54 protein-coding genes, 1 tRNA gene and 3 pseudogenes (1 of these 58 cut by a window edge) are annotated in these 56,574 nt (G+C 48.1%); 28 read left to right on the top strand and 30 right to left on the bottom strand.

Features of this window, described 5'->3' with window-relative positions:
- From AC5JR3_RS07505 to AC5JR3_RS07495, 3 genes are all read right to left on the bottom strand, one after another.
- Nucleotides 1–241, bottom strand: partial view of a CheR family methyltransferase gene (locus tag AC5JR3_RS07505; protein ID WP_495844533.1) — the 5' end (the start) only. 596 nt of this gene lie to the left of the window's left edge; the window shows 241 of its 837 coding nt (coding positions 1–241); its start codon is at nt 239–241; the stop codon falls past the left edge of the window.
- Between the two features lie 61 nt (nt 242–302).
- A complete protein-coding gene (locus tag AC5JR3_RS07500; protein WP_495844531.1) occupies nt 303–4,991 on the bottom strand; it encodes a response regulator in 4,689 nt (1,562 codons plus the stop codon).
- A 179-nt stretch (nt 4,992–5,170) separates the two neighbouring features.
- Nucleotides 5,171–5,473, bottom strand: a complete 303-nt coding sequence (locus AC5JR3_RS07495) for a DUF3288 family protein (RefSeq protein ID WP_495844529.1) — start codon at nt 5,471–5,473, stop codon at nt 5,171–5,173.
- 76 nt (nt 5,474–5,549) lie between these two features.
- On the opposite strand from AC5JR3_RS07495, the gene AC5JR3_RS07490 reads away from it, so the two are divergent.
- Nucleotides 5,550–6,137 (top strand): hypothetical protein, encoded by a 588-nt coding sequence (locus AC5JR3_RS07490; RefSeq protein WP_495844527.1) that lies wholly within the window; start codon nt 5,550–5,552, stop codon nt 6,135–6,137.
- Between the two features lie 87 nt (nt 6,138–6,224).
- On the opposite strand, the gene AC5JR3_RS07485 is transcribed toward AC5JR3_RS07490, so the two are convergent.
- On the bottom strand, nt 6,225–9,068 hold the full coding sequence (locus AC5JR3_RS07485; RefSeq protein ID WP_495844526.1) for a PAS domain-containing protein: 2,844 nt from the start codon (nt 9,066–9,068) through the stop codon (nt 6,225–6,227).
- A gap of 449 nt (nt 9,069–9,517) precedes the next feature.
- Between AC5JR3_RS07485 and rbp the strand changes: the two genes are divergently transcribed.
- A complete protein-coding gene (gene rbp / locus AC5JR3_RS07480; RefSeq protein WP_495844523.1) occupies nt 9,518–9,820 on the top strand; it encodes an RNA-binding regulator in 303 nt (100 codons plus the stop codon).
- Between the two features lie 164 nt (nt 9,821–9,984).
- Here rbp and AC5JR3_RS07475 read toward each other — a convergent pair whose 3' ends face one another.
- Nucleotides 9,985–11,079, bottom strand: coding sequence for a DNA topoisomerase IB (locus tag AC5JR3_RS07475; RefSeq protein WP_495844521.1), 1,095 nt, complete (start codon nt 11,077–11,079; stop codon nt 9,985–9,987).
- An 86-nt stretch (nt 11,080–11,165) separates the two neighbouring features.
- Between AC5JR3_RS07475 and AC5JR3_RS07470 the strand changes: the two genes are divergently transcribed.
- From AC5JR3_RS07470 to AC5JR3_RS07460, 3 genes are all read left to right on the top strand, one after another.
- Entirely contained in the window at nt 11,166–11,393 is a 228-nt protein-coding gene (locus tag AC5JR3_RS07470) for a hypothetical protein (RefSeq protein WP_495844519.1), read from the top strand.
- A 46-nt stretch (nt 11,394–11,439) separates the two neighbouring features.
- Nucleotides 11,440–12,234, top strand: a complete 795-nt coding sequence (locus tag AC5JR3_RS07465; protein ID WP_495844518.1) for a YcjF family protein — start codon at nt 11,440–11,442, stop codon at nt 12,232–12,234.
- Nucleotides 12,235–12,586: 352 nt separating this feature from the next.
- Nucleotides 12,587–12,907, top strand: a complete 321-nt coding sequence (locus tag AC5JR3_RS07460; protein WP_495844516.1) for a threonine dehydratase — start codon at nt 12,587–12,589, stop codon at nt 12,905–12,907.
- 454 nt (nt 12,908–13,361) lie between these two features.
- On the opposite strand, the gene AC5JR3_RS07455 is transcribed toward AC5JR3_RS07460, so the two are convergent.
- The 4 genes from AC5JR3_RS07455 to AC5JR3_RS07440 all read right to left on the bottom strand — a co-directional run bounded on the left by AC5JR3_RS07455 (nt 13,362) and on the right by AC5JR3_RS07440 (nt 18,151).
- Nucleotides 13,362–13,814: an Imm32 family immunity protein gene (locus AC5JR3_RS07455; protein WP_495844514.1), complete on the bottom strand. Its 453-nt coding sequence runs from the start codon at nt 13,812–13,814 to the stop codon at nt 13,362–13,364.
- 458 nt (nt 13,815–14,272) lie between these two features.
- Nucleotides 14,273–15,508, bottom strand: coding sequence for an LL-diaminopimelate aminotransferase (locus AC5JR3_RS07450; RefSeq protein ID WP_495844513.1), 1,236 nt, complete (start codon nt 15,506–15,508; stop codon nt 14,273–14,275).
- Nucleotides 15,509–15,839: 331 nt separating this feature from the next.
- On the bottom strand, nt 15,840–16,289 hold the full coding sequence (locus AC5JR3_RS07445) for a DUF4383 domain-containing protein (RefSeq protein ID WP_495844511.1): 450 nt from the start codon (nt 16,287–16,289) through the stop codon (nt 15,840–15,842).
- Between the two features lie 386 nt (nt 16,290–16,675).
- Entirely contained in the window at nt 16,676–18,151 is a 1,476-nt protein-coding gene (locus AC5JR3_RS07440; RefSeq protein WP_495844509.1) for a cytochrome P450, read from the bottom strand.
- Between the two features lie 214 nt (nt 18,152–18,365).
- Here AC5JR3_RS07440 and AC5JR3_RS07435 point away from each other — a divergent pair, with 214 nt between their 5' ends.
- Nucleotides 18,366–19,457 carry a YheT family hydrolase gene (locus AC5JR3_RS07435; protein ID WP_495844507.1) on the top strand — a complete coding sequence of 364 codons (1,092 nt, stop codon included), beginning with the start codon at nt 18,366–18,368 and terminating at the stop codon, nt 19,455–19,457.
- A 44-nt stretch (nt 19,458–19,501) separates the two neighbouring features.
- On the opposite strand, the gene AC5JR3_RS07430 is transcribed toward AC5JR3_RS07435, so the two are convergent.
- Nucleotides 19,502–19,984 carry a hypothetical protein gene (locus AC5JR3_RS07430; protein ID WP_495844506.1) on the bottom strand — a complete coding sequence of 161 codons (483 nt, stop codon included), beginning with the start codon at nt 19,982–19,984 and terminating at the stop codon, nt 19,502–19,504.
- A 175-nt stretch (nt 19,985–20,159) separates the two neighbouring features.
- Here AC5JR3_RS07430 and acs point away from each other — a divergent pair, with 175 nt between their 5' ends.
- Nucleotides 20,160–22,130, top strand: a complete 1,971-nt coding sequence (gene acs, locus AC5JR3_RS07425; protein ID WP_495844504.1) for an acetate--CoA ligase — start codon at nt 20,160–20,162, stop codon at nt 22,128–22,130.
- Between the two features lie 246 nt (nt 22,131–22,376).
- Entirely contained in the window at nt 22,377–23,078 is a 702-nt protein-coding gene (trmD, locus tag AC5JR3_RS07420) for a tRNA (guanosine(37)-N1)-methyltransferase TrmD (protein ID WP_495844502.1), read from the top strand.
- A gap of 34 nt (nt 23,079–23,112) precedes the next feature.
- Here the strand turns inward: trmD and AC5JR3_RS07415 are convergent, their stop codons facing one another.
- Both AC5JR3_RS07415 and AC5JR3_RS07410 read right to left on the bottom strand, forming a co-directional pair.
- Nucleotides 23,113–23,358 carry a hypothetical protein gene (locus tag AC5JR3_RS07415; RefSeq protein WP_495844501.1) on the bottom strand — a complete coding sequence of 82 codons (246 nt, stop codon included), beginning with the start codon at nt 23,356–23,358 and terminating at the stop codon, nt 23,113–23,115.
- Nucleotides 23,342–23,623 carry a BrnT family toxin gene (locus AC5JR3_RS07410; RefSeq protein WP_495844500.1) on the bottom strand — a complete coding sequence of 94 codons (282 nt, stop codon included), beginning with the start codon at nt 23,621–23,623 and terminating at the stop codon, nt 23,342–23,344. Before AC5JR3_RS07410 ends, AC5JR3_RS07415 begins: the two co-directional genes overlap by 17 nt.
- A 242-nt stretch (nt 23,624–23,865) precedes the next feature.
- Here AC5JR3_RS07410 and AC5JR3_RS07405 point away from each other — a divergent pair, with 242 nt between their 5' ends.
- From AC5JR3_RS07405 to thyD, 9 genes are all read left to right on the top strand, one after another.
- The gene (locus AC5JR3_RS07405; protein WP_495844498.1) at nt 23,866–24,066 is read left to right on the top strand and encodes a hypothetical protein; all 201 of its coding nucleotides are present in this window, start codon (nt 23,866–23,868) and stop codon (nt 24,064–24,066) included.
- 81 nt (nt 24,067–24,147) lie between these two features.
- Entirely contained in the window at nt 24,148–25,242 is a 1,095-nt protein-coding gene (locus AC5JR3_RS07400) for a DUF1517 domain-containing protein (RefSeq protein WP_495844496.1), read from the top strand.
- Complete coding sequence (locus AC5JR3_RS07395; RefSeq protein WP_495844494.1) at nt 25,239–25,829, top strand: DUF1517 domain-containing protein; 591 nt, start codon at nt 25,239–25,241, stop codon at nt 25,827–25,829. Before AC5JR3_RS07400 ends, AC5JR3_RS07395 begins: the two co-directional genes overlap by 4 nt.
- Nucleotides 25,830–25,877: 48 nt before the next feature.
- The gene (locus AC5JR3_RS07390; RefSeq protein ID WP_495844492.1) at nt 25,878–26,198 is read left to right on the top strand and encodes a hypothetical protein; all 321 of its coding nucleotides are present in this window, start codon (nt 25,878–25,880) and stop codon (nt 26,196–26,198) included.
- Between the two features lie 69 nt (nt 26,199–26,267).
- Nucleotides 26,268–26,747, top strand: coding sequence for a 2-C-methyl-D-erythritol 2,4-cyclodiphosphate synthase (gene ispF, locus AC5JR3_RS07385; protein ID WP_495844490.1), 480 nt, complete (start codon nt 26,268–26,270; stop codon nt 26,745–26,747).
- 202 nt (nt 26,748–26,949) lie between these two features.
- On the top strand, nt 26,950–28,737 hold the full coding sequence (locus AC5JR3_RS07380; RefSeq protein WP_495844488.1) for an ABC transporter substrate-binding protein: 1,788 nt from the start codon (nt 26,950–26,952) through the stop codon (nt 28,735–28,737).
- Between the two features lie 240 nt (nt 28,738–28,977).
- Nucleotides 28,978–29,763 carry a nickel pincer cofactor biosynthesis protein LarB gene (gene larB / locus AC5JR3_RS07375; protein WP_495844486.1) on the top strand — a complete coding sequence of 262 codons (786 nt, stop codon included), beginning with the start codon at nt 28,978–28,980 and terminating at the stop codon, nt 29,761–29,763.
- A 46-nt stretch (nt 29,764–29,809) separates the two neighbouring features.
- Nucleotides 29,810–30,196, top strand: coding sequence for a photosystem II reaction center protein Psb28 (gene psb28 / locus AC5JR3_RS07370; RefSeq protein ID WP_495844484.1), 387 nt, complete (start codon nt 29,810–29,812; stop codon nt 30,194–30,196).
- 152 nt (nt 30,197–30,348) lie between these two features.
- Entirely contained in the window at nt 30,349–31,254 is a 906-nt protein-coding gene (gene thyD / locus AC5JR3_RS07365; RefSeq protein WP_495844482.1) for a thylakoid membrane protein ThyD, read from the top strand.
- Between the two features lie 96 nt (nt 31,255–31,350).
- On the opposite strand, the gene murA is transcribed toward thyD, so the two are convergent.
- Entirely contained in the window at nt 31,351–32,727 is a 1,377-nt protein-coding gene (murA, locus tag AC5JR3_RS07360) for a UDP-N-acetylglucosamine 1-carboxyvinyltransferase (RefSeq protein ID WP_495844480.1), read from the bottom strand.
- Nucleotides 32,728–32,922: 195 nt separating this feature from the next.
- Here murA and AC5JR3_RS07355 point away from each other — a divergent pair.
- Together AC5JR3_RS07355 and AC5JR3_RS07350 are read left to right on the top strand one after the other, a co-directional pair.
- Nucleotides 32,923–33,006: transfer RNA gene (locus AC5JR3_RS07355), tRNA-Leu, on the top strand.
- A gap of 229 nt (nt 33,007–33,235) precedes the next feature.
- Nucleotides 33,236–34,012, top strand: coding sequence for a TrmH family RNA methyltransferase (locus AC5JR3_RS07350; protein WP_495844478.1), 777 nt, complete (start codon nt 33,236–33,238; stop codon nt 34,010–34,012).
- Between the two features lie 206 nt (nt 34,013–34,218).
- Here the strand turns inward: AC5JR3_RS07350 and AC5JR3_RS07345 are convergent, their stop codons facing one another.
- On the bottom strand, nt 34,219–34,428 hold the full coding sequence (locus AC5JR3_RS07345; RefSeq protein ID WP_495844476.1) for a hypothetical protein: 210 nt from the start codon (nt 34,426–34,428) through the stop codon (nt 34,219–34,221).
- A 325-nt stretch (nt 34,429–34,753) separates the two neighbouring features.
- On the opposite strand from AC5JR3_RS07345, the gene lpdA reads away from it, so the two are divergent.
- The 4 genes from lpdA (at nt 34,754) to AC5JR3_RS07325 (ending at nt 39,083) form a co-directional block, all read left to right on the top strand.
- Nucleotides 34,754–36,196 (top strand): dihydrolipoyl dehydrogenase, encoded by a 1,443-nt coding sequence (lpdA, locus tag AC5JR3_RS07340; protein WP_495844474.1) that lies wholly within the window; start codon nt 34,754–34,756, stop codon nt 36,194–36,196.
- Between the two features lie 137 nt (nt 36,197–36,333).
- Complete coding sequence (gene trpC, locus AC5JR3_RS07335) at nt 36,334–37,218, top strand: indole-3-glycerol phosphate synthase TrpC (protein ID WP_495844472.1); 885 nt, start codon at nt 36,334–36,336, stop codon at nt 37,216–37,218.
- Between the two features lie 84 nt (nt 37,219–37,302).
- Nucleotides 37,303–37,587 carry a DUF5340 domain-containing protein gene (locus AC5JR3_RS07330; protein ID WP_495844470.1) on the top strand — a complete coding sequence of 95 codons (285 nt, stop codon included), beginning with the start codon at nt 37,303–37,305 and terminating at the stop codon, nt 37,585–37,587.
- 341 nt (nt 37,588–37,928) lie between these two features.
- Nucleotides 37,929–39,083, top strand: coding sequence for a pyridoxal-phosphate-dependent aminotransferase family protein (locus AC5JR3_RS07325; RefSeq protein ID WP_495844469.1), 1,155 nt, complete (start codon nt 37,929–37,931; stop codon nt 39,081–39,083).
- Between the two features lie 166 nt (nt 39,084–39,249).
- Here the strand turns inward: AC5JR3_RS07325 and AC5JR3_RS07320 are convergent, their stop codons facing one another.
- The 3 genes from AC5JR3_RS07320 to nblR all read right to left on the bottom strand — a co-directional run bounded on the left by AC5JR3_RS07320 (nt 39,250) and on the right by nblR (nt 41,535).
- Nucleotides 39,250–39,441, bottom strand: a complete 192-nt coding sequence (locus tag AC5JR3_RS07320) for a DUF2949 domain-containing protein (protein WP_495844467.1) — start codon at nt 39,439–39,441, stop codon at nt 39,250–39,252.
- Nucleotides 39,442–40,076: 635 nt separating this feature from the next.
- On the bottom strand, nt 40,077–40,745 hold the full coding sequence (locus AC5JR3_RS07315) for a DUF192 domain-containing protein (RefSeq protein WP_495844465.1): 669 nt from the start codon (nt 40,743–40,745) through the stop codon (nt 40,077–40,079).
- 94 nt (nt 40,746–40,839) lie between these two features.
- On the bottom strand, nt 40,840–41,535 hold the full coding sequence (gene nblR, locus AC5JR3_RS07310) for a response regulator transcription factor NblR (protein ID WP_495844462.1): 696 nt from the start codon (nt 41,533–41,535) through the stop codon (nt 40,840–40,842).
- A gap of 245 nt (nt 41,536–41,780) precedes the next feature.
- Between nblR and AC5JR3_RS07305 the strand changes: the two genes are divergently transcribed.
- Nucleotides 41,781–42,446 (top strand): SDR family oxidoreductase, encoded by a 666-nt coding sequence (locus AC5JR3_RS07305; RefSeq protein WP_495844460.1) that lies wholly within the window; start codon nt 41,781–41,783, stop codon nt 42,444–42,446.
- Between the two features lie 228 nt (nt 42,447–42,674).
- Here the strand turns inward: AC5JR3_RS07305 and AC5JR3_RS07300 are convergent, their stop codons facing one another.
- From AC5JR3_RS07300 to petM, 7 genes and pseudogenes are all read right to left on the bottom strand, one after another.
- Entirely contained in the window at nt 42,675–44,459 is a 1,785-nt protein-coding gene (locus tag AC5JR3_RS07300) for an ATP-binding protein (RefSeq protein ID WP_495844459.1), read from the bottom strand.
- Nucleotides 44,460–44,587: 128 nt separating this feature from the next.
- A complete protein-coding gene (locus AC5JR3_RS07295) occupies nt 44,588–45,070 on the bottom strand; it encodes a hypothetical protein (RefSeq protein WP_495844457.1) in 483 nt (160 codons plus the stop codon).
- Between the two features lie 315 nt (nt 45,071–45,385).
- Nucleotides 45,386–45,541: pseudogene (locus AC5JR3_RS07290) on the bottom strand (Precorrin-3B methylase); the annotation flags it as partial.
- A 4-nt stretch (nt 45,542–45,545) separates the two neighbouring features.
- Nucleotides 45,546–46,472, bottom strand: coding sequence for an Rpn family recombination-promoting nuclease/putative transposase (locus AC5JR3_RS07285; protein ID WP_495844455.1), 927 nt, complete (start codon nt 46,470–46,472; stop codon nt 45,546–45,548).
- A 164-nt stretch (nt 46,473–46,636) separates the two neighbouring features.
- Nucleotides 46,637–47,554 (bottom strand): NAD(+) kinase, encoded by a 918-nt coding sequence (locus AC5JR3_RS07280; RefSeq protein ID WP_495844453.1) that lies wholly within the window; start codon nt 47,552–47,554, stop codon nt 46,637–46,639.
- Nucleotides 47,555–47,926: 372 nt separating this feature from the next.
- Nucleotides 47,927–48,910: an SDR family oxidoreductase gene (locus AC5JR3_RS07275; RefSeq protein ID WP_495844450.1), complete on the bottom strand. Its 984-nt coding sequence runs from the start codon at nt 48,908–48,910 to the stop codon at nt 47,927–47,929.
- A gap of 147 nt (nt 48,911–49,057) precedes the next feature.
- Nucleotides 49,058–49,171, bottom strand: coding sequence for a cytochrome b6-f complex subunit PetM (petM, locus tag AC5JR3_RS07270; protein ID WP_495844757.1), 114 nt, complete (start codon nt 49,169–49,171; stop codon nt 49,058–49,060).
- A gap of 202 nt (nt 49,172–49,373) precedes the next feature.
- Here petM and pdxA point away from each other — a divergent pair, with 202 nt between their 5' ends.
- Nucleotides 49,374–50,519, top strand: coding sequence for a 4-hydroxythreonine-4-phosphate dehydrogenase PdxA (gene pdxA / locus AC5JR3_RS07265; RefSeq protein WP_495844448.1), 1,146 nt, complete (start codon nt 49,374–49,376; stop codon nt 50,517–50,519).
- On the opposite strand, the gene AC5JR3_RS07260 is transcribed toward pdxA, so the two are convergent.
- Nucleotides 50,508–50,981 carry a hypothetical protein gene (locus AC5JR3_RS07260; protein ID WP_495844445.1) on the bottom strand — a complete coding sequence of 158 codons (474 nt, stop codon included), beginning with the start codon at nt 50,979–50,981 and terminating at the stop codon, nt 50,508–50,510. The two genes, pdxA and AC5JR3_RS07260, sit on opposite strands and share 12 nt — an antisense overlap.
- A gap of 211 nt (nt 50,982–51,192) precedes the next feature.
- Here AC5JR3_RS07260 and AC5JR3_RS07255 point away from each other — a divergent pair.
- From AC5JR3_RS07255 to AC5JR3_RS07245, 3 genes and pseudogenes are all read left to right on the top strand, one after another.
- Nucleotides 51,193–52,507: pseudogene (locus AC5JR3_RS07255) on the top strand (RNA-guided endonuclease InsQ/TnpB family protein).
- A gap of 31 nt (nt 52,508–52,538) precedes the next feature.
- Nucleotides 52,539–52,928, top strand: a complete 390-nt coding sequence (locus AC5JR3_RS07250; RefSeq protein ID WP_495844443.1) for a nuclear transport factor 2 family protein — start codon at nt 52,539–52,541, stop codon at nt 52,926–52,928.
- Between the two features lie 684 nt (nt 52,929–53,612).
- A complete protein-coding gene (locus tag AC5JR3_RS07245; RefSeq protein ID WP_495844441.1) occupies nt 53,613–53,813 on the top strand; it encodes a hypothetical protein in 201 nt (66 codons plus the stop codon).
- 18 nt (nt 53,814–53,831) lie between these two features.
- Here the strand turns inward: AC5JR3_RS07245 and AC5JR3_RS07240 are convergent, their stop codons facing one another.
- The 5 genes and pseudogenes from AC5JR3_RS07240 to AC5JR3_RS07220 form a co-directional block, all read right to left on the bottom strand.
- Nucleotides 53,832–54,464 carry a hypothetical protein gene (locus AC5JR3_RS07240; protein WP_495844438.1) on the bottom strand — a complete coding sequence of 211 codons (633 nt, stop codon included), beginning with the start codon at nt 54,462–54,464 and terminating at the stop codon, nt 53,832–53,834.
- 101 nt (nt 54,465–54,565) lie between these two features.
- The gene (locus AC5JR3_RS07235) at nt 54,566–54,763 is read right to left on the bottom strand and encodes a hypothetical protein (RefSeq protein ID WP_495844436.1); all 198 of its coding nucleotides are present in this window, start codon (nt 54,761–54,763) and stop codon (nt 54,566–54,568) included.
- An 18-nt stretch (nt 54,764–54,781) separates the two neighbouring features.
- Nucleotides 54,782–55,036, bottom strand: coding sequence for a hypothetical protein (locus tag AC5JR3_RS07230; protein ID WP_495844434.1), 255 nt, complete (start codon nt 55,034–55,036; stop codon nt 54,782–54,784).
- Between the two features lie 81 nt (nt 55,037–55,117).
- The gene (locus tag AC5JR3_RS07225; protein WP_495844432.1) at nt 55,118–56,050 is read right to left on the bottom strand and encodes an Rpn family recombination-promoting nuclease/putative transposase; all 933 of its coding nucleotides are present in this window, start codon (nt 56,048–56,050) and stop codon (nt 55,118–55,120) included.
- A gap of 140 nt (nt 56,051–56,190) precedes the next feature.
- Nucleotides 56,191–56,358 (bottom strand): annotated as a pseudogene (locus AC5JR3_RS07220) (N-6 DNA methylase); the annotation flags it as partial.
- Nucleotides 56,359–56,574: the final 216 nt, after the last annotated feature.

Here is a 56,574-nt window from a genome sequence, read left to right as displayed (position 1 = left end):
CTGTGACGTTCACCGATAGCCCCAGCAACAAGCGTTCCAGACAGGCCGGATCGTGCAGCACCTTCTCTTGCAAACCGGAAATGCTGCTTAAATTTTCGGCGCGGATTGTATTCCAGATACGGCGTTTGAGAGACGCCAAGGCATAATTGCGAAAATCATAGCCGTAGTAACGGTACAACCCCTCTAAGAGCAATTGAATTTCAATTACTTCTAGTTCTTGCTGATGTTTAGATATCGTCATTTAGGGGCGAGGGGAAGAGAAGGGTGAAGGATGAAGGATGAAGGATGAAGGATGAAGGAAATTACCGATACAGCCAGACTCGCAGCAGGGAGAGTAACTGTTCGGTATCGACAGGTTTGGTGATGTAGTCGGATGCGCCAGCTTCGATGCACTTTTCGCGATCGCCTTTCATGGCTTTGGCGGTGAGGGCAATAATTGGCAAAGCCCGGAATTTCTCTAGCTTGCGAATCGCCTGCATGGTTTCGTAGCCGTCCATTTCCGGCATCATCACATCCATCAAGACAACATGGCTATCGGGGTTATTTTGCAACACCTCAATCCCATCTTTGCCATTTTCCGCATAAATTATTTCCATTTGGTGGCGTTCTAGCATACTAGTGAGGGCAAAGATATTGCGGACATCATCATCGACAATCAGCACTTTTTTTCCTGCCAGGATGGAATCGGTTTGATGCAGTTGTTCGAGGATTTGCTGTTTAGATTCTGGTAAGTTTGCCTGGACGCGGTGGAGGAATAAGGCAGTTTCATCTAAAAGGCGTTCTGGCGATCGCACATCTTTAATAATGATTGTTTTCGCCATCCGCTTGAGTTCTGTTTCTTCTGCCTTCGTCAGTTCCTTCCCGGTGTAAACAATAATCGGCAGCGTTTTTAGACTTTCTTCTTGCTTGATCAGTTCGATCAACTCAAAGCCCGTCATATCTGGTAGCCCTAAGTCGAGGACAACACAATCAAAGTGTCCGGCTTTTAGGGCAGCAAGAGCCGCCGTTCCCGTCCCCACCGCCGTGGTTAACACATCACCATTGCCAATCAACTCAACAATGCTCTGGCGTTGTGTCTCATCATCTTCTACCACCAGCAAGTTCTTCACCTGTCGCTCGATGAAGCCCTTGATATTCGTCAAGGCGCTAGTCAAGGCTTCGCTATCAACGGGTTTTTGTAGATAGGCGATCGCGCCTTGTTGCAAACTCCGCTGTTGTCCTTCCTCCACGGAGAGGATATGTACCGGGATGTGTCGCGTGTTCGGGTCATGCTTCAACCGATCTAGCACCGTCCACCCATCCATCACAGGTAATTGGATATCAAGGGTAATCGCATCCGGCTTCAGTTGTCGCGCAATTTCCAGCCCAACATCGCTCCGCGTGGCGACAATACCCTTAAAGCCTTGTTCCCGTGCCATATCCAACAAAATCCGCGCAAAATTGATGTCATCTTCCACGATTAACAAAACGCGATCGCCCGGTTGAATCTGCTCCCGGTCATCATTGATCGCCAAGCTAGGTGCTAGCGGCGTCGAGACTAGGGCCGCCGCTGACGGTGATGGCGGTAGACTGACAACAGCATTTTCCTGCCCCGCCTGTGGCGTAAGCGTCTCCGGATAGTGCTGCGGCAAGTATAGGGTAAACGTACTTCCTCGACCTGGGGCACTAATTAACTGAATCTCCCCACCCAGCAAGCGGGCAATTTCCCGACTAATCGACAAACCTAACCCCGTACCGCCATATTTGCGGCTGGTGGTGCCATCCGCTTGCTGAAAGGCTTCAAAAATCACCCGCTGCTTATCCGGTGAAATGCCGATTCCCGTATCGCTGACCGCAAACGCCACCACCATATCCGCCTGATTTAAGTATTTTTGCTCACGGCTCCAGCCCTGCTGTACGGGAGTCACCTGCAGCGTCACCCGTCCTTTGTCGGTGAACTTGAAGGCGTTGGAGAGCAGGTTCTTCAACACTTGTTGCAAGCGTTTGGGGTCAGTGTAGATCGTGCTGGGTAAGCTTGACTCAAACTCCTGAACAAACTCTAGTTTTTTGTCTTGGGCGATCTGCCGGAAGGTGCGTTCCATTTGCCCGCCTAAGTCGGTAAATAGCGTCTGGCTGATATCCACAGACATCGTTCCCGACTCAATCTTGGCAAGATCCAAAATGTCATTGATTAGCCCCAGCAAATCCGTCCCGGAGGAATGAATAGTGCGGGTGTATTCCACTTGCTTATCACTCAAGTTACCTTCGGGATTATCTGAGAGCAGTTTTGCCAGGATTAACAAACTGTTGAGCGGTGTCCGCAACTCGTGGGACATATTCGCCAAAAATTCGGACTTATATTTAGAACTTAAGGCTAATTGCTCGGCTTTCTCTTCCAGAGCTTGTCTAGCTTGTTCAATCTCCCGATTCTTCCGTTCAACTTCTTTTTTTTGCAGCGCGAACAACTCCGCTTTTTCTTCTAGCTCCTCATTGGTTTGCTGCAACTCTTCCTGCTGATTTTTTAGCAGTTCTTCCGAGGCGCGGAGGGACTTGGCTTGCTGTTCTAAGCGTTGATTGGTTTCTCTGAGTTCGTCTTGTTGGCTTTGTAACTCTTCTGCCAAAGACTGGGACTGCTTGAGCAATTCCTCCGTCCGCGTATTGACCGCGATCGTATTTAAGACGATGCCGATGCTTTCTGTGAGCTGGTCAAAGAACGTTAGATCAATTTCCCGAAAGCGCTGGAAGGAGGCAAGTTCAATAACGGCGGTTACCTGCTCCTCAAACAAAACGGGTAAAACAACCACATTTAAGGGAGCCGCCTCTCCTAAACCAGAGCTGATTTTGATGTAATCATCCGGCACGTCTACCAGCAAAATCCGCTCTTTTTCCAAGGCGCATTGCCCCACCAAGCCTTCACCTAAGCGGAAGCGGTTGGCAAGGGACTTGCGCTCCCGATAGGCGTAGGCGCTAAACAGCTTCAGCAGGGGTTGCGGCTCTAGTGTTTCCATCAGGTAAAACACCCCGTGCTGCGCCCCTACTAAGGGAGCTAGTTCCGAAAGAATCAGGCGAGACACGGTTTCCAAGTCTCGCTGTCCCTGAAGCATCCGGCTAAACTTCGCCAAGTTGGTTTTCAACCAGTCTTGCTCAGTACTCTTCTGGGTTGTCTCCCGGAGGTTGGCAATCATCTGGTTAATGTTGTCTTTGAGTCCGGCGACTTCGCCTTGGGCAATAACAGAAATTGAGCGGGTCAAATCGCCCTTGGTAACTGCCGTTGCCACTTCCGCGATCGCTCGTACCTGCGTCGTTAGATTTGCCGCCAGTTCGTTGACGTTATCGGTTAAATCTCGCCAGGTTCCTGAAGCTCCCGGAACACTCGCCTGTCCCCCCAGTTTTCCTTCAATGCCAACTTCTCGCGCTACTGTGGTGACTTGCTCAGCGAAGGTGGCAAGGGTATTGATCATCTCATTGATCGTATCGGCTAAGGTTTCGATTTCCCCTTTGGCATCCAGTGCCAATTTGCGCTTCAAATCCCCATTGGCAACGGCAGTTACTACTCTGGCAATGCCTCGCACTTGGGCTGTTAAATTCCCTGCCATTGAGTTGACGTTATCGGTTAAGTCCTTCCAAGTTCCGGCGACGCCTTTAACTTCCGCTTGCCCCCCTAGCTTGCCCTCCGTGCCAACTTCCCGCGCTACCCGCGTTACTTCTGAGGCGAAGGAGTTGAGCTGATCCACCATCGTGTTGATCGTGTTTTTCAGCTCTAAGATTTCCCCTTTCACATCGACGGTAATCTTTTTGGAAAGGTCGCCATTAGCAACGGCTTTTGTAACGGCGGCAATGTTTCGTACCTGACTCGTCAGGTTCCCCGCCATTGAGTTGACGTTATCGGTTAAGTCCTTCCAAGTTCCGGCAACGCCTTTAACTTCTGCTTGACCTCCTAACTTACCTTCTGTGCCAACTTCCCGCGCCACCCGCGTTACTTCTGAGGCAAAGGAACTGAGCTGATCTACCATGATGTTGATCGTATTTTTCAGCTCCAGGATTTCTCCATTTACCGGAACGGTAATTTTCTTCGAGAGGTCGCCACTAGCGATCGCCGTTGCCACTTCCGCAATATTCCGCACTTGGGCAGTTAAATTCCCTGCCATCAGGTTTACAGACTCAGTTAAATCCTTCCAAGTACCCGCTACCCCCTTAACTTCTGCCTGCACCCCCAGTTTGCCTTCCGTGCCAACTTCTCGCGCTACCCGCGTCACTTCTGAGGCAAAGGAGTTGAGCTGATCCACCATGATGTTGATCGTGTTCTTCAGCTCCAAGATTTCCCCTTTCACATCAACGGTGATTTTCTTGGACAAATCCCCCTTAGCAACCGCCGTCGTCACTTCCGCAATATTCCGCACCTGAGCCGTTAAATTCCCCGCCATGGAGTTAACGCTGTCCGTCAAATCTTTCCATGTTCCCGCTACTCCCTTAACTTCCGCTTGCACCCCCAGCTTGCCTTCCGTACCAACTTCTCGCGCTACCCGCGTCACTTCTGAGCCAAAGGAGTTGAGCTGATCCACCATCGTATTGACGACTCGGGCAGTTTGGAGAAACTCCCCTTTTAAAGGTCTGCCATCAATTTCCAGGTCAATCGTTTGGGACAAGTCCCCATTCGCCACCGCCCGAATCACCCGCGCGGTTTCAGCGTTGGGCTGCACCAAATCAGTAATCAAGATATTCACGGAATCAATGCAGTCTGCCCAAGAGCCTTTCGCCGTCGCAATTGAGGCGCGTTGGGTAATTTTGCCTTCTTTACCGACAACGGTACTGATACGCTCTAGCTCATTCGCCATGCTTTGATTCATCTCAATGATGTCATTGAGCGTGTCGGCAATTTTCCCGGCAATACCTGTTTGATCGATGGGCATTCGTACAGAAAAATCTCCTTTCTGTACCGCGACAAGGGTTCTCAGAAGCTGTTTCGGGTCAAAATTATCTGTACGCTCTTGGGTTACCGAGGCAGTGGGCATATCTTTTTTTAGTCCTGAGTTCTGAGTGCTGAGTGCTGAGTAGGGAGCGGGGGAGCAGGGGAGCGGGGGAGCAGGGGAGCAGGGGAGCAGGGGAGCGCTCAGTCGAACGCTGAGCTCACGGCCGAAGCCTTCATACTTCACCCTTCACCCTTCATCCTTCACACTTCATCCTTCATTTTTTAGCTCCAATCGTCTTGTCCTTGAGAGCTACCGTTACGGGGTTTGTAGCCTTGAGCGTTGGCATGAAGCTGACGCGTCTGCTCAAACAAAATTTCTTCTGTGAGGTTCCAGCGCTGGAGGACAGTATCGAGGCTTTGCTGCACGTCTCTTGCGCCGGGAAAGCCTCGATAGCGAATGCGGAGGCGAGCTAGTTCTGCTAGGTGAAAATTACTAGGAGAATTCTCTTGTAGCAGACGGTCTACGAGTTGGCGATCGCGATCTTCTTGAGGATGCTGCTGGTCTTTATTTTCTGTTGTAGTCATTTTGTTCAAACACTTAAGATTAAATTATTCTTTAGTACATATAAAAAATATTAGCTATTTCCGGGGTTGTATCTGAATGATTACAACTATAGAATTACGTTGGTTTTGCCAGGGGATGATTCCGGCGGTAGTCGAACACTGGTTTGACAATGACTGTCCTGGTGAATGGCTAGGACAACCAGAAGAACGAGAAGATCTGTACCTGCACATAACCCCTAAGTGTGACTATCTCAACCTCAAACTCAGGCAAGGGCGTTTAGAAGTGAAGTGGCGCAAAGCTGAACTGGGGATTCGGCGTTTTGGCAACGCTTGGGAAGGTCACATAGAGCAATGGGGAAAGTGGATGTGCGAAGATCCAGAGCAACAAAGCTTTTTGCCCCACACCATTATTGAGCAAGAACCGTGGATTAGTGTCTACAAAAAGCGACGCCAGCGCCTCTATCAGCTCCCCTCAACTTCTCAATCCTGTAGCGTAGAACTGACTCAGCTAAAAGTGGCAGAAAATTTGTGGTGGAGCCTAGCTTTTGAAGTCGCAGAGATACCGCCAGACTTAATAGATAGTCTGCAAAATACAATTCATGCGGCGAGTCAAACTTACCAAGGGTCAGAGTTGAAAGCACAAAATTCCTATGCTTATCCTCACTGGCTCGCCCTGACGGTCTAAATTGAAGGAAACATTCAAGAATCGTCGTTGCCTCACTTGATGTTTGGGATGCTGCTTTCTAAAGGAACCAAGGTGTGAGGCATCAGCTTAAACAGTGGGATGAGGAGTTAGCCCCGATGAAACTGTTTTGGAGTCTCCCACTTCACTAAGACCGTTTTTGTATAAATTAATACCATTTTCAGGAACAGCGTTCTCTGTCGAAGCATAAGTAAGAGGATCGCGATCGCCAACAGCAGAGGTGAGCGATCGCCCCAAATTCTCGTCCAGTTCTTGCAGCGGAATTTCCACCACAAACTCTGTTCCTTGTCCCATCTCGGAGTTGCAGCGCAACTGTCCGCCATGCTTTTCAATGATCTGGTAGCTAATCGTCAATCCCAAACCCGTACCGGAGCCAACCGGTTTTGTCGTAAAAAACGGATCAAAAATTTGTTGCTTCACCGCTTCAGGAATACCAGAACCGTTGTCAGCAATGCGGATGACTACTTTGTCCGTTGTTTCGCTACTGCTAACGACCTCGGTGCGAATCCAAATTGTCGGGATTGACGATTGGGAAGAGAGTTTTGAGTTTTGTCTCCCCAGTTCCTCAGACTCCTCTTCCAACGCATCAACGGCATTGTTCAGGAGATTCATAAACACCTGGTTGAGCTGTCCGGCAAAACACTCCACTTTGGGCAAGTTACCGTACTCCTTAATCAACTGAACTCCCCCCGCTTCTGGTCTAAGCCGATGCTGCAAAATCATCAGCGTGTTATCAATACCCTGATGAATATCAACGGGTTTGCGATCCGCTTCATCGAGGCGCGAGAAGCTCCGCAAGCTCAGGACGATTTGGCGGATACGATCTGTCCCCACCTTCATCGAATTCAGTAAGCGAGGAAAATCTTCAATCAAAAACTCACAGTCGATCGCCTCTGCTTGCGATTGAATTTCGGCAACAGGCTGCGGGTAATACTTTTGATAAAGTTGCATCAAATCCAGCAAATCCTGGGCATAGGTCGAGGCGTGACTAATATTGCCGCAGATAAAGGACACGGGGTTATTAATTTCATGGGCAATTCCGGCTACCAGTTGCCCCAAGCTAGACATTTTTTCTGTCTGAATGAGTTGTACTTGGGTTTGCTTGAGTTCGTGAAGGGTAGACTCTAGTTGCGCGCGTTGCTCCAAAAGCCGTGCTTGTGACTGCCGTAGTGCGGCTTCTGCTGCCTTGCGTTCTGCCAGTTCCGCAGCCAATTGCTCAAACAAAGCCGCCCGTTGAATTGCCACGCCCAATTGGGCACTGAGCTGTTTGAGTAGCTCGACTTCCGAGTTTTGCCAATGCCGGATGCCGGAACACTGATGAACAATCAACAATCCCCAAAGCTTCTCCCCAAGCAAAATTGGCACAACCAGGTTAGCTCGCACTTGGAAGCGCTCAAGCAACTCAACATGACACGGCGTTAAGCTCGCATTGTAAATATCATTAATTACTCGTATCCGACCCTGTTGGTAAAGTAGACCATGAGTGTCCTGAAAGCAATTGTCCTGGATATTGGTTCCTAAAGCAGAAGTCCAACCCCAACTCACCGACTCAACAGCGACAACACCACTCCAATCTGGCTCAAAGCGATAGATCACTGCTCGATCGGTGTGGAGAAATTGCCGCACTTCCGCAACAGCGGTGTTGAGGACTTCCTCTAAGTTTAAAGACTGACGAATGCGCCGGGAAATCATTTCAACCAAACGCTCTCGTTGCACTTGTTGTCGCAGAGCTTCCTCTGTGTACTTACGCTCGGTGATGTCGCGAAATGACCAAATTCTGCCGTAGTATTCTTTTTCTGGAGATAAAACAGGCGCGGAGTAGCGGTCAAAGACTTGCCCATCCCTCAAGTGAATTTCATCCCGACTGCTGATGGTGGGATGGTCGTACAAGTACGTCACTTTTTCTAGAAATTCTTGCGGTTGCAGCAGACGCGGCAGGATATAGTTGAGGAGCGATTCATCTCTTCGTTCGCTGATTATTTCAGAGGGGATATCCCACATCTGGCAGAAGCGGTAGTTATAACTAGCGACGGCTCCTGTCTCATCCAAAACCAAAATCCCATCAAGAGCCGCTTCGTGTTGGGCTTTTAGTAGGGCATTACTGCGCTGTAAGGCGGCTTGAGTGCGTTGGCGATCGCTAATATCGCGAGCAAAGGCACAGTTATACTCCTTGTCGTCAAACTCCAAATAATTAAACGTCACTTCTACCGGAATCACTTGCCCATCACGACTTCGATACTGGGTTTCCACCGTCCCCGAACCCTTTTCCTTACTTTGCTGCCAATTAGACACCCAAGCCTGTAGTGATAATTCGGGGTCAATATCCCCAACGCTCAGCTTCAGCAGTTCCTCACGGGAATACCCCAACAACTTACAAGCTGCCTCGTTGACATAGAAAAAACGACCATCCGGGGTAATCCAGAAGGCTGCATCCGCTGTGCAGTCAATAGAAAATTGCATCAACCGTCGTTTATCTTCTGCCAGCTTGCGCTGAGTAATGTCCGTTTGGATACCCACAAAGTGCGTCAGCTTACCGTCCGCATCGTGTACGGGTGACAGCTTCAGGTCATTCCAAAACGGTGTACCGTCTTTACGGTAATTTTTGAGCGTCACCTCACATTCTTGCCCCCCCCGGATCGCTTGACGGAGTTTGTCGAGTTCTTCTGGATCGGTGTCTACTCCCTGTAAAAACTTACAATTGCGCCCTAAGACTTCTACTTGCGAGTAACCGGTAATACTCTCAAAGGCAGGATTGCAGTAGAGCAGGGGATTGTTTGGCACTGTGGCATCGGCAATGACAATGCCACAACTCGTTGCTGACATCGCCCGCTCATAAAGCCGTAGTATCTCTAGCTCCCCTTTCTTGCCCTTAAGGAGATCCAACGCCTCATCTCTTACTGGTCGGCTTGCCATAGAACTATAAGGTTCAACAATTTGGTTAATAACGGTAGATAACCCGGATTGAGCTGATCTTAAATTAACCAATCTCAATCTTAGAAAATTATCAAGAAAGATTAAACGCTTACAAGGATACCTAGAGAAAAACTAAGTATTTGTACCCGCTATGTACGGCACTCAACTGAATGATCTAGCGTGGATTTTGCCAAAGATGCCCCTTATAAACATTATTGTAACGTTTAGTTATGTAAAGAGTTCTTGTATCCACGTAACGTTCCTGTATTTTCCTGAAATGTATCACCGTAGTTTCCCCCTTCACAGAATTTGCCGTGCTAAGATAGTACTTGAGAATAAATTCGGTTGCAGTGTTTGTTTCTAGTATTGATAGGGGTTTTCCTTTTGGTCTTGACAGGCTTCCTCCGAAATCTAAATCTCTACACACCTAATGATTTTGGAGTCCATCTATGTCTATTTATGTAGGCAACTTATCCTACGAGGTCACTCAAGAAGACCTCAACGCCGTTTTTGCAGAATATGGTTCTGTAAAACGGGTTCAGCTACCCACAGATCGTGAAACCGGACGCCTACGTGGCTTTGGTTTTGTAGAAATGGGTTCAGAAGCTGAAGAAACGGCTGCTATTGAAGCACTTGATGGTGCTGAATGGATGGGCCGTGACTTGAAAGTCAACAAAGCCAAGCCTCGCGAAGACAGAGGTGGCGGTGGCGGTGGTGGACGAGGAAACAACAACTTCTCTCGTCGCTACTAAACTAAAACGGTTAAATCTTTTTAGCCTGTCCGTAAGTGACTGAGAGTTAGATGGCTAGCTTCCGAAGTTAATTCATTCGTCTTTAGTTACTTACGGCTCAATAGAAAAAGGCTTAGGCAATTATGCTTGAGCCTTTTTCTTGTTTTCTCCGCTTCGCCAACTCCTTACTGAGTGAGGGCTTGCTCCAGAATAGCGACAACCGCGAGTTCTTCTAGATTTAGACTATGGGGTGATTCATCCACCTCTGACGGTGGCGATTTTGACGGCGTAGCGTCCAGATCCCCTTCCAGGTAAGCCTCAATGATCGCGGGATGTACATAATACTTCCGACAGGTAGCCGGACGATTACCCAACTGCTTTGCTACCGCTTTAATAGCTTGGGTAACGTTCTTCTTCGCCTGAGTCTGAGACTCAAAAGGTTCTAACTGCTTTAACTCTCGCGCGGCTAGCATAGTCCCCGCCCAAGTGCGGAAGTCTTTGGCTGTAAAGTCATCACCAGCAATGTTTCGTACATAGGTGTTGACATCTTCTGAGTCAATAGTCTGGCGTTGGTCTTGATCGTCAAAATACTGAAATAGTTCGTAGCCGGGGATGTCCCGACAGCGCTTAACGATTTTGGCAAGGCGTCTGTCACTGACAGCAATATCGTGCTTGACGCCACTTTTGCCTTTGAAGTGAAAATGCACCGTCGAACCGGAAAATTCTACGTGGCGATCGCGTAAGGTAGTTAAACCATAGGAGTTATTTTCTTGGGCGTACTCTGCATTACCCACCCGGATAAAGGTCGTTTCCAACAGACGCACCACTACCGCCAACACCTTTTCTCGTGGTAGCCCCCGTAACGCTAAATCACGTTCAGTTTGTTCCCGAATCAACGGCAGTGCCGCACAAAAGGGAATCATGCGGTTAAACTTTGTCTGGCTGCGGATTTTGCACCAACGGGGATGATAGCGATACTGCTTGCGCCCCTTAGCATCCCGTCCCGTTGCTTGCAGATGTCCGTTAGGCATTGGGCAAATCCAGACATCCTCGAACGCTGGGGGAATCGCCAGAGATTTCAGGCGTTCGAGTTCTGATGAGTCGGTGATGCGCTCTCCATCAACGTCAATGTAGCTAAACCCTCTTCCCCGACGCTGGCGACGAATGCCAGGACTATCATCCGTGACGTAGCGCAGTCCTGCTATTTTTGCTGATTCAATCGGATCGGTGATCAGTTTAAGTTTTTTCGGAAGAGAGCGCTTTTGCAACGTGGCTGACATGGGAGGAGGGGAGAGTACTGGGAAATACCTGACTACCCTTGCAATCTAACGAATTTATCTAAGTCAAGAACTCCTCACAAAAGCTGATGAGTCGTCAGCCATTAGTCATAGTAGCCGTTGACATCCTCTCCCGTTACACCCGTACACCTACGCCAGAAAGTGCGATCGCATCTTTATTGGATTTCGATCTCTCAATTCTGCCTAGCGATCGCCTCCTTCATTTAAACTTCCGAATACTGACTACTGAGTCTCAACCTTTCAGCTCATCGAATCACTATCAGAGGATAGATGATACTAAGTTTTTATGCTTCTAAAGTGAGGTAAAAGAAAATTTAACAGTAATATAAATCAACTAAAACTATGGCAGTACAAAGCAAAGAAGATTCCGGCACAGAGAAAATGAACGATGCGTTCACCACCGTAATGCGCCTGAGTGCCTATGCAGCTAAGACAGCTTCTGAGGCTGTTCAATCTACTACAGAAAACTTTACTAGTACAGCTACTGCCGTAGGAGAAACAATTGGCTCTGTAGCTCACCAACTAACAGAGCATGGGACAAAAACTGTAGGCGAAATCGCTACTCCCATTGCGGAAAATCCGATGGTGAAATATGCGGCAAAAGTTCCAGGAATTAACGTATTAATGGCAGCCCTTGGTGAGGTTGATGTAGACAAAGCTCAGAAGGAAGTAGACCAACTCCGACAGGAATACCCACTGGAAACCCCTGAGCAGATTGCTCACCGGATTATGGTTGACACTGCCATGAAAGCCGGAGGAGTGGGATTACTCACCAACTTTGTACCTCCCTTAGCGCTGACTTTGTTTGCTGTCGATCTGGCGGCGGTGACAGCCCTGCAAGCGGAGATGGTTTATCGCATTGCTGCTGCTTACGGATTTCCGCTAAAAGACCCCACTCGACGGGGCGAAGTCTTAGCAATTTTTGGTCTATCTGTGGGAGGTGCTGGCCCTTTGAAGGTGGGAATGAGCTTTATAGAACTCATTCCTGTAGTGGGTGCTGTGGCGGGAGCATCAAACAACGCTGCGTTGATTTACTCACTGGGATATGTAACTTCCCGATATTACGAAAAGAAAATCAGCTCCGCTGCTCAAGCTAATGCAACGGGAAGTAGCAATATTAATCACGCCCAGAATTGAGCCGGGGATATCAGGGCTATTAGGTGAAGGTATTCTTCACATTGCTGTAGTAGTTGTCTGACTTCATTGACAGCATAGTCACTTAGAAATCACAGCGATCGCCCCTTAGATCTAATCCAATTGTTCCGGCGCGGAGGGGCATCCCGTGTCGTTAATAAAGCTCATCGAGTATCCGAGGCAATAGCTGGAGTTGGTGAGAAGCCTACACCATATCTGTATTCAGATTGATGTAGGAGTATGTCACATAGGATAGTTATATATCTGCGATCGCCATTAAATTTTCCCAATCCGGAAGTTAGGCAAAATTTGTGATCAGCAATATTAAGTTGTGTTCTTTTTAGGAGGACTTATTATGTCTCGTTTAAGGCAAATTATTCAGAACACGTTCATTCGGTTTGTTGGTTTTCTTCAGCAGATATTTAACGGCTTTAAGAATATTTTTGGCTATTTAGGTCAGCTATTAGGGCGATTTGTCCGATTGCTTGGATTTACAACCGATGGCACTTTCTTAGAGCCTGAAGATGCCCAGGGTACTACACGAGCTGAACCCAAACAAGTATCTGAACCGGAAGAAACAAAGCCGCCCGTTGCGGTAAATCCCGTTCGCCGTAGTGCCAATTCTAATATGGACTACTACCGCAACCTAGCTCGACAAATCAAGACTTCGGACTAGGATACAGTTGTGTTGGGTGGTGCAAGTCACCCGACTTAACTCACAAAAAGATTTTGAGAATTGCCGATGGACGACGCCGTGGTGATGGTTGCCAATAGTTGGCAGGATTGGGTAACTGTGTTGGGCTTTGTGGGCTTCACTACCTTTATTATCTGGCGCGTGTACATGACAACACAGAACTGAAGAGCGATCGCCCCGCTTCATTATTATTTGAGAAGGGGTGATTTTTTGTTGAGTAACACTACGCGATCGCAGGCTTTTCCTTAACTTAATTCATAACTAGGCGCTCGTACTACGTGTACTACCTCTGGGCGATCGCCTCCTTAGTATGATCGTATCGTCGCTCCTGCAAATGACTTAATTCAAGACTCACTAGCTCTGGTTATGTTTGTGTGACTGTTGTTGGTTTGGAGCAGTGAGCTTACTGAATTGCGCTGTAACCACGCACATAGTTTTATATTTGCCCTATCGTCTGGCTTTGGTTTATATTCATATTCACCACTTTGAATTTTTTCTCGAAATATGTGTGCACAAGTATGACTGACACTGAATTTGGAGATAGATAGAAGTGTTCAGGATGATATTCAATATGCATGTGTTCGCCTGTACCCCAGTCCTTTGCGAATGATAAGACCACATTAGACAGAATGGACAATTTTTGGCGATCGCCTCGGAGCAAAACTCTGCCATCTTGAGTAACTTGAAACTCCACCAATTGCCCAGATGAGATACTTACCTGTATTCCCGATAAAAATCTACAATAAGGTGCAGCATTTAGATCCTCTCCCAAAGCTTTAGCATTAATTTCAACATCATTTTCTGTTAGTTTCTTAGACAAATCCAGTAGTTCCTCTTCATTTGCTGCTATTTCAATTTCGCGAACTGAATCAGAATATCGAATAAGCATAGCTACCCTGCTTGACTGACAAAACTAAGAAGCTGGAAAACGACTGAGGACGGTAAATTCACGCTTAAAGGAATCATTCTGTTGCGGATGTCTGTACCCTTTGAAGTAACCTTGAGTTACGCTGAATATCAAGAGATTCAGAGACGGCTTCTAAAGTAATATTAACTGGCTAGGTTGCATAACGATTGGATAGATCCCCCCTAGCCCCCCTTCAAAAGGGGGGAACAAGATCTCTTGAAAGTCCCCCGTGATATCAAAGGCGAAGCAACATCTGGCTTCCCCCTTTTTAAGGGGGACGGGAGGGGGATCTCCGAGGGGGATTTAGGGGGATCTCTAGGAATTTACAACTCTTTAGAGACAGCCTCTCAGATCATGGTGAACATTGCCCACCATAACCGTTGAACTAATAGATTGAGTTTAACGAAGGCAGCAGAAACTGCCGCTCAAAAGCGATCGCTCTACACCTTAAACTTCTCCGTAATCCGCTTCATCGCTTCCTCTACATTCTCCCGACTATTGAATGCTGAAAGGCGGAAGTAACCTTCCCCTGCGGCACCAAAACCCGAACCTGGCGTTCCTACAACATTGCAGGTTTGCAGCAGCTTATCGAAGAAATCCCAACTCGATAGATTATTGGGTGTTTGCACCCAGACATAGGGCGCATTCACGCCACCATACACTGATAATCCGGCGGCGGTTAGTTGTTCGCGAATAATTTTGGCGTTTTCCAGATAGAAGCTAACCAGTTGCTGAGTTTGCGCCTGTCCTTCCTCCGAGTAAACCGCCTCGGCTCCGCGTTGCACGAGGTAGGATACCCCATTGAACTTGGTAGACTGACGGCGATTCCATAGCTTCCACAGTTCCACATCCGAACCATCGGCGGCTTTCGCTGTCAGCGTCTTTGGTAAGACTGTGAACGCACAGCGAGTTCCGGTGAATCCGGCATTTTTGGAGAAGGAGCGGAACTCAATCGCGCAATCCCGCGCTCCTTCAATTTCGTAGATGGAATGGGGAAGATCTGCATCGGTGATGAAGGCTTCGTAAGCGGCATCAAAGAAAATGATCGAGTCATTGGCTTTGGCATAGTCTACCCACGCCTTCAGGTGTTCCTTAGTGGCAGTTGATCCGGTGGGATTGTTGGGGAAGCAGAGATAAATTAGGTCAACTTTCTCGCTAGGAATCTCGGCGGTGAAGTTGTTTTCCGCCGTAATCGGCAGGTACACCAAGCCCTTAAATTCACCCTTATCGTTGGCAGCGCCAGTATGCCCCGCCATGACGTTAGTGTCTACATACACAGGATAGACGGGGTCGGTGACGGCGATTTTGTTGTTTTTGCCAAAAATGTCGAGAATGTTGCCTGTATCGCACTTAGAGCCGTCGGAGATGAAGATTTCACCCGGATCAACCTCGCATCCGCGAGATTGGAAGTCATGAGCCGCAATTTTCTCGCGTAACCAGCCATAGCCTTGTTCTGGGCCATAGCCTTTAAATGTAGCGCGATCGCCCATATCTTCAACCGCTTTGATCATAGCGGTGCGGCAGGCTTCTGGTAAGGGTTCCGTGACATCACCAATACCGAGTTTGATAATTTTCGCGTCAGGATTTGCCTCTGCGAAGGTATTGACTCGTCGAGCAATTTCGGGAAACAGGTAGCCCGCTTTGAGCTTGAGGTAGTTATCGTTAATGGTTGCCATAGTAGATTGTTACGAGCGCCGTAAAACAGCTTACTGCCAACCGTTGCCTTAGGAGTCCTATCGTCTCCATTGCCAGCCCTTCGATTCCCAACAGCACTCCAGAGATATTTACCCAAGACGGAAGGTGATTTTCTCGCAGGTACTTTCAGGAATTGAGGAGGCGTTTGCCTACCTGCTGAAGATTTTAGAGCGAGGGATGACCCTAAAAAACCCCTCCCCGCACAGGGGAAGGGGTACTTGGGAGAGGTGTTCAGAACTTGTTGTTGCTAGTGCTAGCTAAAAAAGCTTGAGTTGACACGCTGTAGGGCTGTTAGCCCCTGCTCAATTGCTTTTAGCTACCCTTGTTAGCGGTGTATTCAGAAGCTTCCACTAGTTCGGGGGAAGCGATAAAGCCGAAGTAAAAACCGATTGCAGCGAAAATTGCATGCAGCCAAACATCATTTCCAAAGATGGGAACGAAGCCAAACATGAGGTTGGTAAACGGAAACAGCCCCATTACAGCTAGCACGCCATAAAAGATTGCTAGCCCTCGACCGAAGATGCGGGGGCCAACTGGCGAGACGGATGCGGCGATTCCTAAAATTCCCACGGACAGGTGAACAACATTGTGAAAGAGATTGATGGGGAATAGTCCCATCAGGTAACCGTATCCCAAGGGATAAACACTAACTGCCTCGGCTGCCGTTGGAGCGCCTTTGACAAAGGCTGGAATAAATCCAAGAACACCGACGATCAGAAAGAAAACGCCAGTAATTAAGGCGAAGGATTGTCCTGGTTTCATAGTTAGATTCCTTAAAGTAGTAGAAAATTTTTAAATTTCAATTGCGATTTAAGATTAATCGCCTGAATTATAAAATTCTTCCACTCAAGGAATAGATACTTCTGTACCTAAAGATTGATCTGAATTTCACAGGATCAAAGAGGAAGAAATTCATCCAAAAGGGTGACGCAAATATTAGACCTCTTGCAAAAATGTACCAGACCCCTCCCCAACCCTCCCCTTACTAAGGGGAGGGGGCAAGATTTCAAGTCTCCCCCCTTACTAAGGGGGGATTAAGGGGGGTCTATTCGACTTATGCAAGAGGTCTATTATTACCAGAGGCGAATTAAAAGACGTGCGATCGCCTCCGGCACCACCCAAGGAGCGATCGCTAACTTGTTGATCTTCTAAGCTGGCAGCCTAACCATCTCTCGCACATTTCCTTGGACGCCACCGACCCCTTGAGTAAACTGGTAATCTTGCTGGCATACTTGCATGGGCATCCCAGACTTGGGAGCCATCACAATCGTCCCGCGACGGTCAATCTTGACCTGGGGAATAAATTGCAGGCGGTATCGCTGTAACAACATCGCTAAGACGAGCTTGATCTCCATCATCGCAAACCCTGCACCGATACACACACGGGGGCCAGCACTGAAGGGATTGTATTCATAGCTGGTGGGATTGATCGTTTCCCAACGCTGGGGTTTAAAGACCTCCGGTTCTGGGTAAAGTTCGGGCATCTGGTGAGTTTGGTAGATGTTGACAAAAACTTCTGTACCCTGGGGCAAAGTATAACCGCCTAGTTCCGTAGGTTGTGATGTCACCCGTGCATTCCAAGGGACAGGGGATAATACCCGCATACTTTCCTTGATCGTTCGCTCTAAAAGCGGGAGTTGGGGGAGTTGCGCTACCGTTGGCGCTTCACCGTGCAGCACGCTATCTAGTTCGTCTAGCAAGTCGGCGGCGACTTGCGGATGCTGCGACAGCAAAAACAACGTCCATGTCAAAGCATTAGAGCTGGTTTCGTGTCCTGCTGCAAAGATTACCCCGGCGTGACCTAACAGCTCATCTTCACTTAAGCCAACTCGATGCTCTTCATCCCGCGCTTGGATGAGCATCGACAGGACATCCCGGTCTTCACACCCCGCCGCTCGTTTATGGGCAATCATCTCGCGCATCTTGTCATCGAGTTGGGAAATCTGATTGAGAAAGCGATGGTAAGGCAATCCGGGAATATCAAACGCCATCAGGGACATCATCGGCGAACCCATGATGGCTAAAACGTCCTGAAGTAGTTGCCCGGTGCTGTTACCACTCTCGCCAATGTCTTCACCGAATAGGGTTTTGGTGGCAACGCGCATGGTTAGCAACCGCATCACTTCGGCAATGTCATAGGAGTTGCCAACTTGCAGTTGATCAAGAGCAGATTGGGTAATCGTGACGATATCGTCCCGGTAGGACTCAATTTGCTGCTTGTGGAAGGCGGGCATCATTAGTTGACGATGCTGACGGTGGCGATCGCTATTTACCCCAAACAGCCCGACAACAAAGTGCTTTAGCGGCTCAGTCCGAGCTGAATCGTTTTGGCGTCGATAGAGTCTCCCCGATAAGGGATGTTTGTAGTAAACCTCATGCTGGGTAGCGACTTGACGGACAAATTCTGGCCCATAGGCAAACACGGTACCCGGACAGTTGGGTAATGAGGAGTAGACATTAGTGCCGCCGCCATATCTGAGAGAAACAATTGGGCCATAAGTTTCAAAGAGTTGTCGCGTGTAGCCAATCGAGTCACTGCCAAAGTTTAAAAGATTGGTAATGCGCCCAAACAGGGTTTTGGGATTCGGGCCAGGAACTGTCAAAACGGAGGAGGTCTTTATCATCGAACTATTCAAGAAAGGTCTTAGGAATGGGCAATCTACTCACTCCCACAGGCTGAAGCTTGGGGCTAGATAAACTTAGCCCGCGTGGGTGGTAGCGGCATTTGTCTAACCGCGACTTTGGTCGTCGGGTACTGTGGCTTGGGTACTTTGGTAGAAGCTGAAGGTCACTAAACTAGATGAAGATAGGTAACAGGATCTCCACTATCTATTATCGATGAGCCATCTTTCTTACAGTCCACCTCTGGGACTCAAAAACGGTCTAGCTATGACTTTTTATACGGCTTTAGCCGCTGGTCGTAATTGGGAGAAGACTATCCCTGAGCCGGAACCGAGTTACCAAGAGCAAATTTTTGTGGGTGCCAAAGGAGTGCCTATTTTTGGGATCGTTGCCATCCCCGAAAATCCGCGAGGCACGATTGTGGGGACTTATGGGATTACAGGTAGCCTGGAGAATCAATGGTTTTTGAGACTTTTAGGACGCAAAGCCTTTGCTCAAGGTTATGCGATCGCGTTTTTTGATTGGCGTGCTCATGGCAAAACAGCCGAATTATCCCCCACCTTAACCGCTGATGGCTTGTACGAAGGGGAAGACTTTGTGCGGATTGCGGCTCAAGCTAAGGCGCTGGGATGTCCCGCCCCTTTTTGGTTTACGGGGTATTCTTTGGGAGGACAACTGGCGCTTTGGGCAGTGAAATCAGCGACAGCGATCGCGTCTTGGGGGGCGGATTTAGGGCTGCAAGATTCTGAAATTGGCGGTGGGGCGGTTATTTGCCCTACGTTGGAGTCTACGCGTTCTCTGAAGTACTTAGTCAAAGATCAATGGGGTAGATACTTAGAAAAAGCGATCGCGCGGCAATTGAAAAAACTGGCATTGCAAATCCATCAGTATCACCCAGAATCTATCGATCCGGCTGCCATTGAGCGAGCCAACAGTATTTGGACATTCGATCAGGAATTGGTAATTGAACGATTAGGTTTCGCCTCGGTGGAAGAATACTATCAGGCAAGCAGCGCTCTTTATCAGTTGCCTCACCTGCAAAAACCGACGCTGATTTTATACGCTGTCGATGACCCGATGTTTGACCCCACCCTTGTGCCTGACTTGCAGGCGGCCTGTGCAAAAAATTCCGCAATTGACTTAGTTTTGACGGCTCACGGGGGTCATGTGGGCTATATCAGTAGCAAAGCCTGTCAGCGTCAAGTCAAAGATACTGACCCTTGGTGGGCATGGAACCGCGTTTTAGAGTGGATCGCTCAACGCCATTGTCAGATGCAAGCGGAACATCAGCCCCTTTATAGGCATTGATCAGGAGGCGAGCCAATCCCACTCCAGAAGTGGATCGCCTCAGCCTATCGCCCAAACAGATTCTGTCCCCGGACTCTCAGGTGCGTACCAACAGAAACCTGATAAAACTCCAGCACTAGCCAGACAACCAAAGCTAGATGAGAGACAAACGCCAATCCTGTCCATACCTGGGGGAACCAGGACAACGGACTGCCAGGAAGTGGCGGGAAGGCATAGGCAGAGAGTCCTACCAAAGTAGTTGGGAGCAGTACAAAGACAGCCGCAACTAACCAGTAACCACTGTTCCACTCCAACCCCTGCACCTGCGCCTTTGTCCAAGCTTTACCATTCCAGCGCCACATTAGAGGCGGCTGGCGGTCTGCCATTTGCAACTGCTGTTTTTCCAGATTGGCGGTGAAGATGTGATGGCAAAGCTGACAACTCATCGCGTCCATCAGTGTCATGGGTTCGATTTGACCCAGACGACAGACCGGACAGGGATAAGTACCGTAGTAGCTTAAGTCTCCTACTGAATCGTTTGAATTCATTTAAACAGCACCTCTCCTATCAGGTTTCGCTTTTTTCCCTCAGTCACGGGTGTTGTAACTGAGAGATATCATCTTGACTTTCTTTCATTGTGAATGAACCTCAATGAATCTTTCTTATCGGGGCACTCTCCGCTACAAATAGAAAGTACGAGAAAAGAAGCAGTTATTCTAAACAATGTCCCAGCCCACCATAGAATCTATCCTTCAAGAAAAACGCTTATTTCATCCCCCGGCGGAATTTTCCCAAAACGCCCACATCACCAGTCGCGATCAATACCAGCAACTCTATGACAAAGCCCAGGCAGATCCAGAGGCGTTTTGGGCAGAACTGGCAGCGCAAGAGCTGCACTGGTTTGATCAGTGGGACAAGGTGCTAGATTGGCAGCCGCCCTTTGCAAAGTGGTTTGTGGGCGGAAAGACTAATATTTCTTACAACTGCCTTGACAGACATCTGACAACGTGGAGAAAAAATAAAGCCGCGTTGATTTGGGAAGGAGAACCAGGGGACTCTCGCACCCTCACCTATGCCCAACTACATCGGGAAGTGTGTCAGTTCGCCAATGCGCTGAAACAATTGGGCGTAGAAAAAGGCGACAAGGTGGGGATTTACATGCCGATGATTCCGGAAGCGGCGATCGCCATGCTTGCCTGTGCGAGAATCGGTGCCCCCCATACCGTAGTTTTTGGCGGATTTAGTGCCGAAGCCTTGAAAGATCGGCTTGTAGATGCCGAAGCCAAGGTTGTCGTGACGGCAGATGGGGGTTGGCGCAAAGAGGCGATCGTCCCCCTCAAAGAGCAGGTAGATAAAGCGATCGCCAACAATGCTGCCCCCAGTGTGCAAAACGTTCTAGTCGTGAAGCGCACAGGTCAAGAGATTGAAATGCAAGCTGGACGTGACCATTGGTGGCACGAGATGCAAGCCGATGTCTCTGCCAATTGCCCTGCCGAACCGATGGACAGCGAAGACATGCTGTTTATCCTCTACACCTCCGGCACTACAGGTAAGCCAAAAGGCGTCGTTCACACCACAGGCGGCTACAACCTCTACACCCACATGACGTTGAAGTGGGCATTTGACCTCAAAGACACCGATGTTTACTGGTGTACAGCGGATGTCGGCTGGATTACCGGACACAGTTATATCGTGTACGGGCCGCTTTCCAATGGCGCAACAACCGTGATGTATGAGGGTGCGCCCCGTGCTTCTAATCCTGGCTGTTTCTGGGATGTGATCGAAAAATACGGCGTCACGATCTTCTACACTGCCCCCACAGCGATTCGTGCCTTTATGAAGATGGGTGACGAACACCCCAACGCCCGCGACTTGTCTTCCCTACGCCTACTAGGAACGGTGGGCGAACCGATTAACCCCAGAGCTTGGATATGGTATCAGCAAATTATTGGAGGCGATCGCTGCCCAATTATTGATACTTGGTGGCAAACGGAAACAGGTGGCTTCATGATTACGCCCCTACCTGGAGCCATTCCCACCAAACCCGGTTCTGCCACGTTGCCCTTCCCAGGCATTCAAGCCGATATCGTTGATGCAGAGGGCAATCCCGTTGAGGGGAACAATGGCGGTTATCTCGTCGTTCGCCATCCTTGGCCCGGAATGATGCGGACAGTGTACGGCGACCCCGATCGCTTCCGCCGCACCTACTGGGAACATATCCCCCCGAAAGATGGGCAGTACATCTACTTTGCTGGAGACGGTGCCCATCGGGATGAGGACGGTTACTTCTGGGTGATGGGGCGCGTTGATGACGTGATTAACGTCTCCGGTCACCGCTTAGGGACGATGGAAATCGAGTCTGCGTTGGTATCTCACCCCGCTGTGGCTGAAGCAGCGGTAGTTGGGAAACCGGACGAACTCAAAGGAGAAGAGGTTGTTGCCTTTGTCACCTTAGAGGGGAATCAACAGGCGACGGAAGAACTCAACAAGACCCTAAAACAGCATGTTGTGAATGAAATCGGCGCGATCGCTCGTCCAGGTGAAATCCGTTTTACCGACGCCTTGCCCAAAACCCGCTCTGGTAAAATCATGCGCCGCTTGTTACGAAATCTCGCCTCCGGTCAAGAGGTTGCAGGTGACACCTCTACCCTCGAAGACCGCAGTGTGTTAGAGAAACTGCGCGGCGGATCGTAAATTAGAAGCAGGGGGCTGGTTTTTTAATAAACCACAGAGGCACAGAGGGCACGGAGGGAAGAGAAGGAGAGGGGTAATGAGGGGATGAGGAGAGGAGGAAATTGAGAGGCAATAACCCTTCACCCCTAAACTCCAACCTCTTACCCTTCACCCTTCATACTTTCTCACCGACTCACCGACTCTCTTCATCCTTCACACTTCATCCTTCATCCTTCACACTTCATCCTTCATACTTCACCCTGACTCGTGCGAATCGACGTTATCACCCTATTTCCCGACTTCTTTACCTCCCCCCTCAGTTCTGGGTTGTTAGGTAAGGCTTTGGCAAAGGAAATTGCTGAAGTGCATTTAACCAATCCCCGCGACTTCGCCACTGATAAACATCGACGCGTCGATGATGAACCCTATGGCGGTGGTGTGGGGATGCTGATGAAGCCAGAGCCAATTTTTTCTGCTGTCGAGTCACTACCTGTTTTGCCCAAGCGGGACATTATCCTCATGACTCCTCAAGGACAGCCGATGAATCAAAAACTTTTGGGAGAACTGGCAACCAATTACGATCAGCTTGTCCTAATTTGTGGGCATTACGAAGGCGTTGACGATCGCGTCCTCAATTTAGTCACCCGCGAAGTTTCTTTGGGAGACTTTGTTTTAACCTGTGGAGAAATCCCAGCCCTAGCATTAATTAACGGCGTTGTCCGGCTGCGTCCCGGAACTGTCGGTAAAGTTGAATCCCTCAAAGCCGAAAGTTTTGAAGCGGGGCTGCTGGACTATCCCCAATACACCCGTCCGGCTGAGTTTCGGGGTTGGGAGGTTCCTGAGGTTCTGCGTTCTGGCAACCATGGCGAAATCGAGCGCTGGCGCAAAGAACAGCAAATTGAACGCACACGCGATCGCCGTCCTGATTTGTACGCCGCTTGGCTAAAAGATTCTGACAAGGAATCCTAAGCGGTTAATAACCTGTAACTCCTACCCCAAATTTCTATTCTGTCGGCTGCTCCGTAATATTGGGCTGCTGGCGCTGGGCAATCTGAATTAACATTCTGAGTGCGTCATTCACTGCCATGTCATTGGGAAAAGATTGAGCGACATCAGGATCTAAAAGTACTAAATTTGTTCCTGCACGATATCGCTCAACATACTTGCCCCTAACGCCTTCTTGCATTTGAGCGAAGTCATACTCAGGATGCAACTCGTCTTCTATTTCGTTCTCAACTTCCTTCTTCATAAAACCTTCTCTCCTGTCGAGTGGCTTTTCGGGCACTAATAATTCGTACTTTTTCTACTCGATCGGTGTGTGCAACAACTAAAAGTTGGTCAAACCTAGATACGCCAATAATAATGTAGCGGCTTTCTCCAATGGAATGATGCGGATCGGGGAACGTTACAGATAGAGGATCATTGAATACAGTTGCAGCTTCCTGAAAAGAAATATCATGCTTCTCAATGTTTAGTGCCGCTTTGTCTGGGTTCCATTCAAATTCAAGGCTCATACACCAAAATATCGCTTACGCACATTTTTGTGCAATATTCAATCCTTGTGGAAATCGCATCATTACTGAATTAGTTAATACTACAGGAGGCAAACTCCCACTAAAAATTTGTCTGATTCTTCCATGACAGGTAAGTTTCTACCGATAAATTAAAGCTAATATTCCTTGGTTTCTCCAATGTTTTACCACAAGCTGAAGTTATCAGAACTTTTTCTAAGACTAGTTAAAAATCAAGCTAAGTAGTGGCAGTGTTCTTTTATCTTTTCGGGCTTACCGATAACCCTGAAGGACGAGTGCAAGACCTTGGTACGGAGCGATTAGGCGGAAAGTTTCTGCTTAATATCCTAAAGCTTGATGCTCGAAAGTCTTGGCGTCCCTTCACCTCCCTTCCTAGGAAATCTGGAATGCGGCATCAATCCAGTGAATTAGAAATTAGTTCTTAATCATTGTAAATTTCGACACCACGAAACCTTGGCCGGAGCTAAGGTGGAGTCTCACTAAAAGGATGCTGCAAGGTCTTAAAGATGTTAAGGAAAATTAACTACAAATTTCTCTTCGCCACAGCCTTATCGTTTACTATCTTGAACGGCATTGACTTGCCACCGTCTTTCAGCAGTTTGGAAAGTTTGACAGGTATTAGTACTAAAACGGCTGCCAAAAGTAGCGGCGGACGCAGTGGTGGTGGTTCCTTTAGTAGACCTTCGAGCAGCGGTTCCCGTTCTTCTGGCTCTAGCTCCGGTAGCCGTAGCAGTGGCTCTAGTTCTTCTGGCTCTAGTTCCGGTAGCCGTAGCAGTGGTTCTTCCAGCGGCTCATCTGGTTCTAGCTACCGCAGCAGTCCTCGTTATGGGGGCGGAGGTAATACCGTTATTATTGCTCCCGGTGGTGGGACTACCTACAGTGAAGGCTACAGCGACGGCGGCGGGACATTGGTGATGTTCCTGGTGCTAGGCTTTTTTGGTTTGATTGCTTTAATCTTGGTGGCAAGTTGGCTGCTATCGTCAGGAAGTGGGAGTACGGATGGTGCGATCGCTACTTCTGCTGATGAGCTAGAAAATGATACTGTCACCGTCAGTAAATTGCAGGTAGCTCTACTTGCTCAAACCAAAGGACTGCAATCTGAGCTATCGCAACTCAGCCTTAACGTCGATACCGATACTCCTGAAGGGTTGTCAGAACTACTACAAGAATCTGCCTTAATCCTGCTTCGCAATTCGGAAAGCTGGAGCCACGTTTTAGCAAGTTCCGAAAGCATCCACATTGACAACGCCGAAGCCGCTTTTAATCAGCTCTCCATGAAAGAGCGCAGCAAATTTAGTGCTGAAACCCTCACCAACGTTCGTGGCTCTATCCGGCGCAAAGCCGCAGTCATTCCAGGCTTAGAAGAAGATCCCGGTGCTTATATTGTCGTTACCTTACTAGTCGGAGCCGCAAACGATAACCCGCTTTTTGAGGATGTTCGCTCCGCAGACGCCTTAAAAGAAGCATTAGAGAAAGTTGCTTCCCTTCCGGCTGATTATTTAATGAAATTTGAGCTGATGTGGAGTCCACAGGTAGAGGAAGATAGTCTCACCTATGAGGAATTATTGACGGAGTACACCGATATGGTTCAAATGGCATGATTCAAAGCAGCGAACTAGAAAACGACATTGTCACCGTCAGCAAATTACAGGTTGCTCTGCGAAGTGAGGCTCGTTCTCTGCAATCTGAGCTGTCTGAACTCACCCTAGAAGCCGATACAGAAACGACAGAGGGGCTAAAGAATCTCTTAGAAGACGCCGCTTTAGTCCTTTTGAGAAATTCGGAACACTGGACTCATGTTTTAGGCAATTCCCAAACCATTAACGAGCGGGAAAAAGCCGAAAACGTTTTTAATCGCTTCTCCATTGAGGAACGAAGCAAGTTTAGTGCCGAAACCCTCACTAATGTGGATGGCAAAATCCGGCAGAAACCTGTAAAAATTGACCCCAATGAAGGTTCAGGCGCGTACATTGTCGTCACCCTGTTAATTGGAACAGCTGACGACAAGCCCTTGTTTTCCCAAATCGCCTCCGCTGAAGCCATGCAGGAAGCCCTGAAGCAGGTTTCCTCGATTGCGACTGATTACTTGATGGTGTTTGAGCTGCTGTGGAGTCCGCAGGTGGAAGCTGACACCCTCACCGAAGCTGAGTTAGCAACAGAATATAGCGATTTAGTTGCGATCGCCTAAACTCTTAGCGATCGCCTGATAATAGACAACGAACAAAAAGCAAAAATTATGAGTATATGGAAAGTCGTTGCTAGTCTAGTCTTGGCACTAACAACTAGCTGTGACGTACCAGAACGAGTTGCCTTTTGGTGTAATAAGTTTCCGGATGTTGCATCCGTCGAAAAAACTTTATCTGAGCAGGCTCAAGTTGTTAATCAAATCAAAAGTGTTCATCCAGGTTTCGTTGATATCAAGGTCGATGAAGCTGAAGATTGCCCAGGAAAAGCAAGAATAGAGATTTTGCATGCAACTGAACAGGATCGTAAAAAGATCGAGCAGATCATCGGTGATACTTTTTTTGGGGTTCCATATCGGATGCAAAATATTTAGTAAGAACAGTTAAAATCTTAGCGATCGCCTGATAATAGACAACGAACAAAAAGTGCGATCGCTACAATCATGAACACCCGCATCGGTAACGGTTACGATATCCACCAGCTTAGCGCTGGACGCCCTCTGATCCTGGGAGGAGTCAATATTCCCCACGAACTCGGATTGCTCGGACATAGCGATGCGGATGTACTGACTCACGCCATTATGGATGCAATGCTAGGGGCGTTGAGTCTCGGCGATATTGGTCACTACTTTCCCCCCACTGATGAGAAATGGGCAGGTGCTGATAGTTTAATGCTCCTGAAACAGGTCAACGAGTTAGTGCAAGAAAAAGGCTGGAAAGTAAGTAATATTGACTCCGTAATTGTGGCAGAACGTCCAAAACTCAAGCCGCATATCGAAACCATGCGCTCCAAAATCTCCTCAACCCTAAACCTCAATCCCGATCAAGTTGGTATCAAAGCGACTACCAATGAAAAGTTAGATGCCGTGGGACGAGAAGAGGGAATTTCTGCTTACGCCGTCGCTTTGCTAATGGCTGACTAATTACCCAGCATTTTGCATCATGCACATTTACAACCGAGGGAAACTCAGGTGTTTCTCAGCGGTAATACCAAAGATTTTGGCAAGTTAGAAGTTCAGGAAACTTTACGTAATGCGGGTGTAGATCGGTACTTTATTCCGCACGCAAACTTTGCTTAATTGGTTAGAGTCAAGAAGCTAGGCGTGTTATTGACGATTAGACAACATGATCAGGCTTTTTACTCGGTTTTCCAGATTCTGGCGTCGTTGGTTAGCATTCTTTCTTGCCTGCATTAGCGCGATCGCGTTTCATGGCTGTAGTCTTTCACAATTTGAAACTGAAGCGGCACAAGTCCCTCAGGTAGTTATCAGTTCTCTGAGCGACCCCAAAACCTTCAACTATGCCGTTAACCAAGAGGTAAATGACTTCTTTGGCTACGCCTATGAGGGTTTAGTGACTACCAACGGCATAACAGGTGAGATTGAACCCGCTCTTGCCGAATCTTGGGAAATTTCTGACAACCAGCAGCAGATTGTTTTTACCCTACGAGAGGGGCTGAAGTGGTCAGATGGAAAGCCGCTGACGGTAGATGATGTGATCTTTACGTACAACGAGATCTACCTCAACGAAGCGATTCCTACCGATGCTCGCGATATCCTGCGGATTGGCGACAGCGGTGCTTTGCCCACCGTGAAAAAACTCGATGAGCGGCGAGTTGAATTTGTCACGCCAGAACCGTTTGCTCCCTTCCTCCGCAATACAGCGATACCAATTTTACCCGCCCATGCCCTGCGGGAATCAGTGCAAACAAAAGACCGAGATGGGAATCCTAAATTTCTTAGCACTTGGGGAGTCAATACTCCACCTGACCAAATCATTACGAATGGCCCTTATCGCCTCGAAGGATACGCCACCAGTCAGCGTGTAGTGTACGGGCGTAACCCCTATTACTGGGGCAAGAGTCCTCAAGGCGAGGCGCAGCCTTTTATCGAGCGCATCATTTCGCAAATTGTAGAATCAACAGACACCTCCATGATTCAATTCCGTTCTGGAGGGTTGGATGCTGTCGGCATCTCGCCAGAATACTTTTCTTTGCTCAAGCGAGAAGAGGATCGGAGTAACTTTACAATCTATGAGGGTGGCCCGACACTCAGCTCTAGTTTTCTGACTTTTAACCTCAACAAAGGTCAGCGTAACGGACGCCCATTAGTCGATCCGGTTAAGTCTCGCTGGTTCAATACGCTGGAATTTAGACAAGCCGTTGCCTATGCCATCGATAGGCAAACGATGATCAATAATTTGTTTCGGGGACTAGGTGCGCCGCAATATTCCAATCTCCCCGTACAAAGTCCTTACTATCTTTCTCCAGAAGATGGTCTAACCGTTTACGACCACAATCTTCAAAAAGCTAAGGAATTACTGTTAGGAGCAGGCTTCAAATACAATAGCCAAGGACAACTGCTCGACTCCGAAGGCAATCGAGTTCGTTTTGCCTTAATCACGAATGCCGGAAATAAATTGCGGGAGGCAATGGGAGCGCAGATTAAGGCAGATCTGAGCAAAATTGGCATTCAAGTGGATTTTAATCCCATTGGTTTCAATACCCTTGTAGACAAACTCAGCAACACCCTCGATTGGGAAAGTCATCTCCTCGGCTTTAGTGGTGGCGGCTTAGAGCCAAATGCTAGTGCGAATGTTTGGTTAGTTGATGGCGGATTACATGCCTTCAATCAGAAACCACAAGTCGGTCAACCTCCTATTGAAGGTCGAGAAGTGGCGGATTGGGAGCAGAAAATTAACGATCTCTATATCCAAGGCGCACAGGAGTTAGATGAGGAAAAGCGCAAAGCGATCTATCAGGAAGCACAACGCCTGATCAAAGAGTACTTACCGTTTACTTACCTGGTTAGCCCATTATCGATAACGGCAGTACGCGATCGCGTCGATGGCATCCAATACTCCGCACTGGGAGGAGCCTTCTGGAACATTCAAGAACTCAAAATTGAAGAATAACAACTGAGGTGTCTGTCCTCTTCGCCCTCAGCCTTGTGCTGGGGGTGACTCTTTTTATGGGCGGCTGCAACCCAACGGTATGGGACTATCTACGAGTTGAAGGTGATTGATTAATTTATTGATAAAGTCTACGCCAATGTGTTTTTAGCAGAGGGGCAAGAGAGTTTTTTCGGTCACGGTTTGAGGAAATGTATCCTAGAACGCTAGGATCGAATTTCCTTTGCTCTTCGCTTGTATCTCGTGACTCAACCTGAAGCCCTGCAATCTTTACTCGAATCTGTTGCCGCTGGTGACATTAGCCCGATTGTTGCTCTGGATAAATTAAAGAATTTTGCCTTTGAGTCAGTGGGAGATTTTGCCAAAATTGACCATCATCGCCGCTTACGGACTGGCTTTCCTGAGGTGATTTGGGGACAAGGAAAAACCCCGGAGCAAATTGCTCAGATTATGGAAGTGATGCGCGATCGCGCTGATGATATCGTAATGGCGACTCGCATCGAACCACAGGTATACACCCAACTGCAAATCAAAGTTCCCAATCTCAAGTATTATCCGGTTGCCCGCATTTGTGCCGTTGCTCCCAACACCCCAACACCCCAACACCCCGGCATCATTAGCCTGATTTCTGCGGGAACCGCCGATCTTCCTGTAGCAGAAGAAGCCGCCGTGACAGCCGAATTGTGTGGTTTCCAGGTGCGGCGTCTTTGGGATGTAGGGGTGGCGGGTATCCATCGCTTACTGAACAATCAGCAAGTAATCACCGAAGCCGATGTTTTGATTGTGGTGGCGGGGATGGAAGGGGCTTTGGCGAGTGTTGTTGCCGGACTTGCTGATTGCCCTGTCGTTGCTGTTCCTACCAGTGTTGGCTATGGGGCAAATTTTGGCGGACTGGCTCCTCTATTGACAATGCTCAACTCTTGTGCAGTTGGCGTAGGAGTCGTGAATATTGATAATGGCTTTGGTGGGGCAATGTTAGCCGGACAGATTCTTAGAACAGCGAACAAGTTGCAGCGATCGCTACCCTAAAAGTTACATCTTTTATACTAAACTTGCGGTTTCAGAAAATTTTTGTATGACTTCCCCTACACCCTCAATTCAATTTTTTGAAGGTCTTTTTGAAGAACTGAGTAACGTTAGCCTGCGACGCAACCGCAATTCCGGTCTCCGGACTGTCGTGATGATGTTCGATAAGCTAAAAGCAATAGAACGATTTAATAGTTTTACCAAACGCTCCACTAATTCCCTGCTGCTGACAGATTCTGAAGGAGAAATTCGCGTCGAACCTTCTTCCGTGAAATTCCGTTTTACAGGCCCAGAAGGGGATGATTTAGCACGAGTTGACTGCGCCTTTGAGATTGATCGGGAAGACCACTGGGAAAGATTCATGCGGTTTATGAATCGCTACGCTGAAGCCAATGGGATGGAGTATAGCGAACCGGGGGAGAAAGGTGAAGGGTGAGGCGCAGCCCAGGAGAAAATTGATAATTAGGGCTGGCGAGAACGCAGCTAGCTACGAAATATCAGCAGATTAGCAAGTTAGCAAAACTTGAACTTGTATAACAATTGGAGAGGAATGAGAACTCATTCTAAGTTGAGCATGAAAAATTCAAGATGAAAATAGCAATTACAGGGGCGACAGGCTTTGTCGGTAGCCGTTTAGTGGAACGGCTCCAGGCAGAGGGGCATCAAATATTGGTTTTGACGCGCAACTTGGCATCTGCCCAGAAAAAGTTTTCCAATGTACAGGTAGTGACCTATACCCCGACAGAATCGGGCCCTTGGCAAGGGGCAATCTCAGGCTGTGATGCAGTGGTGAACTTGGCAGGCGAACCGATTGCAGAGAATCGCTGGACACCAGAGCGCAAGCAGGAAATCCTCAATAGTCGGAAGCTAGGGACACAGAAAATTGTAGAAGCGATCGCCACATCAGAGCAAAAGCCTACCGTGTTAGTCAATGCGTCGGCAATTGGCTACTACGGAACGAGTGAAACGGCTACTTTTGAGGAAAGTAGTGCGGCGGGTGATGATTTTCTTGCGGAAGTTTGTCAAGCATGGGAAGCCGAAGCCCGCCAAGTGAAGGATGCAGGCGTGCGGTTAGTTATTTTGCGTCTTGGCATTGTCTTGGGAGAAGGAGGAGCGCTGGCTAAAATGATTCCCCCCTTCAAACTTTTTGCGGGAGGCCCCTTAGGAACTGGGAATCAATGGTTCTCCTGGATTCACCGGGATGACTTGGTGAGTTTGATGATCGAAGCGATTAAACGCCCAGACATGGAGGGAGTTTTAAACGCAACGGCACCCAACCCCGTGCGAATGTCAGAATTTTGTCAAACCCTTGGGGACGTTCTCCATCGTCCCTCCTGGCTCCCCGTTCCCGGCTTTGCCCTCGAAGCTTTGTTAGGAGATGGCTCAAAATTGGTGCTGGAAGGTCAACAAGTTTTACCTAAAAAGACCCAGTCCTACAGTTTTGACTTTCAATATCCCACAGTTAAACAAGCGATCGCGGACATTTTGAGCTAAACCTTGCAGAGACGTTGCAGGCAACGTCTCTACAACTTGTCACCCCCTGAGGGCGGGCGTACTGATTAGGGGAGCGATCGCCTCAACCAACCGCTTCTAAGCCCCAGCCTCTACCTCAGTTGGAGCCTCAGAATCATCCTTGACCCGATGAATATTTGCGCCCAACTGTCGCAACTTCAGCTCTAGCCTGTCGTATCCCCGATCTAGGTGATGCAATCCCTGGATAGTGGTTTTTCCTTCTGCGGCAAGGGCAGCGATTACTAGTGCAGCAGAAGCCCGTAAGTCTGTCGCCACCACAGGGGCACCAGAGAGCATCGACACACCTCGGATAATGGCGTTGTTGCCTTTGACCCGAATATCTGCGCCCATGCGACTCAATTCTGCAACGTGACGCAGGCGATTTTCAAAAACCGTTTCGGTGATAATGCTGTCTCCTTCACTCAGCGTCAGCAGTGCCATGAATTGCGCCTGCATATCGGTGGGGAAGCCGGGATAGGGCAGGGTTTCAATATCAGTGGCTTTCAGGGAACCAGGAATAAGCCGCACAGAATTGGGCCCCTCAGTTACTACTTTCACCCCTACATCTCGCAGCTTGGCAATGACAGCCGTGAGATGGTCGGGGATGACTGGGGAGAGGCTAATTTCTGAGTGAGTAATTGCCCCAGCAACTAAGAAAGTTCCTGCTTCAACGCGATCGGGAATGATCGAATAATCAACGGAGTGCAAGCGCTCAACACCAGAAATTACGATGGTGTTGGTGCCAGCACCGCGAATCTTTGCTCCCATAGCGCGGCAGAAGTTTGCCAAATCAGTCACTTCTGGCTCTTGGGCAGCATTTTCAATAATCGTTTCCCCATCTGCCAACGTCGCTGCCATCATCAGAGTTTCTGTGGCACCGACACTGGGATAATCTAGGTAAATTCTTGCCCCTTTTAAGCGTTTGCGACCGCCACCTGTCACATAGGCATTTACCATGCCGCGATCGATCTGCACCTCTGCACCCATGAGTTGCAAACCCCGGACATGCAAATCGACGGGTCTAGCACCGATGGCACAACCACCAGGAAGCGGCACCCGTGCTACGCCTAAACGAGCTAAGACAGGGCCAATGATGAAGAAACTGGCGCGGAGTTGACTAACTAGCTCATAGGGGGCTTTTGACTGTCCAATGTGGCTAGCATCAATGTTCAAATCGTCGCCATCGCGTTCAAGCTTGACGCCCAAAGACGACAAAATTTGACCCATCCGCTGAACGTCCATAAGCAAAGGAACGTTGCGAAGTCGGCAGTCTTGCGGACAAAGCAAGGCTCCCGCCATGATTGCCAAGGCTGAGTTTTTGGCTCCGCTGATTTTGACATGTCCTTGTAGGGAGGCTTTGCCCCAGACATGTAAAACTGACTTGTCGCCTTCGGGCAAAGACTGGGTGTCTGGCAGGCTCAGAGAGTGAGTGATGGGTCTATCCTCCGGAATCAACGAAATACGTTTGGTTTTTTTAAAATTTGGTTTCGATTCTACCTGAAAGATGGCAAATGTCCAGAATTGCGAATTGACTTTTTACTGGTAGGTGTTGAATTTTACCTTGTTTCCTCAAAAAAATCCGGTCAAAACAGTTGACAAATTACAAAGATTGCTGCAACGTAGAAGATCGCAATGCAATTGATCCAGTTTGCGGAACTGGCGGAATTGGTAGACGCGCTAGATTCAGGTTCTAGTGTCCGCAAGGACTTCCGGGTTCAAGTCCCGGGTTCCGCATCTTTCTTAGGTAATGAGTCGGTGAGTAGAAGGCAAAAAGGAGTCAGTTAAGATTAGCAACTTAATTCGTTGCTAATTTTTTTTCTGAAAATTCAGCTCAAGGACTCAGAACTTAAAGATATTTGGTCAAACCCAGCGAGAAAACTTTTCACCTCACCACTCAAAAACTTTACTAACCGACTCACTACTGTTCCCCTATACTCAGCACTCAGCACTCAGGACTTAAAAAATGCTGACTAGTCTTCAAAATCCTTTGGTGAAGCAGATGCGGAAGCTGACAAAGGCGAAAGCGCGTCGGGAGCAAGGTCTGTTTTTGCTAGAGGGAACGCACTTGTTAGAAGAAGCCTGTGCGGTCGGTTACCCCTTAGAAACGCTTTGCTGTACCTCCGAGTGGCAGGAGCGTCATCTACAGCTCTGGAGGGCAGCAGGGGAGCGGTGTCAGCGTATGGAATTGGTGAGTGAAGAGGTATTGAAGGCGATCGCCACTACAGTACAACCCGACGGAGTGGTCGTCACAGCCCCCAAAATCACCCCTCCTGCCTCTCTACCCATAAAAACCTTGGGATTAGCCGTAGAGACGCTACAAGACCCCGGAAATCTAGGAACAATCATCCGGACGGCAGCAGCAGTTGGGGCGGAGGGACTGTGGCTGAGTGCAGATAGCGTGGAAATAGATAACCCGAAGGTGTTGCGCTCATCAGCAGGGCAATGGTTTCGTCTACCAATGGCAGTTAGCCCCGATTTGAAAGCGACAGTACGCGATTATCAAGCGCAGGGAATACAGGTTGTAGCGACAACCCTGCAAGGGAACGTGACATTTTGGGACGTTGATTGGCAGCGTCCCAGTTTGATTTTGCTAGGTAATGAAGGCGCAGGCTTATCTGCTGAGTTGGCAGCATCAGCAGACCAGTCGGTAAAAATTCCCCTAGTTTCTGGAATAGAATCCCTCAACGTCTCAGTAGCAGCCGCTTTGCTGTTGTACGAAGCACAGCGACAGCGGCGATGAAGTATGAAGGGTGAAGGATGAAGTATGAAGGGTGAAGGCTTCGACGTGAGACTTCGGCGTGAGCGCGGTTCCTGAGCCTGCCGAAGGGCAGTCGAACGCTCAGCCGAACGTATGAAGTATGAAAGAGGTTATTCGTTCTCTTCCTCTCCCCTGCACCTCTGCACCCCTGCACCCCTGCACCCCTGCACCCCTGCACCCCTGCTCTCTCACGCATCACCAAAGTACTGATCCAGGTCAGCGGCGGCGTCTTCTAAAGCTTGGGCGTCAAGCCAGGTTTGGCTGTGGCGATCGCTTTTGATTCGGTTGGAGTTGGGTTGCTTGTCGCTGAGTTCCAACATATTTTGCAGTTGTTCTAGCGACTCCGAGAATGCTCTGTTGGCAGCACTACGATTATTTGGCTGATGATTGTCACTCATGCTTAATTTCCTAAAAACTGTTTTTAACTGCAGACGACGACCCTGTTAAAACTGGTACGGATAAAAGCATTCTCAGTGTTTTAGTGTTGTAGAAGCGTTGCTCACTGGGGGGCGAGCTTGCCAACTGAGGTGTCAAGCATCTACGATACAACACGGTCTTTGGAGATTATGCTGTTGCTATTGCTGGTATTTTCTTTCTTCAAAGCCGCTTCTCTCAGTGATTTTAACGAGAAACTTGCGCTCGTTAAGGAATCGCGTTGAGAATAAAAAGAGCGTGCGTTGCGACGCGCACATAGCATCATAATGACGCACCAGGAGAGCAACCGTGAGTCAGGGATTTGATTACGATTTGGCGATAATTGGCGCAGGTGTAGGCGGGCATGGTGCTGCCTTACATGCGGCGAGCTGTGGATTGAAAACCGCCATCATTGAAGCGTCAGACATGGGTGGGACTTGTGTGAATCGCGGCTGTATTCCTTCTAAAGCTCTACTCGCCGCATCAGGGCGAGTTAGGGAGCTACGCAACACCCACCATCTCAAGTCATTAGGTATTCAAGTCGGTGCTGTGGACTTCGACCGTCAAGGTATCGCCGACCATGCTCACAACCTCGTCAGCAAAATTCGCGGCGACCTGACCAACAGCCTCAAGCGCCTCGGTGTCGATATTATTAAAGGCTGGGGCAAAATTGCTGGCTCCCAAAAAGTCACAATCGCGACAGACGATGGGGAACGCACCATTACAGCCAAAGACATTATCTTGTCTACGGGTTCCGTTCCGTTTGTTCCACCGGGTATTCAGTTAGATGGCAAAACCGTTTTTACCAGTGACGACGCCTTGAAGCTGGACTGGATTCCTCAGTGGGTGGCAATTATTGGCAGCGGTTACATTGGTCTGGAGTTTTCTGATATCTATACAGCGCTTGGCTCGGAAATCACGATGATTGAAGCGCTGGATCAATTGATGCCAACTTTTGACCCAGATATTGCCAAGCTAGCAACACGGGTACTGATTAACCCCCGCGATGTTGAAACCCATGTGGGTGTTTTGGCAACGAAAGTTACCCCTGGTTCTCCGGTAGTGATTGAGCTGTCGGATGTAAAAACGAAAGAAGTTGTGGATGTCTTGGAAGTCGATGCTTGTTTAGTAGCAACGGGTCGCATCCCTGTATCAAAAGACCTCGGATTGGAGGCTGTGGGCGTTGAGACAGACCGCCGGGGCTTTATTCCCGTCAATGACCAAATGGCAGTCCTATCGGGCGGAGAACCCGTCCCCAACCTCTGGGGGATTGGCGATGCGACTGGGCAACTGATGCTGGCTCACGCGGCTTCGGCTCAAGGGGTTGCGGCGGTGGAAAATATCTGTGGGCGCGATCGCCGTATGGACTATCGCAGCATTCCGGCTGCCGCCTTTACCCATCCAGAAATTAGCTATGTGGGATTAAACGAACCAGCGGCGAAGGAGTTGGGCAAAGCAGAAGGCTTTGAAGTCGCGTCTGTGCGCTCGTATTTTAAGGGGAATTCCAAAGCGATCGCCGAAGGCGAAGCGGATGGACTGGCTAAGGTGATTTACCGTAAAGATACGGGAGAAGTGTTAGGCGTTCATATTCTCGGCATCCATGCTTCGGATTTGATTCATGAAGCTTCCAACGCGATCGCCCAGCGCCAATCTGTCAACACCCTCGCCTTTTTGGTTCACGCTCACCCGACGTTATCAGAAGTTCTGGATGAAGCTTATAAACGGGCGGCGGAAGCAGAAGTCAAAGCTTAATGACTAGTTGCGCTCTCCCTAATTCCCCAGTCAAAGCTTAATGACTAGTTGCGCTCTCCCTAATTCCCCAGTCAAAGCTTAATGACTAGTTGCGCTCTCCCTAATTCCCCAATTCTCTAATCCCTAATTGCCAATCAATGCAGATTCGTCGCCGTCCCCCTAACCCAGCCATTAACGTCAGCATCTTGCGCTATCAAGTTGCTTTACCGGATGCTGAACCGCTTCATATTTTAGAAGAAATCGTCTGGCAGAAAGAGGCGGAAGTTGAAAAATTGCGCGATCGCCTTCCCCTAAGAGAATTGCAGAGACAGGTGCAGATGCTACCCCCGCCTCGCAATTTTTTAGAGGCGCTGCGTTCTGGAAAAACACATCCGGCGTTGATTGCAGAGGTAAAAAAGGCATCTCCCAGCAAAGGCGTGATTCGTGAGGATTTCGATCCGGTAGCGATCGCGCAGCTTTACAGCCAAGGCGGTGCCAGCGCCATCTCGGTATTAACTGACCAAAAGTTTTTTCAAGGTAGCTTTGAGAACCTGAGGGCGGTTCGTGAGGTGGTAGAGTTGCCGCTGTTGTGTAAGGATTTCGTCATTTATCCTTACCAAATTTACTTAGCCCGCACCCACGGGGCTGATGCGGTTTTGCTAATTGCGGCGATTCTTTCCGACCAAGACCTGCAATATTTTGTCAAAATTGCCAATGCGCTACAGATGACGCCCCTAATCGAAGTGCATACCCAAGCAGAGCTAGACCGCGTATTAGCGCTCTCAGGCGTTACCCTAGTGGGTATCAACAATCGTAACTTGGAAGACTTTTCGGTCGATCTGCAAACGACCTGCCAAATTCTAGCAACAAGTCACCGCCAATTACAGGAACGTGGCATTTTGGTCATCAGCGAATCAGGGCTGCATACTCCAGACGATCTAAGGCTCGTGGCATCGGCGGGTGCTGATGCCGTTCTCATTGGGGAGTCCATTGTGAAACAACCTGATCCCGCTGAGGCGATCGCCGCTTTGTTTCTAAGTTAATGAGACACGGCGCTACCCCCTTGGGTAATCGCTCTTCACACTACCCCCTGGGGTAATCAGCAGTTTTGAGGTAGATCAGGTTTCATGAAGCCAATTCCCATTCCGTCTTATATCCACTATGAGATGCTTCTACAGCTGTTAGAACGCCAAACTGCATTTGCGGCAAATCAACAACCCGCCATTCGAGAGCAAGTGCATCAGCTGATCAGCACGCTTCGCAAAGCGTTGGCACAGCAAAAGCAACTTGAACAAAGCTGTCAGCGGGCGAGTTTGCCTGTGGAGTACCGTTGGTCGCTCAACAGCATAAATGTTCAAGAACCGCCATCAGATGGTTTACCACGACGCCGGGAACCGGAAGTCAGGAGCTAGTCGCTGGTGGCATAATCTGGGATGTCAAGTAAAGGCACCAAGTGTGAAGGATAAAGTATAAAGTTTCAACCCCATAAATAAATTCCGGGGCTGGAAGTTAGGACATAGTAATGGTTCGATGTTTAAACTTACTCCTACAGATATTTTTCTGCTCTCTGGTATAAAAAAGGGCTTGAGACTATTGATGGACTTTCGCTTTTTATCCTTCATACTTTTTGGTCAAGTAGGCAAATTGGTGTTTAGTGATAGGTTATGGGATTAGGGCAATCCGTTCGCTAAAGCTCCCTTGTTTACGTTGAGGCTGACAGCTAAAAGCGAATCGCTACTCGGAGGACAATTAAATGGACGACAAACTGATGTTGATGATTCCGGGCCCGACTCCGGTACCGGAACAAGTGTTGCTCGCACTGGCGAAGCACCCGATTGGTCACCGCAGCGGTGACTTTAATAAAATCATGGCGGAGGTGACTCAAAACCTCAAATGGCTACACCAGACTGAGAATGATGTTTTATCGTTAACCGTCAGCGGTACGGGGGCAATGGAAGCAGGGATAATTAATTTCCTGAGTCCGGGCGATCGCGTATTGGTTGGCTGTAATGGGAAGTTTGGCGATCGCTGGGCCGAAATGAGCGCGGCTTTTGGCTTGGAGGTGGATACCGTTAAGGCAGAGTGGGGTCAACCCCTGGCTCCCGAAGAATTTAAAGCCAAGCTAGAGGCGGATACAGACAAACAAATCAAAGCGGTAATTATTACCCATAGCGAGACTTCTACGGGCGTTCTTAATGACCTAGAAACGATTAACCGCCATGTGAAAGCCCACGGGGAAGCGTTGATTATTGTCGATGCCGTCACCAGTTTGGGAGCAGTAAATCTACCTATTGACAAATGGGGTTTAGATGTTGTTGCTTCCGGTGCTCAAAAAGGTTATATGATTCCGCCAGGAATCGGTTTTGTTGCTGTTAGCCCTAAAGCCTGGGAAGCTTACAAAACGGCAAAGTTGCCCCGTTTCTACCTGGATTTGGGCAAGTATCGTAAGGATGCGGCGAAAAACACCACGCCCTTTACGCCGCCTGTGAATTTGATGGTGGCGCTGCAAGTGGCATTACGAATGATGCAGTCGGAAGGCTTGGAGGCGATTTTTGCTCGTCATCAGCGTCTAATGCAGGCAACTCGCGAAGCGGTAAAGGCAATGAATTTACCCCTGTTTGCCCCGGATGGTCATTCTAGTCCGGCAATTACGGCGGTAGCACCAACGAATGTAGAATCTGAACAAATCCGCTCGGTGATGAAAAAGCAATTTGATATTGCCCTAGCGGGAGGACAAGACCACTACAAGGGTAAAATCTTCCGCATCGGTCATTTGGGATTTGTGAGCGATCGCGATATTCTCACTGCAATTGCGGCATTGGAAGCGACCCTACGCGAGTTGAGTTATGAGTCGATGAGCCCAGGAGCAGGGGTAGCCGCCGCCGCACGGGTGTTTGCTCAATCTTAGTCTTGGTATATACAAAAAAAGAGCGGGTTTATAAGCCTGCTCTTTTTTTGCTTTGAGATAAATTGTGAATAAAAACATTGTCTTCGTCTTTGAATTTGCCTGACACTAACACCAAGGCATAATCGCGGTCGAATCACTTGTTTGTTCCTCGCTGCTTCACCAATTCTTATACTGTTTCCAGCCAGTCATAGATTCGATCTAACTGCTCAAGGGTCACTAGACCATACTGCCAGAGAATCATTGGTAAAGGGCCAGGGTCTTGCTCACGGTATCGTTGCGCGATCGCTAACGACGCGGTGGAAATTGATAATTCTTCTTGGAGAAAGCGAAGAAATCTAGAATCAGTTGCAGGTGCCATCGTTCATTTCACCTCTTTGTTTAGGCTCTATTTTGTAGCTGATAGCTTCAGTCATTGGGTTATCAGTAGCCAGTCTTTTATCCGTCTACTAGTATTGGTTTTTTTTCTTAACTACATATTGAGGGAGAGAACCTTTTCTATGAGTGTTGGGAATCTCTCTTAAGTAGTGATTTGCGTTACTTGGTGAAGGTGATTAGCGGTTGAATCATCCGTGGTGATTTCCTGCCAAATCGCCTTGTTACTAAAGGTTTTCAGTCGAGAGAGAGCAAAAACTCCGCATTAGGGCTGCAAGTGACGGCAACCTAATTTACAGTTTTTAGCAAACTTGGTATAACTGCTTCCTGTTAAAAGTGCTTTAAATTCAGCTATGAGTCAAGCTAAAGCTTTAACTCACAACAGATTCCTTATGTCAAACTTTCCTCACACCAAGGCTTAGACGGCTTGCCGTTAAGTCTTTGTTCCGTAACGTCCTCACACCAAAGACGCAGTTATCTCAATAGAGTTGAGAAAGGATTCAATGGTTAAGAATATCCGAAATCTGAAGCTTTCTTCTCTGTCTTCAGAAAGAGTAACTTACTTTCTTTAGAAACGTTCTAAAAGTTTAAATGAAATTTTCGATAGTTACTATAAAGAAATTAAGAAGAAGGAGATTCTGTATCCGGAGTGGTACTTGGAGCGAAATTGACCTGAACGCGATCGCCTACTGATAAACCCAGTTCCGCAGCCCTACCTCCCCGAAGTTCAATCACCTGGTCAATTTCCACGCTCTGACCTGGCCCATAAGTCTTACAGGGTTCAGCTTTACAGGGAGGAACATCAGCCGCGATCGCCTTAATTTCCCCATCCCGCAAAAATACCATATCCAGAGGAATCTTAACATTCTTCATCCAAAAGTTGACGGGCCGGGGCGGGTCAAAGGGAAACAGCATTCCCCGACTATCCGCTACCGAGTCCCTATACATCAAGCCGATTGATTGCTGTTGTAGGGTACGGGCAACTTCTAGAGCGATCGTCTTACCACCCATTTTTGCCTGCGCTGTAATCGGCAGCGATTGCGCTGAAGAAATGGGGGCTTGTGAAACCTCAGAAGGGGGAGGCGGCAGGGTTTTTCCAGACTTTAGAGGGGTTTGGGCGCTTGAGGAGTCAGATGCCGAGGTCGAACAGCCTAGTAGCACTACACACAGCAGCACTTCCAGGAAAGCAGTCCAACGCAGACCTTTGCGGACGTTCTGAGCTATTGAGGTGGGATTCGGCAGTGACGCCACTAACCCGGCTGGGTTCTGAGTAAGACGAGAGCGTTTCATGGAATTATTTTGGGCTGTAACCACAGGGGATGTTATAGCATCTTTTCACCCAGTTTGTGGGACAGGGCGATCGGACTCTCCCCATCTGCTGTGGTTAAGACTCTCTCAACACGTATCCAACGCCCCGCACTGTCTGAATTAAACGCTTCTCACCTTCATTTTCGATTTTGAGGCGCAGGTAGCGAATGTACACTTCAATAACGTTGGATTCGCCCATGAAGTCGTAACCCCACACATTTTCTAAAATCTGTTCGCGGGTCAAGACTTCGCGGGGATGAGACATTAAATACTTGAGGAGTTCAAATTCTTTCATCGTCAAGTCAATGACCCGTCCGTTACGCATGGCTCTACGAGTTGCCAGATCCAAAACCAGCTCGCTAAAGCGTAATTGTTCCGAAGCACTAGCCGTGGGATGCAGGTAAAGGCGCACCATTTGCAGAAACGTCTCGGCGCGATAGGGCTTCAAAAAATAATCATCTGCCCCCGCTTCTAAACAAGCCACCCGGTCATCTACTGCTTCCCGCGCCATCAACATCAACACGGGCACTCGCGAGCCAGAGCGCCGCAGTTGGCTACAAAAACTTAGCCCTGAGTCTCCCGGTAGCGCTCTATCTACTACCACCATTGCCGGCTGGATTTCGCTAGCTTGATGCCAACCCGCACGGGCATCTGCTGCCACAACGGTTGTGTAACCCGCTTCTCTCAAATCGAGGCTGAGCCGTTCAGCTAAGGCTTCGTCGGTTTCGACTAGCAAGACGCAGGGGTTGTGGTCAAAAGTAGCAGGGCGCATAAGACAGCATTTAACCTTCAAGCGATCGCTCAAGGTAGCGCTAAAGTACCAAGACTAGTTTTAAGTTAGTCATGCCTACAGTGTACACAGCAAAACCTGGATTGAGTATATTTACTTGTTTTGGGTCGGAAGAGGGGCGATCGTGGCACACGGCACCATTCTGGAAGAGGATGGTAAGCGGCAGTTTCAGCTAGGCTATGAGTGGTTTTTAGGAATGCCTCTGTAATCGAACTATTGGAGTTCACATGGCAACTTATCTAGTTACGGGTGCTAATCGCGGCATTGGTTACGAATACTGCCGCCAAGTGCAAGCGCGAGGCGATCGCGTTATTGCCGTCTGTCGCACTGCTTCTGAGGAGTTGAAGCAGCTAGGGGTACAGGTTGAGGAAGGGGTTGATATTACCTCTGATGCTTCGGTTGCAGATTTACGCGATCGCCTAGGTGATACGACGATTGATGTTCTGATTAACAATGCCGGAATTATCAAGCGCGTGACGCTGGAAGACTTGAATTTTGACAGCATTCGGGAACAGTTTGAGGTTAATGCTTTGGGAGCATTACGAGTGACTCAGGCGCTATTGCCACTGCTCAAGGCAGGTTCCAAGATTGTGCTGATGACAAGCCGGATGGGTTCAATTGCAGACAATACCTCTGGCAGTTCCTATGGCTACCGGATGTCGAAGGTGGCGTTGTCGATGGCAGGCAAGTCGCTATCTCTCGATCTCAAAGGGCGTGCGATCGCGGTGGCAATTCTGCATCCTGGGTTAGTTCAAACCCGCATGACGAACTTTACATCGGGTGGCATTACGCCGGAGGAATCGGTGAAGGGGTTGTTGGCTCGAATTGAAGAGTTGACGCTGGAGAATACAGGTACTTTTTGGCACGCTAATGGTGAGGTGCTGCCGTGGTAGGTGCGTGACAGAGATTGGGGGATTGGGAGTTATTGCTTTAAGAGCGATCGCCCAATGGGACTTTTATAGTCGATAGTGAAGCAACTTTAGATGATATTCAAAAGCAGGCAAAGATTATTAATCCGTCCAGTGTATGCGGTTAGCAGTGCCATACACCAGACGGCACTAATATCTGTTACCTAAAAGCTTAAGAAGGATACTCAGCAACTACCTCTTGGTATTGGCATTCTAAATAACATCCTTTACCTTACCCATTAAGGACTCTGTGAACTTACCCCAGTCACTCCGCAGCTCTGAAAAATGTTCGCGTGGATTGTCATCCATTGATTCAGCTTTACCATAAGCAATGATGAGTAAGGTTAAAGCTTCTATAGAGCGCCTAGCCGCTTTGGTAGCTTCATCTCCAGAGATGCTCCCAGGCATTGCATCAGCAATACGACGAAGAGGTTCCCACATTTCTCGGTAAAAGCGATGCCGTGTATTAAAGGTAATAATCACTTTTCCGTCAATGTGCTGAGTATCTATCAGTAAATTACCTCGAATATCAACAAATTCAACAACAAACGGCAAGTCCTTGATAGTTTCTTGATATTCCTCTTGTTTCTTTTTGTCTTCACCGACAACATCACGTGCTAAATCTACGAAAATTTGCGATTTTTCTTGATTTGATATCTTGGTTTTAACACGACTTTTAGGCAGTGTTATGTTAGCTTCTTTAACTGCTTGAAGAACAAGGAGATTTTCTCCATTACCTTTATTTGATTTCCTTGCAACTTCACCCCAAATATTATTTAGAGAATTGCGCGCTTCCTCAATGTAGCTGTTGAGAAAGGTGCGTATTTCAGTTCGCAATTCATCGTGAGGTTCTACGCCACGTTTAACGTTACGAACTCCAAAATACGAATCTAACTCTGGTTTAAATGCAACTTCAATCCCAATAAATCGGTCGCGATCTTCAACACCTTTAGGAAAAATTCGAGGAACATTTGTGTAATTAATCTCACGGTTAAGACGAACAAAGCTGATGGCACCTTGATTATCTTGTAATCGCAGTGTTTTTCGAGCAAAATTATCATTAGCCATACCACGCTGGCGTGCTACCTCACTTGGATAAAGAGTAACTGTGACTGTACATATTGAGCCGCCAACTTTAATGTTCCCCTGTGCAATTTGAGTAGCAGAAAAATGATCTTTTGAAGCTTCTGGCAAAGGTAAAGAGTGTTCTTTGTTTTCCTTATTCGCTCCTTTTCGCAGACGTTGATAGTATTTGAAGATTTCCCGATCCGCCCATGTTCCTTTCATAAGGTAAAGAGGATCGTATGGGAGGAGATCGGTTCCATCAAAAGAAATACGAATTCCTTCATTTAGAAAATAACGAAACATCCGAGCTAGCTCATGTTTTACCTCTGCTTTCAAAGCTTGTGCATCAGAAGCTTGCTGACCTTCTTCAAGGCGATCAACTTTTGACCAAACTACGATGGTTCCAGAGCCTTTGGGAGCGTAGGTAAAAATATTATCTGGAATTGATTCTATATTCGGAAAAGCAATGCCAACTGTTTCACCTTCCCTTTCCTGAATTAGAGCTTCCTCCAAATCAAACCATACATGATGCCATTCTTGTTCATTTGTACGACTCCAAACGTCAATGCGCTGACCATAATTGAGGGCAGCAAGTTTCGCACCCACTCCATATTTTCCGATTGTGTCAGTTCGCATATAACGAGTTGAATATCCTAATTGGAGATAGTGTTGTAGGACATCAAGTTCCATTCCATCACCATCATCAATAATTATTATTTGGTGAATATGCCGCTTACCAGACTTAGTTTTAGATTCTTCAAAGTGCAGAGTAATATTGTTGGCGTTAGCTTCTAGGCTATTATCGATAACTTCACCTAGTGCGGCTGACAAACTATAGCCCGAATCCCGCAGTGACTGCAAAGCATACCCTGTTAAGACAACAGGAATTTTTTCACTTGAGGCTGGTTGGTTAGTAGTTTCTTGAAGTACCATAATTTTCTCCTGACCTGCTGAATTAAACTGAAAGTGATTCTAGTTGTCAAATAATCAAATGTTTTGGAATGTTTTACCCAAAGATCCCTAACTTAGAAAAAACCTTTGGGATCTTTGGGATTAAGGCACTATGCAATGTCCTGTGTCTCCAGGTATGTCTGCACAATTTGGCGTACTTTCTGACGCAGCCTGTTTGCAGTGCGTTGAGAAATGCCACAAGCAGACGCTGTATCGGCTAAACTTCTGCCATTGAGCAGATCATGGAAACATTGGCTCAAATTCTTACCGGATGCATATACTACTGCCCGCAGTTGTTCTTCTATCTCCAGCGCAACACAAGGTTCAGCATCTTCAGTCCAAGTAGGAGTGAACGAGGCTGCTTTTTGCCATAGACGAGTCTGACGGACTTTTGCCCGTCCGAGGCAGAACCTCGCATTTCTAATTAAGTCGTAGCGAAAAAACTTTAAGTTTTGTTCCTGGCTCTGAGAGTTGATCGCTAGCGAGATTGCATATTCGATAATCTCTGCTTCAGAGGAACCAGGGGTTAGCATCTGGAGGCGTTGCTGTAGCTCAAGAACAGTACGCCAGCGCTTGTCTAGGACTTTTGCCATTTGATTTTCTCCTTATTAGTACTCTGCCGCCCCTATACCGAGTGCAGCTTCGTCTGTATTCATTTTATACGGCACCACAATGAAGCGTTATGCGCCAAGGTCTGATTTATTCGTGTGAAGAGATTACTATCATTGCCCCTATTTTTTTGAGGGTGTTGATTTATTTGTTAACTCCGTAACATTCATTCCTTGATAGAGGCGATCACCCTACCCAAACCCCGTACAACCAGCAAACCGACTAGAGAGAGCGTCTTGATAGCAAAAGCAAGCGAACAACTATGTCGTGCAAAGCGCGATCGCACTTTCCCCACAATCCTACTTTGACTTTCGTTTGGACTTGGGGGGCGTTCGGTGTGCGCCAAAGGATTTTTCACTGCGGTAGCGAAGCCACACCCGCAACTGCTGCGGAATCTTGTCTTTTTGTTCTTTGATCAGCGTGTTGTAAAGGGCTAAAGCGCGATCGCGTTCTCCACTTCTATTCAGACGGATTTGAGCTAATATTCAACCAAGCTTCTAAATCTGCTTGATTATTAAAGTCCAATAGCGCTTCAGCCAAATTCTCTAATTGAGTAACAGATAATTGCTGGATGCGTTTCTGTAATTCTGTACTTACTACACCGATACGCCGAGAAAGCTGGCGCATAATCAGATCTTGAGCCGCTTCCTGACGAGCTTCCTCACGGACTTCTTGACGAACTTCTTGCTGAATTTCTTGACGAACTTCTTGCTGAATTTCTTCTCGAACTTCCTCACGGACTTCCTGATAGTACCTGGTCTTTTTCAGATCGCTGAGTCCAAACATTCTTGCCAACTCCTGACGCCCGATACGCGGCAATTTGTATAAAACAATTGTTTCTATCAAATCTAGCACTTCCCGCTGGGATGCTTCATCTGCAAGTTCGGAGCGTGCCTTTTCGACTAACTGTGTGACTCGCTGAGGAGTCCGCTTTTTCGTCTCGACAACCAACTTGATGATACCAACCCCTAGAGAAGTCTCCGGTGTCTCCTCCAGCTCATTTAGGTACAAACGATTGACTTGGAAACTTTCTAGCAAAATCTGATAAGGCTCTACTTCAGTTGGTTCTAAGCTCCGTCTGGGAAAGATAACAATTCCTCGCCAAGGTTGAGTCGGTGCATAGAGACGTAGATAGAGAAAAATCTCACAAAAAAAGCGAGCATAAAACTCTGGATCTTTTTGAAACTGAACTTCTAAGAAATAAATAGGTTTATGGGAGAGATTCGATACAGGAAGAAATACTCCATCAATCCTAAATGCCGTCTGTTTTAATTCGACAGAAGCAAAATTATAAGCATCGGCTTCAGACGCCTGACGCTCAATCAGTTCAAAAAAGGTGCCTGGAAAGGTTTGAAATAAACGATAAAAAATGGAGTCCGTTTTCATTCTGGCTTAACTAAGCATTTATTCTTAACCTGAGCGATTACAAACTCCATGTAGAACTCCCTAAAAAAAGAGCGATCGCTAATTTATTTCTTCGGGAATTTGAACGGGCATTACCGTCAATCTTTAAACTCCAAATCTACCTCGTTTCTGGGAATGACAAAAAACTAGGGCAACTCCACAGAAGTCGGTTTAGCAATGTGAGGCAAACCCCAGCCCAATTTTTCTCGCAGGATTCTGAAAAACTCTGGGGGTTGTACGCGGATAAAGCGTGCAGAATAGCGTGATCGCTCTATATGTAACCGATCGTCTGGCAAGACATAACATCCTGCATTCCCATCAACAACCATCACCATCTGATTCGGCGTGGCTGGCAGAATGCTCACTGGCTCAGTGTCAGCAAAAACTAATGCCCTAGAGGCGAGAGAATGGGGGCAAATTGGCACCAATTGCAGCACAGGTACCCCTGGTGCTACCACTGGGCCACCTGCACTCAGGGAGTAAGCTGTCGAACCCGTTGGCGTCGAAACAATCACACCATCTGCTGCAATATCTACAGGCGCATGATTGCCCACCTGAATTTCAAAATGGCACATGCTGGTCAAAGGTTCTCGGTGAATCACCATCTCATTAAGGCAAAGCGCCTCCCAGGAAATGGCACTATCTCGCCACACCTGCACCAATAGCATCGCCCGTTCTTCAACTTCATAATCCCCAGCCATGGCTCGTTCTAAGGCTTGGGTGAGCTGATTCAAATACACCTCTGTCAAAAAGCCCATGTGACCTGTATTCACCGCCAACAGAGGGATACCACAGGGCGCAACCTGGCGGAAGGCGGCTAAAACCGTGCCATCTCCCCCAAGAACGATCGCAAAAGCCATCTCCTCATCAAAACCAGGCGATGCCAGCCCTTCAATGGGAGTACGGCGAATCGGAGAGTCAGGGCGAGAATAGCCCAGAATGCCGCCAACGCCAGTTGCCATGCAGACATCCCAACCAGCATCACGCAGCTTTTCCTTCAGTTCCATGGCAACACGACAAGCCACGGGTTTAATATCGTTGTAAATAATGCCTGCTTTCGGCACGCTTACCAATCCGGCTAGAGTTCAAACGAAATCAGCAAATTAGCCAAAGAATTCTAGAGAAAAATCCCGGCGATTGTCTCAAATCAGCAGTCTACTCACAGAAGGTACTGGTCATATAGACAAAATAGCCAGTCTTTCTTGAGTAATTGCTGATTAAACAACCGACATGGAGCAGAATTCAGTTTTGCTTCTAATTAGCTAGGTTTATCGTGACATATTTTGCCCATCCCTGCGTCCGCCTAAAGAGGCTCCTGTAAAAATAGGGGCGTTTAGACTAGGGAAACAGGGGATGACGATTCGATATAGTGCCATGATGGGCTATTTTAATATCATCCCAGACGGCAGTGTTGACTAGGAAAAAAGTTCTGGGGTTTATTTGGAAGACTTGAAAGGCGTCTTTTTCTGAGACTTCTTTTTTCCTTTGTTTTTCTCGTAGTCGATTTCCTTGAGTTTTTTCATAATTCGGCTGAAGTACTCTTGCATATAGGCTTCTAAGGTCGTTGTCTTACTCTCATCTAGCCCAAACACCTTGTAAACTTCATCCATTGGCGCATCGAGAGGTTTACCTGATGCCAAAACCTCTGTAAATGCCAGTCTATCTGCAACATTCCAGCCCCATTGAAAAAACCGCAGCCCCCGGCGTATTGTCCGCAACAAGTTAAGCGGCATTCTGGCAATTTTGGCATCTCGTCCTGATAGGCGTTCGCACAAGCGGACAATTTCATAAGCTCCCCAAGCGCGAGAGCCAACGACGGGGAAGATTTGATTTTCTGTCTCTGGAACTTCCAGAGCACGGACGGCAAACTTGGCAATATCCTGAGTATCCATGTAGGCAATCGGTGCGCTATCCCCTGTAATCCACACAGCCTGTCCGTCCAAAATGGGAATAGCATACTGACCGATTAGCCCTTGCAGAAAGCCGCAAGGTCTTAAGATGGTGTATTTTAATCCAGATTCGGCTAGGAAAAGCTCTGTACACCGCTTAATTTCCATCAAGGGGACGTGGGAATAGTTCTGGGCGTTGAGAATCGAAAAGAAGACAAATCGTTCTATCCCCGCCGCCGCCGCTGCTTGAATCAGCGCTACTTTGCCGTCCCAGTCTACCTGTTTGATAGTCAGGTTATCAGTTGGGCGGGAGGTTGCCGCATCAATGACGGCGGTAATACCTTGTAGAGCAGGTATTAGTGTTTCTGGCTGACAAAGATCGCCTTGGACAATTTCGGCCCCCCACTCTTTTAAGAATGTTGCCTTTCTGGGGCTGCGAACTAGGCAGCGTACCTGATGCCCCTCGTCTAAGGCGCGACGAACTACCTGTCTTCCCAAGGTTCCAGTTGCACCAACCACCAATAAATTCATTTAATTAATGAAGAATCTTAAAGTTTCTATAAGATGTTATCAGAAATCCTCGGTTCATCTTTGCAAAACTTAGCAAAGGTGATTCCAGAGTGCGGTGTGAAGTGAGCCGAGACAGTCCCGGTAGTGCCTCACACCGACAAATGACCCTTAGAGAGACTCTTCTTCGCCCCCTTGGATTTTCAGTAATAAAAAGCCGATGCCTAAGCCGACCAGAATCAGGGTAAAGGACAAGACAGCCGCGTTAAAAATTTCACCGTTCATCGAGTTAAAGACTCCTATGCGATCGCCAAAACAGTAATCATCCAACTTAGTCTCCCATCACCACAGGACTAGTGGTGACTGGGTTACCCAGAAACACAGGGTATTGACACCTATATTCGGTATTTTAAAGCAGCTCAGGGCAAATCTTTTGAGTTAGTCATGAGTCCTTAGTTCTTAATCCTTAGTTGGGCATTGATAAAAAATGAAGATTGAGCAAAATTTCTTTACAAAAAGCCGATCGCCGCAGCTCAAACGCCCACGTTTAGCCGTTACCTTGGGAGATCCAGCCAGCATTGGGCCAGAGGTAGTCCTAAAAGCATTGGCAGATGCGGCAGTGACTCAAAATTGTGAGATTACGGTGGTTGGTACGGCGGCGTTGTTGCAGTCTGCCTACGAGGAATTGCGACAGCAGCTTCCTGGGGAAGAGGTACTAATCGATCCCAAACAGTTGTCCATTCTCGACGTGCAGTTAGATGGAATGACACAACGGCAGATTATACCCGGTACTGGTAATGCGGCTAGTGGGGCAGCAAGTTTTGCTTATCTAGAAACCGCAATTGCCCGGACTTTAGCGGGCGAATTTGATGGCATTGTTACAGCACCGATTGCGAAATCGTTGTGGAAGGCAGCAGGTCATCACTATCCAGGGCAAACGGAAGTGCTAGCACAATCGGCTGGAGTCGAAAAATTTGGGATGTTGTTTGTGGCGCGATCGCCTCATACAGGTTGGTTACTACGTACTTTACTTGCCACCACTCATATCCCTTTGCGTCAAGTTGCTGACACTCTCACACCAGAGTTAATGACCACCAAACTGGATTTACTTGTGGAATGCCTCAAGGCAGATTTTGGGCTGGAGACGCCTCGAATTGCCATTGCTGGACTCAATCCCCACAGCGGAGAACAAGGTCAGTTGGGGACTGAGGAGCAACAGTGGTTGATTCCCTGGCTAGAGCAAGAGCGCCAGAAACATCCTCAATTGCAGCTAGATGGCCCTGTACCGCCGGATACAATGTGGGTGAAGCCCGGTCAAGCTTGGTACAACAACGACCTGCACAGTGGCGCTCATGATGCTTATCTAGCGCTTTATCACGACCAAGGCTTAATACCCGTAAAACTGATGGCATTTGACCGGGCGATTAATACCACGATTGGTTTACCTTTCATTCGCACCTCTCCCGATCACGGCACTGCCTTTGATATTGCCGGAAAAGCGATCGCTAATGCCACCAGTATGAAAGAAGCCATAGGGCTGGCGGTGGATTTGGTTGATCAAAAGTCAGCCTCTAAGCTCTCTGCTAATTGTGATGGTAAAGGCGATGGAGATTTAGATCGATCAGACTTTTAAGGCTTCATCAAGAATCTGACGCGCTTCTTCTGCTTGGGACTTTGCCTCGCGGTAGCGCAGATTGGATTGAGCGAAGTTTTTCAGGGCTTTGAAGCCATCTTTGATACTGGCAATCTCGTCTTCGCTGACGTCTTTGTCACTAAACAAAAGGTCAATTTGTTCGCGCACCTTTAGCGCTTCAGCACGGGATTCCTGAACTTTGAGTTTTAGTGTGGCTAGTTGGTTGAGGAGCTGTACAGCTTGAATGACGGCGTCTTCATCACTAGTGGTTGTGGAGGAATCGGGTTCTTTCACTTCAATGAGTTGCTGAGCGCTAAAACCGTCCGCCAGGTCAGTATCAAGCTTGCCTGCATCCATGAGGTCAATTAGCTGATCCATGGCTTTCTCACGGGCTTTGGCAGAGTCTTTGCCAGGAACGCTCAGGATAACTTCGGGACTCTGAGCAAGAGTGTACTGAACCATAATTACGTTGGGGAAAGTGGTTTGACTCGGATTTGGTTAAGCTGAAACGATGGGAATTAACCAAGCCGAGAGTATGTTTCTTAATTTTAAGGTAAAGCGATCGCTATCCGAACCTTCGCAGTACTCCAGTCATAGCTGAAGGCTTGGCTGGTGGTGTAGCGGAGCGCGACCGAAGGAAGCAGCCTACACAATCTTATGGTATAGTGTAGACATGCTAAACATGACGTGGGAATTTAAGCTAGAGCCAACCGCCGAGCAGGTTTCAGGGATTGAGCACACTTTAGATGTGTGTCGCAATGTCTGGAATTTTGCGCGGCGGGAACGTAAAGACTGGCTGGATTCTCGGAAGTCTCCGGTGAATGCGTGCTCAATTCGGCAGGAGTTTATCCTGCCAGCCGACGCGCCATTCCCGAACTACCACGTTCAGGCCAAAGGCTTAACTAAAGCCAAGGCTGACTTCCCTAGACTCAAGACCGTCAATGCCCAAGTGCTCCAGCAAGTCCTTAGAAAGCTAGATGGCGCTTGGGAATCATGGCGGCTAAAGCGGTCAGGGTTTCCAAGGTTCAAAAAACCTAACCGGATGCGTAGCTTTGTCTTCCCTCAGATGCTCAAAAACTGCATCACGGGCGAGGGGATTAAGCTACCTCAACTGGGCTTGGTGAGGGTGCGTTGGTCGCGGGAGATACCGGATCTCTTCGAGGTGAAGCAAGCCCGAATCGTCCGCAAGGCGTCGGGTTACTTCGTCATGCTTAGCCTTCAGTCTGATGTTGAAATCCCCGCTGCGGTGCCTCACGGGCACCCCATCGGGATTGACGTTGGGCTAGAATACTTTCTTTCAACCTCAGACGGAAAACAAGTCAAGCGGCCTCGCTTTTTTGGCCGTCTGCAACGCAAGCTGAAATTGCTGCAACGCAGGCTGAAGACGAAGCACAAGGGGTCGGCTAACTGGCTAAAACTCCAGAAGAAGATTGGCAGAGTCCATCAACGCATGGCCGATACTCGCAAAGACTGGCACTTTAAGCTGGCTCATCACCTCTGCGACAGCGCAGGGATGATCTTTGTGGAAGACCTAGACTTCCGCATTATGGCCAAGGGGATGCTGGGTAAGCACACCCTAGATGCTGGGCTGGGTCAATTCACGAACCAGATCTTGCCCTGGGTGTGTTTCAAGCGCGATGTGTATTACGGCAAGGTTGATGCTCGGGGCACCTCTCAGGAGTGCCCGGACTGTGGTGCGGAGGTTCGCAAAGACCTCTCAACTAGAATCCATCATTGCCACAACTGCGGGTCAATCAAGCCTCGTGATGTGGCAGCAGGGCAAGTAATTTGCACCCGTGGGCAACGGGGAATAGAAAATGCCTGTGGAGTCGAGGTGGCGGGGGCTGAGGTCACTCAGTCTAGTCAACTGGCGCTGAAGCAGGAAATCTTCGGAGCGATCCGGGGAATCACCACGCATAATCTTTGATTTGTGTGGTGAGGATGTCAATCTCGATTGCTTGAGATTGCGAAATCCCGTGAGAGAATGAAGGAAAGACCAATCCACAATTCGGTAGACCGATGAGTGACGATCGCACAGCCGTCCTGGCAGCTAATCAAGCCTTTTATCGCGCTTTTGAGAAAAAAGATATTGAAGCGATGAGTACCGTATGGTCACAGGGAACGGGAAGTCTGTGCATTCACCCCGGACGCGATGAACTACGAGGGTGGAAGGACATTCGCCATTCCTGGGAACAGATTTTTAACAATACTAGCTATATCGAAATTGAGATGGAGATTCTCGCAACAGAAGTGCGTGACAATCTCGCTTATGTTGTTTTGGTGGAGAACCTGCTGCAAGTGAGCCGAGGGAGACGAGTTCAGGCTCAGTCGATGGCAACAAACGTATTTGAGCGTATGGCGTCATCGTGGTATCTGGTGCATCACCACGGTAGTCCTTTGATGCGCTGAAGCTTGGCGGGGATACTCGCTACAGACTCAATGTCACTCAATATTGGTGATTGTGTTGTTACCTGGGATGGCGTTGAATTGGACAAGTACGCAAGGCTCCAGAGGCAGCTAGTCATAAGAACACTAGATAATAAACGCTTCATAATCTCCTCCTGATAGTTATTAACCTATCTCTATAAACAGCTCAGAAATATACAAAAAAAGATCGTTAAACCGAAATAAATGCAATTTGTCGATATTTTGGTATTAACAATCACATAAGTTAGCTATATGAGGTCGAGAGTTCAGTAGTCATGACAGGAAGAAACGTCCTGTTATCACATCAAGACCACAGAATTAAAAACAATTGTTCCCTACCATTTCCAGAATTCTTGCCAACAACACATGACACGCAGGCACTAGCACAATTAAGTACAGATGACTGAGCGTAAAGGCGATCGCCAAGAATGCAGGATTAAATTGATGACAAGGGGTGATAATTGAAGAAATTACAGCATAGAAAGCGTTTTCGTCAGTGTTTGCCGAGGTATTAGTTTAATTCCAGCCCTAGCACTACTATTTAACGCTTACTGCTGTACGGATTCCGGAATATTTTTAAGCATTCACACCAAAACGCGCCTGTAGATGCAACGGCATAGACCAGCCGAAACATTACAGTAAAGGAGTAGCAAGCAACATTTTGTTATGCCTACCCTAGAGTTGAATATTACTCAAATCCAGGCTCCTCCAGAGCAGAGACCTGAGCAACCACCTGTCCCTTCCGAACCCGACCCAGAACCTGGCCCCCAACCGATACCGGAACCCACAAGGGAAACCGAACCTGACCCGGAACCTGGCCCTGAGCCGCTGCCAACTGAACTTGACCCGGAAGCGCCTTCTCGATGAGGTGTGAAGGATGAACGGCTATTTGCGGGTGGAGGCGTAGATGTCGCGATACTCAACGTAAATTTTGCCGTTTCTGACTTCTCTGCGGGTGGGTTTACCTGTCCAGATTTCGACGGAAATGAAGTCTTCAGATTGCTTGAGACGGAAGCTTTTGCCAACGGGTACTAGGTCATCAAAGATGATTGTCCAGCGAGACGGGCAGATTTCCCAGGCTTGCGGGGGGATGATGCCTTCTTGTTTGCGATCGCTATCGTAAATCGGGATTAGGGAATGAGGGCTATAAACAACTTTCGTGGGGATGGGGTTGACGCAGCGACCTTCAACCTTAACAAATTCAATCACGCTATCCCAGTCACGAACAGATTGGCGATCGCCTACCATCCAATCATCCTCACCGATACAAATCGCTCCCATCAACCAAGTCAGCTTAGACAAAATTCGGGTGATACGCGGGGTTTCCCGTCGAATTAACTCGATTTCTAAGGGCGTGAAATTGTTGATTTTAGAAACCCATCGGGGCGTCCACAACTCGAAGGAGAGGTTTTGATCAATGGGGACTTTGGTGAGTGCCAGATTAGGCGTAGATTGCCTCGGACGTAGTGCCTTCCGCAGTTCTGACTGAATAAATTCCGACATCAGTAGATGTTGCACGCCCTTGCATCTCCATATTTCAAAATATATTTTTCTACAGCTACAGAAAAATTCAGGAATTTTCTATGCAGCTTAAATAGGAGATGCACCCTGTGGCACCGCTAGCGCCAAGCACAGCCGATGCCGAAAAACCTAGGCAGCGAGAGTAAAAGTATTTTCTTTTTTAACTGTAATATTTTCTGGAGGCGATCGCACTCAACAAGAAAGGAAATCCCAAACCTGTCGGAAATATTTCCAGCAAGGCGATAAGGAGTAGATCTAGCGGATGGCGATCGCATCGCATAATGGTAACAATTCATATGACTCACCCCGCCTCTTCACAGCGGCTCCCGCGTCTCATACTCTCCCTGCGGTTCGCGCACTAGCGATTCTCCCACCCAACCCCCAATCACTTCATCAAAAAAACCAGACGACCAGCCTAATTCCTCTGGTGTTTTCGATGGCGTTGATGATTCAATGGGCTGATAAATTACCATGACTTCAAACTCCCGATTGGGTACTCCTACCGGAACATTTAGATGCAAAATGCCATCGTTCCCCACAAGCGATCGCGTTTTGATGCTTTTCATCATTCTTTTACCTACTCACTACTCTTTCAGAAAACTTGCTAAAATCCTACATTTTTGATTAATTGGACTGTTTAAAATACAACTTCATCCACTCACTCTATCCAGCCATTCAATCAGCTCTGCTTCGCTAGAAAAGTCTAGAAGCGCCTCTCCCAAATCTTCAACCCGCTCGATCTCTAGGCGGCTAATTCGCTCCCTCAAATCGAGCCGCAAAGTTCCCAAACGACGATTTAATTGCCGCAGCACTAATGCTACTTCTCTTTGTTGTCCCTGGTGCAATCCGCGCCGGATTCCCTCTTCCATCCAGCTTGTAACAATTTCCATAACCCTCTCCTCTTCAGTTAGTCCCATCCTATCAAGCTCAACCTCAAACGCCGCTTCCTCCCTTGCATCTAGCCGCAAGTAGGTATCCACAAACCCTGAAATCAACCGCATCCGGGCTGGATCTAGCTTTAGAGTCGCCAACAGACGTAAACACTCCGCCTTCACCTTCGGACGTTCCTCCGGTTGAATCTTCATTTTTGCCATTAATGCTGCTGCTACGGGATTGCGCTGCTGCAAAAAATCCCGCCAATTCATCTGATTGAGTTGAATGGTCGTAAAATTGAATTCCAACACCTTCAATTCTGGGAAATCTACCCGATATTGTGTTGTCTCTACTCGTTGTGGTTCATCGAAGGAAAACACCACAACTGGATAGACGGGTAACAAATACTCCTGATGCAACTTAGCAAAATACAAAAACATCCGCCGAGCAAAATTCGACTCCGTGTAAGACTGATTCTCCACATGGATAATAAAAAATGCCGACTGCTCGCGAAACCGCACTTGAGCAACAATATCTAGGAGTTTGCGATCGCCAGAGACAAGATCGGTAAAATACTCTTGGGGTAAAAAAGTAATAGAGTCTCGTTCCAGAAAACCCGCGACATCTGGCAGAAATAACTCAATGAACTCTACAAAAAACGTTGAGAGGAGTTCTTTGAACAACTGGTCATGGTTAATTTGCTCACTCATCCAGCAACACCATGAGTTCCGTCATCTCCTCCATCGCCGTTTGCAACCTCAGCATAATCTCTGCCGCAATCTCATCCGGTTCGGGCAAATCCTTCCCCGATTGCAAACTCTCATCCCTTAACTAGGATATATCAAGGTTATTCTCCCGCTTGCGGTTTAATCAACGACACCATGCAGTCAATCAGCGGACGCGGCGTAAAATACTGCCCTGCCCCGGACTTCTTCTCGCTGGCATTCTTTTCTAATAGCCCCTCGTAGAGGTCGCCTAACCCTTCCTCCTTGACAGAATACCAGTCCATTCCAGTGATTCCAAAGTGTCTCACTAGGACAAACAAACACATCCGTAATAACCCTTAATACATTTTCGCTATCTGGCTGATGTAAATCAATCGCTAATTGACTAACAAATTGCATCAAATGACTGTATTACAGGGGTTTTACAAAGTGAAGATAAAGACTTAGCGATCGCTAGTTCCCTTGTCCGGGAGAGTGGGCAGACTAAGAGAAAGATTTCTAGTGCAACC

The sequence above is a fragment of the Kastovskya adunca genome (assembly GCF_059505785.1).
This window is presented reverse-complemented; position numbering and strand designations above follow the sequence as displayed.

What these genes read in the sequence shown, in the direction of transcription:
- AC5JR3_RS07485 (WP_495844526.1), bottom strand. Translation starts at nt 9,068, where the DNA reads ATGGCAAGCCGACCAGTAAGAGATGAGGCGTTGGATCTCCTTAAGGGC.
- AC5JR3_RS07450 (WP_495844513.1), bottom strand. Translation starts at nt 15,508, where the DNA reads ATGGCAACCATTAACGATAACTACCTCAAGCTCAAAGCGGGCTACCTG.
- AC5JR3_RS07250 (WP_495844443.1), top strand. Translation starts at nt 52,539, where the DNA reads ATGAGTGACGATCGCACAGCCGTCCTGGCAGCTAATCAAGCCTTTTAT.
- AC5JR3_RS07380 (WP_495844488.1), top strand. Translation starts at nt 26,950, where the DNA reads ATGATCAGGCTTTTTACTCGGTTTTCCAGATTCTGGCGTCGTTGGTTA.
- AC5JR3_RS07305 (WP_495844460.1), top strand. Translation starts at nt 41,781, where the DNA reads ATGGCAACTTATCTAGTTACGGGTGCTAATCGCGGCATTGGTTACGAA.
- AC5JR3_RS07235 (WP_495844436.1), bottom strand. Translation starts at nt 54,763, where the DNA reads ATGAATTGTTACCATTATGCGATGCGATCGCCATCCGCTAGATCTACT.
- AC5JR3_RS07260 (WP_495844445.1), bottom strand. Translation starts at nt 50,981, where the DNA reads ATGGTTCAGTACACTCTTGCTCAGAGTCCCGAAGTTATCCTGAGCGTT.
- AC5JR3_RS07410 (WP_495844500.1), bottom strand. Translation starts at nt 23,623, where the DNA reads ATGAGCCTTGAATTTGAATGGAACCCAGACAAAGCGGCACTAAACATT.
- AC5JR3_RS07430 (WP_495844506.1), bottom strand. Translation starts at nt 19,984, where the DNA reads ATGAATTCAAACGATTCAGTAGGAGACTTAAGCTACTACGGTACTTAT.
- AC5JR3_RS07495 (WP_495844529.1), bottom strand. Translation starts at nt 5,473, where the DNA reads ATGACTACAACAGAAAATAAAGACCAGCAGCATCCTCAAGAAGATCGC.
- petM (WP_495844757.1), bottom strand. Translation starts at nt 49,171, where the DNA reads ATGAACGGTGAAATTTTTAACGCGGCTGTCTTGTCCTTTACCCTGATT.
- AC5JR3_RS07295 (WP_495844457.1), bottom strand. Translation starts at nt 45,070, where the DNA reads ATGGCAAAAGTCCTAGACAAGCGCTGGCGTACTGTTCTTGAGCTACAG.
- AC5JR3_RS07275 (WP_495844450.1), bottom strand. Translation starts at nt 48,910, where the DNA reads ATGAATTTATTGGTGGTTGGTGCAACTGGAACCTTGGGAAGACAGGTA.
- thyD (WP_495844482.1), top strand. Translation starts at nt 30,349, where the DNA reads ATGAAAATAGCAATTACAGGGGCGACAGGCTTTGTCGGTAGCCGTTTA.
- AC5JR3_RS07390 (WP_495844492.1), top strand. Translation starts at nt 25,878, where the DNA reads ATGAGTATATGGAAAGTCGTTGCTAGTCTAGTCTTGGCACTAACAACT.
- psb28 (WP_495844484.1), top strand. Translation starts at nt 29,810, where the DNA reads ATGACTTCCCCTACACCCTCAATTCAATTTTTTGAAGGTCTTTTTGAA.
- AC5JR3_RS07245 (WP_495844441.1), top strand. Translation starts at nt 53,613, where the DNA reads ATGCCTACCCTAGAGTTGAATATTACTCAAATCCAGGCTCCTCCAGAG.
- AC5JR3_RS07300 (WP_495844459.1), bottom strand. Translation starts at nt 44,459, where the DNA reads ATGGTACTTCAAGAAACTACTAACCAACCAGCCTCAAGTGAAAAAATT.
- AC5JR3_RS07395 (WP_495844494.1), top strand. Translation starts at nt 25,239, where the DNA reads ATGATTCAAAGCAGCGAACTAGAAAACGACATTGTCACCGTCAGCAAA.
- AC5JR3_RS07400 (WP_495844496.1), top strand. Translation starts at nt 24,148, where the DNA reads ATGTTAAGGAAAATTAACTACAAATTTCTCTTCGCCACAGCCTTATCG.
- AC5JR3_RS07415 (WP_495844501.1), bottom strand. Translation starts at nt 23,358, where the DNA reads ATGAAGAAGGAAGTTGAGAACGAAATAGAAGACGAGTTGCATCCTGAG.
- acs (WP_495844504.1), top strand. Translation starts at nt 20,160, where the DNA reads ATGTCCCAGCCCACCATAGAATCTATCCTTCAAGAAAAACGCTTATTT.
- AC5JR3_RS07325 (WP_495844469.1), top strand. Translation starts at nt 37,929, where the DNA reads ATGGACGACAAACTGATGTTGATGATTCCGGGCCCGACTCCGGTACCG.
- AC5JR3_RS07320 (WP_495844467.1), bottom strand. Translation starts at nt 39,441, where the DNA reads ATGGCACCTGCAACTGATTCTAGATTTCTTCGCTTTCTCCAAGAAGAA.
- AC5JR3_RS07460 (WP_495844516.1), top strand. Translation starts at nt 12,587, where the DNA reads ATGTCTCGTTTAAGGCAAATTATTCAGAACACGTTCATTCGGTTTGTT.
- AC5JR3_RS07455 (WP_495844514.1), bottom strand. Translation starts at nt 13,814, where the DNA reads ATGCTTATTCGATATTCTGATTCAGTTCGCGAAATTGAAATAGCAGCA.
- AC5JR3_RS07345 (WP_495844476.1), bottom strand. Translation starts at nt 34,428, where the DNA reads ATGAGTGACAATCATCAGCCAAATAATCGTAGTGCTGCCAACAGAGCA.
- nblR (WP_495844462.1), bottom strand. Translation starts at nt 41,535, where the DNA reads ATGCGCCCTGCTACTTTTGACCACAACCCCTGCGTCTTGCTAGTCGAA.
- ispF (WP_495844490.1), top strand. Translation starts at nt 26,268, where the DNA reads ATGAACACCCGCATCGGTAACGGTTACGATATCCACCAGCTTAGCGCT.
- AC5JR3_RS07490 (WP_495844527.1), top strand. Translation starts at nt 5,550, where the DNA reads ATGATTACAACTATAGAATTACGTTGGTTTTGCCAGGGGATGATTCCG.
- AC5JR3_RS07330 (WP_495844470.1), top strand. Translation starts at nt 37,303, where the DNA reads ATGAAGCCAATTCCCATTCCGTCTTATATCCACTATGAGATGCTTCTA.
- AC5JR3_RS07230 (WP_495844434.1), bottom strand. Translation starts at nt 55,036, where the DNA reads ATGATGAAAAGCATCAAAACGCGATCGCTTGTGGGGAACGATGGCATT.
- AC5JR3_RS07285 (WP_495844455.1), bottom strand. Translation starts at nt 46,472, where the DNA reads ATGAAAACGGACTCCATTTTTTATCGTTTATTTCAAACCTTTCCAGGC.
- AC5JR3_RS07445 (WP_495844511.1), bottom strand. Translation starts at nt 16,289, where the DNA reads ATGAAACCAGGACAATCCTTCGCCTTAATTACTGGCGTTTTCTTTCTG.
- pdxA (WP_495844448.1), top strand. Translation starts at nt 49,374, where the DNA reads ATGAAGATTGAGCAAAATTTCTTTACAAAAAGCCGATCGCCGCAGCTC.
- AC5JR3_RS07350 (WP_495844478.1), top strand. Translation starts at nt 33,236, where the DNA reads ATGCTGACTAGTCTTCAAAATCCTTTGGTGAAGCAGATGCGGAAGCTG.
- AC5JR3_RS07440 (WP_495844509.1), bottom strand. Translation starts at nt 18,151, where the DNA reads ATGATAAAGACCTCCTCCGTTTTGACAGTTCCTGGCCCGAATCCCAAA.
- AC5JR3_RS07465 (WP_495844518.1), top strand. Translation starts at nt 11,440, where the DNA reads ATGGCAGTACAAAGCAAAGAAGATTCCGGCACAGAGAAAATGAACGAT.
- AC5JR3_RS07470 (WP_495844519.1), top strand. Translation starts at nt 11,166, where the DNA reads ATGAGTCGTCAGCCATTAGTCATAGTAGCCGTTGACATCCTCTCCCGT.
- AC5JR3_RS07225 (WP_495844432.1), bottom strand. Translation starts at nt 56,050, where the DNA reads ATGAGTGAGCAAATTAACCATGACCAGTTGTTCAAAGAACTCCTCTCA.
- AC5JR3_RS07475 (WP_495844521.1), bottom strand. Translation starts at nt 11,079, where the DNA reads ATGTCAGCCACGTTGCAAAAGCGCTCTCTTCCGAAAAAACTTAAACTG.
- AC5JR3_RS07500 (WP_495844531.1), bottom strand. Translation starts at nt 4,991, where the DNA reads ATGCCCACTGCCTCGGTAACCCAAGAGCGTACAGATAATTTTGACCCG.
- trpC (WP_495844472.1), top strand. Translation starts at nt 36,334, where the DNA reads ATGCAGATTCGTCGCCGTCCCCCTAACCCAGCCATTAACGTCAGCATC.
- AC5JR3_RS07315 (WP_495844465.1), bottom strand. Translation starts at nt 40,745, where the DNA reads ATGAAACGCTCTCGTCTTACTCAGAACCCAGCCGGGTTAGTGGCGTCA.
- AC5JR3_RS07435 (WP_495844507.1), top strand. Translation starts at nt 18,366, where the DNA reads ATGAGCCATCTTTCTTACAGTCCACCTCTGGGACTCAAAAACGGTCTA.
- rbp (WP_495844523.1), top strand. Translation starts at nt 9,518, where the DNA reads ATGTCTATTTATGTAGGCAACTTATCCTACGAGGTCACTCAAGAAGAC.